Here is a 43436-nt window from a genome sequence, read left to right on the forward strand (position 1 = left end):
ATGAACATAAGCGACAAACTGACGGCTCCCAACCCGAACAGGAGCAAGATGCTGCCCGTTTCCAACAGAGACACGCCTTCCGCGAGATGAAACGCGTACTTCATTACGAATAAGGTGACCATGATTTGCAAGGCCAAGACCAGAATGCTGACAGTTACATTTGCCAGGATATACGTTCTGGCCGTAACCGGCGACGACAATTGCCGGTAATACGTGCGGTTTTCTTTCTCTTTCAGAATCAAGTCCGTCATATTGAAGGCGGAAAACAGCATGAACAGGAGCAGAAAGCCGATTGATTGGTAACCGGTGCTTTTTTTTGCCGACACATCGCCTAATGTCCTGGCCGTAACCTGGAATGTACCGTTCCGGTAATCATGGTACATCTGCCGGAATTTCGCGTTATCCGTTCCGGAAGCCTTACCGATCGCCGCTATGTTGGCGATATAGGCATCAAGCATCACTTTCGTGTAGCGGGTTACTTGCGCGCCCTTTACGGATACGATGCTTACACCGTCAGGATGCCCGTTGCGGACGCTTTGGCCGAACCCTTCTTTAAACACAAGCCCTACATCCAATTTTCCCGCGACAAGCTGCCGATTCAGTTCCGCATTATCCACGTTAGTAACTTTCACCGCTTGCAAGCCGCTGACATAGGCAATGGCATCCTGGGTAATGGCCGCATGGCCGTCGGCGTTGACGATTCCGATGCGCAGCGAACCGCCATGAACGTTGCCGTAGATCAGAAACGAGACGATGACGCCGACAAGCGGCAAACCGATATAGGACGCCCATTTCTTTTTGGAGCGGAATGTGTTAAACAATGTTTTACGAACAAGCCATAGCAAGTTGGACATGGTTTAAAACCCCTCCCGTCGGTTCATCGCGGATGCAGCGAGCATGATCAACAATGCGGCCAACCCGAAATTTAAACCGGCTGTTGGCAGCGCTGCGAGTACGTTGCCGTCGTATATGATTTGTGTGAGCGAACGGTTTGCCCAATAGATCGGCGACAGATTCGGCAGGAAGCTCAAGAAATCGCCGCCGACTGCCCCGACCGGAAAATATGCGCCGCCGATAAAGGCGAAAATTTGAATGAGGATCGTCAGCACGCCGCGCGAAGCTTCCCCTTTAAGGAAATAACTGATGGCAAGCCCGATGCTGACCGCCAGCGCGGTTTCGCTAAGCAGTACGAGAAAGACCGCGTCATAATGAGTACCCCAATTTGCCTGATAGACGAAGCGGCTGAACGCAACCACAATGACGACGCAAAGCAAATTCAAGACGATATTGCCCAACACTTTGCCTGTAAAAATTTTGCCGCGCGAAACCGGAGAAGCGAGCAGACGCAACGCCGTGTTGTATCTTTTCTCCCGGTTGATCAAGGTACTGGCCCCGATCGCCGCATACATTACAATCATCGTGGTCATTGCCATGGCGTAGTAATCGAGCGACCCGGGAGCCTTGCCGGCATGAAGCGTACGCTCTTGCACATAATCGCCGTGCGCCGAGGCGGCCAGGATTTCGCCTATTTTGGCGGGATCGGTTTTTGCGGCGCTCGAAGCCAGATTGTATTTGTCGGCAAAGGCGTTCAGCATCCCCTGGAGCACATTGCTTTGGATCGTATCGATACTGCTGCCGAAGTAGTCAAGGCCGTTGTCGGTTACTTCGACGTAACCGGTATATGTGTAGTCTTCCACCTTGCTTTTGCCGTCTGTCCCGGGTTTTGCTTGCACAAACTGAATATCGAAGCCTCCCGCCTCTTTAACGAACTGTTGCCAGGATGACGTTAAGCTGCTGCCCGCATCGACTGTATATAAAAGCTTGATATCACCTAGTTGAACATTGGAACTGAAAGCATTGGTGAGCGCCGTCCCCAGGATCAACATCAGTACGATCGGAAAAGCCAGCATGAAAACCAATGTGCGGAAATCGCGGAAATCGCTTTTGATTTCCTTTTTTGCAATGTTTAAGATGTGCATCATGTCGTTGTCACCTCGCTGTACTAATCGCGGAGGGTTCGGCCCGTAAGGGTCAGGAATACCGTCTCCAAATTTGGCTCTTTTTCCTGCACTGCGCGAATCTCGACGCCGGTTTTGAGCAATTCCTGGATGATCCGGTTCAAATTGTTGATTTCGGCGCGCGAGTGAATTTTGATGATATTGTCGTCCGTCTCCACCGCTTGCACGCCGGAAATTCTGCGGATAGCGCCTAATGGAATTTCCTCCGCCGTCTTTGTCTCGATCCAGATGTCTTTCGTATCGGTAATGATGGCTTTCAACTGTTCCTTGGTGCCTTCGGCAATAATTTTGCCATGATCGATAATCGCGATCCGGGTGCAGATTTCTTCTACCTCTTCCATGTAGTGGCTGGTGTAGATAATCGTGCAGCCCATTTCGTTCAGTTTGCGTACGGATGCCAGAATGAAGTTGCGGGAATGCGGGTCAATGCCGACAGTCGGTTCATCCATAATAATCAATTTCGGGTGATGGGCGATCGCGCAGGCAATGTTCAACCGCCGTTTCATCCCGCCGGAGAAGTTTTTCGGTTTATCCTTCGCTTTGTCGCTTAAGCCGACGAAGGCCAAAGCCTCGTTTGTCCGCGCGTCCAGCTTGCCGCCGCGCAGCCCGTACAACCCGGCGAAAAAACTTACGTTTTCATACGCCGTCATGTCCTCATAGATGGCGAGGTCCTGCGGAACAATCCCGAGATTCATTTTGGCGAAATGGGCGTGCCGCTCGATATTTTTGCCCAACAGGTTAATCTCTCCCTTTGTTATCCGCAACAACTGCGCGATCATGTTGATTGTTGTGCTTTTGCCCGCGCCGTTGGCGCCGAGGAATCCGAAGATCTCTCCTTCGCGAATGCTTAACGAAATGTTATCCACGGCGATGAAGTCGCCGAATTTCCGCGTTACCTGGTTCATTTCCAGCACATTCATGTTTGGTTCACTCCCGTATCACAATTCTGCAACCATTGTATAAAAAAAGGATGAGCTCACGTCAGTGCATAAGTTCATCCTTTACCTATGAGAAAATTCATATTATTGGATTGGGATTAGCGTAGTGACACGAAATCCGTGTGCGCCGTCGATGATTACGGTGCCGTTAGCGGCGGCTGTGCGCTCCTCCATACCGATAATGCCTAGTCCTTTCACCACCTTGCCGGCGCCTTTGCCGTTGTCGCAGACGGTTGCCTTGATCATTGCTTTCAGCACCGTGACGTCAACCTCGATCCGCGTGGCATCGGCGTATTTGACGGCATTGGTCATCGCTTCCAGGACATTTTCCTGAATGATTTTCCACTGCAGCGGGGTGATCGCGTCGATATTGCCGTTGTGTGTTAGCGTCGCGTCCAAACCGTGCGTACCGGTAAATTCATCGATCATCAGCCTAAGCCGGTTAATGCCGAGCTCTTCCGTCGGGGGTTTTATGCTTTTCAGTGTTAACCGGATGCTTTCAATGCCTTCCTTGGAAATCGCAATCGCATTTTGCAACAGCGCTGAGGCTTTATCGGCATCACTTGACAGCAAACGTTTCGCCGCCTCCATCTGAATCAGCGCACCGGCCATGGCATGCCCGATCTGGTCGTGGATTTGTTGGGACAGCTTGTTCCGTTCCTCAAGCCGGTATGTGTATTCCGATTGGCGGATAAACGCTTCGTTTTCATTCAAGGCGCGCGACAGCCGCTCTATCTCGCTGCGCCTCGTCTCAAGCGTCTGCTCGTACAATTCCATGCGCTTTTGAAAAAGCCGCGCCATGGCCAGCACCAGAAATGCGGAACAAGCAACGAATCCGTATTGCGGCAACAGCGCCGGATTGATGAACAATGCCGGAATCAATGCGATGATCAGCGAGAACCCGAACCTTTTTGCATAGAATGCCGCCAATTCGTATAAGTTGGGCGGAAGCAGCAAAATATAAAGCGGATGCAATCCGTAAGCGCAAAAAGCCGCGAGCAGCAGCGAAAGCAAGATGACAAGCTGCATGAAACGTGCATTATTGACGATGTAAATCGTAATATTTACGCATATGTACAGCAGGAACGCCAGCAACTCCAATGATTGCAGGCTGTCTCCCGCAGCCGCCGCATCTGTCCCGCCGGCAGCGGAAAAATAAATGGCGGCAATCACGTAAAGGAGCAATACCGATTTGTAGCCAATCGCCCATTTTTCCATATCGATCCCCTTTAAGCGCCGCCGTTTTCGCCGCTTGAAGAACCGGTCAAATAATAAATGGCGATTTGCGTCCGATGTTCCAATCCGGTCTTGTTCAGGATCGATGTGATGTAATTGGCGGTCGTGCCTTCCGAAATAAACAACCGTTTGGCAATTTCCTTGTTGGACAAGCCCTTCGCGATCAGCGCCATCACATCCAGCTCCCGCTCGGTGAAGCGGCTTTTGTCAATCGGCGGCTCCGCCGCAGGCGGAACGGCAGGCTCCCGCTCGGCTTTCAGGGTGTTCTTGATCTTGTTCAATACTTCATCCTGCATCACACTTTGGCCGTTGTAAACACTTTTGATCGCATCGCAAATACGCTCGGGATCGGTGTTTTTCAGCAGGTAGCCTTTGGCGCCGAATTTGACTGCATCGACAATGTACTCGTCGTCGTCAAACGTTGTCAGGATAAGCGGCTTGACGTTTGTTTCCGCCGTCAGCGCCCGAACCGCCTCAACTCCGTTCATGTTCGGCATCCGCACATCCAAAAGCGCCACATCGACTTCATGGCTACGGCAGAAATCCACCGCTTCCTTGCCGTCGCTTACCGTTGCAACCACATCAAAATCACTGAAGCTGCTTAGGATAATTTTCATTCCTTCACGGATAAAGGAATTGTCGTCGGCTATCATAACCCTGATTTTTTTCAAATCCGTCCCTCCATTTTCATAAAGTTATTTTACAACAGGCAAGTTTCTCTATCCAACGATAGAGGCGAAATTTTAAATTCTAACTTTGGGGTAGTCGCTAAATCGGACAGCAAGAGGTATGATAATAATAAAATTCGCGGTAACAAGTTTGGAGGAATGAATATGGATCAGCATTCGAGCACGCTTATTATCATGATTGCCCTCATTCTTTTTGCCATCTATCGGCGGGTACGCCGCAACATCGGCTGGCAGCATCTAAGATCGGGCAGTATGACAATTCGGATCGTGTTATTTTTGGTCGTGGGGCTGCTTTTTTTCATCGAAGGAGTCTTCCATCCGATCAGTTTAATCTCTGACATTGCGGGAATTGGATTGGGTGTTGTCCTGGCGCTTTACGGCGCAAAAGTAACCGATTTTGCACAGCGGGAAGGCCTCTTGTACTACCGCCCGAACGTTTGGATCGGTGCCGTTGTAACATTCATTTTTCTGGCCCGGTTTGTTTACCGCTTTTATGGTGTCTTTTCAAGCGGAATACTGGATCAGGTTCAACAAGGCAAGCAGAATCCGAATGACCTGCAAAACTTAAGTTCTGCAGCCGATTCCTGGACGGCCGGCCTTATGTTGATTATGTTTGCTTATTATGTCGTTTATTATATGATCTTGTTAAAAAAGCAAAAACAATTGCAGGCGGGACAACGCAACATGGTCTGACCCGTGAGTTGATTCAGGGCCCGACTCAATTTGTATTTTCGTTTCAGTTGGAGATGACGCGAAGATGCCGCTTGAGAAATGGGAGGATGCGATCGAACTAACAAACGGTCATGCAGAGGGGGAGGATTTTCGCGTCGTGCGCACTGGCGAAAGAAACAAAAAAACGACAATAAAGCAAGTTAACGTAAAAAATCCATCGAAAAGTTCGCAGCGTTGTATATGAAAGCTTGCTGCAGCCAATGCGCTCAGCCGATTTGGGCGGTTGGCGCGGCTATTGCACGATGGTCTGAGCCGACGCCATTTTTGCCGTTTCATTGGCTACCGCCAAAGCCGCGGCCAACGAGTTTGGCATCCTCACCCTGGGCCGCGCCTATGCGATCGCACTCCTTTGCCGCTTTCCAGATTACTTTCGCGGTGTGCAGCCCCGCATTCCCTCCCCTAATAGCGATACAAGCCAAATGTTTACCGTATCACATTCATTCCCTGTCGTGCTTATCGGCTTTTTCAGGTCTACTTAAGACCAGTTCTTAAGCTTTGATGTTTTTCCGATGCCCGGGTTGAAGCTATTGGTCGGGTCGCATTTTTTATAGTGATCAACCAGCGCCGGCGCAGCTTTATAGAGATGACCGACATTATGTTCCGCGGGATAAATTGCGCCGCGCGAATCCAACAGCTTCAGCATTTTTTCCTTCAAGGCGTGCGCGTCGACTCCTTTTTTCACGATGTAGTCCTGATGCAGCACATGACAGAGGAAATGTCCGTAGTAAAGCTTGTGCTCAATCTGGCTTAAGATTTCCTCGGGCAACTCTTCAAACCAGTCCATATCATTGCGGCGCAAGGCAATATCAAGCGCCAAAATATCATCGACTTCGTCCTGATGCACTTCCTGGTAGCGAATTGCCGCACCCGCCGCCACAAACCGATGCAAAAATGCGGCAGCTCCTTCTTTTGGCGTGCAAACGAAGAAATCGCCCTCCGCTTCTTTAAAAAATTCCGTCAGATAAGCTTCGGCCTCGGCGCTGCCCGCGCCCGACGTTTTGAGGATCAGATGGTGCTCGTACTTATCGCGGAATTCCTCCATTCTTTTGGGCAAATGGTTGGGGAACAGATAGCTTAGTTTTTGCAAGATTCGGTCGGGGAGATAAGGTTTGAATATTTTCATTTTGTCCAAAATCCGCTCCGTATTGGCCTTCAAGGCAAACAGGAAAGGCAAACGGTCAGTGCCCAGTTTATTGATGATAATGAATGAATCTTTACCGTATTTTTTGGCGATATCGTAAATATCACGGTGCATGTATTCACCGGCGACAGGGAGATGTTCGAACTCTGACAGCGCTTTTCGGCGAATCAATTCCAGCACGCGCGGAGTATTGGTTCCGATGTAGAAAACCTTTTCGTTCTGTTCTTTCGGGAACGTATCGAGCCGCACGGCGAACACGGCAACTTTGCCGGAGCAACCCGAAGATTCATAGAGCTGGTTGGGATCGGCATTGTATCTGGCCGGGGTATCGGCGTCGATGTCGCGCACGCGCATTTGATAAGTATAATTGTGCCCATGTTTAGGCGACTCCGGGACAGCGTTCGGATCGAAATTTCCAGAGTCAAGATTGGCAACAATTTGTTCAGGCGTATCGCCCAAATCGATACCGAGGTGATTCACCAGCTCAAGCTCGCCGTTTTCGTTAATGCGGGCAAACAGTGACAGTTCCGTGTAAGCAGGTCCGCGTTTGACAAGCGAGCCGCCCGAGTTGTTGCAAATCCCGCCGATAACCGACGCGCCAAGACAAGACGAGCCGATCACAGAATGCGGTTCTCGCCCCAGCGGTTTCAACGCATTCTCAAGTGAATAGAGCGTAGTGCCCGGAAAAGCCAAAACCTGTTTGCCGCCATTCAGCAAATAAAGTCCTTTCATTCTGGTTGTGGATATAATGATGACTTCGCGATCATATTCGCCAGAAGGAGTGGAGCCTTCTGTCAAACTTGTATTCGACGCTTGCATAATCATGATTTTATCGAATTTGACGGATGTTTTTAGAACTCGCCAAAGCTCTGTCAAATTTCCCGGCTTGACAACAGCCAGCGCCTCCCCGTATCCCGAGCGATAGCCTTTGCGATAACGCAAAGTTTTGGAGGGATTGGTAATGATATATTTGCGCCCTAAAATCGCTTCAAGTTCCGAGATAAATGGATTTTTCATCTTGCCGCCTCCTTGAAATTGTTCCTCTGCACAGCCCCGGAACTGTTATTGTCGGTAGAATACAACACGGCTCGCAAGTAGTCAATCCATTTTTGGATTGCGCGCGGTTATTGGCTGCCCCGCAGCTTGCCAGAGACGTCGGCGAGATTTGGCGGATGTCAACATTAACAGTCAAACATCATGATGTTATTATAACATTAGAAGTAATAAAATGAAACTGGAAGCAGCGAAATGATAGACAGGATCGTCGCTTTGCAAGGCAAGGTTTGCGGAAATGGAAAGAGGGAAACCAAAACGAAAGGGATAAGGTGGCTGTTCAAATGAAGACGGAGCTAGAATTTGCCGGGAAAACGGCGCTCATAACCGGCGGAACAAGAGGAATCGGCTTTGGGGCAGCCAGACGTCTGGCTGAGTTTCTGAAGAAGCGTCATGTTGAAACGATCCCTGCGAGAAAATTGACCATCTAAATATAATGATGATATGATATGGTATTATCATTATTTGGAGGTTTTTATAAAAATGGTCGAAAGAATGCCGGATGCAAATTTGCCAACACCGCTATATTATCAAATCAAACAAATATTTGACGAAAAAATCAAAAGCGGCGAATGGCAAACGGGACAAATCATTCCATCCGAGATCGAGTTAATTCAAAAATATAATGTCTCAAGAACGACCATCAGGGAAGGCATCAATGCCCTGGTCAAGGAAGGAAAACTGCAAAAGAAACAAGGGAAAGGCACCATTGTCTGTTCGGTCAGAATGGAGGAGCGGCTTGGCAAGCTGACCGGTTTTGCGGAAGAAATGCTGGCCAAGGGAGTTAAGCCGGGAGCCCGGCTGCTTGAGGTCAGGAGAATGATACCTGACAAATGGATTGCGGAAAAATTGTCGCTAGCGGAAGATGACAACGTGCTATATATCAAAAGAATACGGCTTGGCAATGAAGAACCGATCGCCATTGAGCACAGTTATTGGCCGATCGAGATTGGCCAGCTGTTCATGGGGAAAGATCTGGAGAAGATTGCTTTCTACGCGGAGTTGGAGCAAAACGGCGTCTTTTTAAAGGAAGCCGACGAAATTATTGCCGCGCGCAACGCCTCGCGGGAGGACGCCAAATTGCTGCTCATTAAAATGAACGATCCGTTGCTCCGTATGGAGCGCATCACCTATTCCACAAATGCGCAGCCGATTGAATTCACATGTACGGATTATCGATCGGACAGATATTTCTACCGGGTTCATCTTACACGCTGAGCGCGATGCGCTTTATTGGATTGGAGAAAGGAAAAAGACAGAGGTTGGTCGACGAAGTCTCCAGAGTATTTCCTGGAGGCTTTGTTATTTGAAAAAAGGATGTTTTCCAACCGCGGCTTTGCAGTTGTTCTATTGACCAGCATGTGACATACTAGTATGATGACTATGCCAATATTACATAAAAGGCGACCAGGACGATGTCTTATACGGAAAATGGATGAGATTGCGCAATAAACGAGAGAATGGAGGGAAATCAAGCATGCCGGAAAAAGGAAACAGGTTTGGTTTTGTCATTGCCGGATTGTTAATCGGCATTTTAATTGCCGCCATGGATAATACCATTGTTGCGACGGCAATGGGAACGATTGTCGCCGATTTGGGAGGACTTAACCAATTTGTCTGGGTAACCTCCGCATATATGATCGCCGCCATGGCCGGAATGCCGATCTTCGGCAAACTGTCGGATATGTTCGGGCGCAAACGATTTTTCATCTTTGGCCTCGTTGTTTTCATGATCGGCTCGGCGTTGTGCGGCACGGCGCAAACAATTTTGCAGCTAAGTCTCTACAGGGTTATTCAGGGTATTGGCGGCGGCGCGTTAATGCCGATCGCGTTCACCATCGTATTCGATTTGTTTCCGCCGGAAAAACGCGGCAAGATTACGGGATTATTCGGAGCGGTGTTCGGCATCTCAAATTTGTTCGGACCGTTATTGGGAGCCTATATCACCGACCATATCCATTGGACCTGGAATTTTTACATCAATCTGCCGCTAGGGATCGTCGCTTTGGTTTTTGTAGTGTTCGCTTATAAGGAATCATCTGTGCATACCAAACAAGCAATTGATTGGTGGGGAGCGGCAACTTTGGTTTTATCGGTTGTTAGCCTCATGTTTGCATTGGAATTTGGCGGACGGCAATTCGCCTGGGATTCCGCGGTCATCATCAGCCTTTTCAGCGCTTTTGCCATCTTGCTGATTGCTTTTCTCTATATCGAGACCAGGGCGTCGGAGCCGATTATTTCCTACCAAATGTTTAAAAATCGTCTATATGCCGTCAGCAATGCGGTCGGATTTTTCTATGGCGCCGCTTTTATCGCCGCTACGTACTATATACCGATTTTTGTGCAAGGGGTCATTGGCGGCTCCGCCACGAATTCGGGATTGATTCTGCTGCCGATGACGCTGGGTTCTGTAATTGGCGCCCAGATCGGCGGAATTTTGGCGAACAAATTCAGTTTCCGCAATATCATGATCGTCTCCGGAGTTTTGCTGTTTGTCGGAGTCGGCATGTTGTGCACATTATCGCCCGATTCGGCAAAATCCATGTTGGTGCTGTATATGATATTGGTTGGTTTGGGAGTGGGGCCTTCATTTTCCGTTTTAACGATGGCTGTAATCCATCATTTTGATTTTCGGCAAAGAGGCTCGGCCAATTCCACGTTTACGTTTATTCGCTCTTTGGGAATGACAATCGGCATTACCGTATTCGGCATCATTCAACGCAATATCATGACCGCCCAATTGTCTTCAGCCCTGCCCGCAAACGCGGCAAATGGGAATTTGCTGCATGATCCGCGGGAAATGTTGGATCCTGCGACGCGGGCGAAAATTCCCGGCGCCATTTTGGATAAAATCACCGATGCGCTGTCGATTTCCATATCGCATACTTTTATCTGGGGATTTCTCGCCGCCGTGCTGGCATTTTTGCTGATCATGATCATGGGCAATGACCGTATCGGAAGAAGAGAAAAAAGCGGGTCGCCCGCTTGATCGGACAATGCGCATAATTCCGACAAAATCTATTGACTATATTGGTTATGCTCTTTATAATATACCTATTAAATCCAAAGGATTTTAAACGTATAGGGGGAACCACAATGTCAAGCAAGTTCGGAATAAAACGCGTTCTTATCATGCTGCTGTCGCTGATCATCGTTTTGTCGGTCAGCGCATGCGGCAATAACAATAAAAAGCAAGCGGATCAACCGAAGGAGAAAACGCATCTTAATATCGGCTTTCTGAATGTGATGGACGATGCGCAGGTTATGCTTGCGTATGATGCGAAAATGTTTGAAAATCATGGTCTGGATGTTGATTTGCAGCAGTTCAAAAGCGGCACGGACCTGGTGAAATCGATCGTGAACGGACAGCTTGACGCAGGCGTCCTGGGCTTTACGAACGCAGTGTCTTGGGCGGCGAAAGGCAGCGGATTAAAAGTTGTCGGCGGCGCGCAAATGGGCTATCACAGCATGCTTGTGCGCGCGGACTCCGGCATCAAGAGCATTGCGGATTTGAAAGGCAAAGCGATCGCTTCGCAAAAGCAAGGCAGCACGGCGGATATCGTATTGAATGGCGTTGTCTTCAAAAATGCAGGCTTAACGCGCGACGATGTAAACATGCAGTATGTGGATCCGGCCATTTCGATTCAGTCGCTGGCCGCCGGTAAAGTTGACGCCGCGTTTGTTTTCCAACCCTATGAAGCAATTGCCACGGCGACGATGAACGCCAAAAAAATCTATGAAGTCGGCGACGTTTGGCCATTCCCTTGCATGGTTGTCATTACTTCCGAGCAAAAACTGAGTTCGGATCGCGATGCGATCAATGCGATGCTTGATGCGCAAAAAGAAGCGATCGACATGCTGACGAACGATCCGGACAAAGCCGCCTCGTATTTGGCCAAACGCTTTATTCCGGAAGGAAAATTGCAAGATGAAAACGGCAAAGAATACGATGCCGTCAAGCTTATAAGCGACGCCGCGGCAGCGCAAACGTTCAACTGGCAGATCACGCCCGACCAGGAAAAACGAATGCAGGAAGTCGCCGATATGATGCTTGATCAAGGAATTATCAAGGAGAAGCTTGATGTGAAGAGCATTCTTGATTTGACATGGCAAAACGCGCAAAAGTGACAGCGAGAGGATTTTGCATTGTGAACAAGGATAAAGCAAACAATCGGCCGAATCGCTGGCCGCTTATCTGGAAAAAGACCTGGCCGTTTGTCGCGGCGGTTGCCACGCTGTTTTCCATTTGGCAAATCGCTTCGTTGTTCCTTCCGTCGTTTATTTTGCCGGGGGTACCGGTCGGTTTGCGCCGCGTAGCGAAAAATTTTATCGATCCAAATTATTTGCAAGGTTTGGAACTGAGTTTGATTCGCTTGATTGTCGGTTATCCAATCGCCTGCTTTATCGGGGCGCTGCTCGGCTTGCTGGCGGGAATATCCCGCCGCTTTGCCGTTTATTTGCGCAGCATGATCGCCATTCTGCAGTCGATTCCGCCGATCACGTGGGTTCCTTTTCTTGTGTTGTTGATCGGGTTTGGCAATACGCCGATCATCATTGTCATCACCATCGCCAGCTTTTTCCCGATGGCTTTGTCGGTTATGAATGCGACAGAGGGCGTAAACAGGACGCATTTGGAAATCGCGCGCGTATTCGGCGCCAACAAGCGGGAAATATTGCGCAGGGTGTATCTTCCCGAGGCGCTGCCTTCCGTTGTGACCGGCGCGCAGGTTTCTTTCGGAAACGCGTGGCGTTCCTTGATCGCATCCGAAATGGTCGGCGGCGTGTCCAGCGGCCTCGGTTTTACGATCAGCTACGCCGGGGATGTCGCGGATATGCCGCAAGTTCTTGCCAGCATCGTCATTATCGGCGGCATTGCGATGCTCTTGGACCATATCGTTTTGGAAAAGATCAAACGGAAAATTCTGCATTGGCGTTACATCGGGGGAGGCGAACAGTAAATGCAGACACTGAAATTGGAGCATGTCAGCAAAAAATTCGGCGAACTGGAAGTGCTGCATGATATTAATCTGACTGTGCCCGCCGGGCAGTTTGCCGCGTTGGTGGGACCTTCCGGGTGCGGCAAAAGCACGGTAATCCGCATGCTTGCCGGCCTGGAAACGGCAACCACGGGGCAAGTGCTTGCCGACGGCGTGCGGATTGACAGCCCGAACCCGCGGCGGATTTTGATTTTTCAGGAACACGCGCTGTACCCATGGCTCACGGTCGAACGAAATGTCGGATTTGGACTTGAATTGGCCAATGTCGCGGAGAACGAGCGCGAGCGCAAAATTGGCGAAGTACTGGAGAAAGTAGGACTTTCCGGTTTTGAGCATTACTATCCGTCGCAAATTTCCGGGGGGATGAAGCAGCGCGCTTCCATCGCCCGCGCCCTCGTGATGGACCCCGATGTGCTGCTATTGGACGAACCTTACGGCGCTTTGGACGCAATAACCCGCATTACGATGCAAAATGAGCTGATCCGCTTGTGGCGAGGCAGCGGCAAAACGGTTGTGCTGATTACTCATGATATTGACGAGGCTGTTTATCTGGCCGATACAATTTACGTCATGAGTCCGCGTCCCGGCCGCATCATCAAGACGCTTACGGTTGAAGAACCGCGCCCGCGCAATCGCAACAGCATGGAATTTGTCAATATTCGCAAAGAAATCATGGATGGCCTGGATATTGGCACATACTCCGTGTAGCGGGCCATCCGCCAATCCGCTTTACTGGAAAAACGCCTTTCGATCTGCAGACCGCCAAGCAGAGCGGTTGGCGGCGCGCTTTTTGCCGGGTTTGCCCTGACAAGCCGGGCGAGTTGTCCGGCTTTGCCTGTTCCAAAGCCGATTTTTTGAATTTACTCGGCTTTGGGGCGGATCAACCCTCGCAATCTTCCGGCGCAATCTCCCTCCATGAATGTGCACCACAAATCTTCCGCATCGTGTTCATCTTCATTATTCTCACCTGACACCCGCAAATCAAATTATCCTCCAGGCAGGTTTATTGGCGACAAATTCAATTGAATAATTGACAAACGAATGGTTTGATGCTAGTTTAGTTTTAGGTTAAGCGCTTATTCTTTCCTGATCTAATTATCAAAGGAGAGTTGCGTATGGTGAATGAATTGAGCAGATTTGCAAAACCAGTTTTGTTGAGTGTTTTTTGCCTTTTCATTATTTTGTCTTATTTTTCTTTTTCGCCAAAAACCGTACAGGCTGCGACAGATGCCGAATTGGCAGCTTATTGGGCCCCCGATTTTTATCAGGATGTCAACGACACATACGGTTATCGGGCCGATTTCATCACGAACTTCGATTATGATGGGGATTGGAGGGGCAACAACAACTGGGATAACCTTGATAGTTATGCGCTTCATTCGTATATTTATTATTCTGTTGTAGAGACTGAGACCCACTATTTCATCGTTTATACTGATTACCATGCCCGTGACGACGGACCTTTGTCAGTGGATAAACACGAGAACGATATGGAAGGCTGTATGGTTGTAGTCCGCAAGGATGGCAGCGCTTACGGTTCCTTTCAATTGTTGGAGACCCTGTCACACAACGAATATTATCAATACACCAATGATCCGTCGATCTCATCGGGTTCGGACAATGTTGACGGCGGAGTGCTGATGAGGGGAACCCATCCAAAAGTATTTATTCAGGCCAACGGCCTTAGTCCCACCGGCGGACACGGAAATCTGGGCTATGATGGCAGCAGCGCGCCAGGCGGAGATGGCATCGTGTATCAGTATGGAGGTGTCGCCGATGTGGTCACAGACGCCACCGGGGATTATACCCACGTTTACCGATATGATCTGAAATCGATCGATGAGTTTTGGAACCGCAGAAACGATATCGGCGATGGCCATACTTTTGGGGCATGGGGTGCGCTGGACGGCGACAATTATGAAGCTGATTCAGCCAAACTTCCTTGGGCATGGGACGATTCAACCGACGGACCAACGTTTAAAGGAGATTTTGGCGCCGATCCTGCACATTTGGTCGATACACATTTGAATGGACTGGGAAATTTCTCGCATGTTTATGTAAAAAACTCTTATTATACACACCGATTGCAAATTTCTTCCGTGGCAAGTCTGAACGACCGCGATCCGTTTGGAAACGGCAGCGATATTTTCGTCAAGTTCCGGGCAAACGGCTCATTTGTTAGTGACGACAGACTGTGGAAGAAAAATGACGCGGCAGAAAATGTGGTATACAACGTATCCTGGGGTTCCGCCGATGCCACTTTCGGAGGGCAGTACAGTTCATTGTATAATGATCGATATGTCGCCGAGCCGCCAAACTCTCCCATGAATATCGAAATATACGACTCTGACAGCACCAGCGGGGATGAGCTCATGGGGACGTTCAACTCCGCGCCCGCTGTAGGCGACACGGTTACCTGGACGAACGCGGTGAATGGCGATGCACAAATCACTGCGACGATTCAGGCTGTACGCTAGGCCGGAAATAAAAATCATAAACGAAAACCAGTTGAGATTGTTTTAATAAAGTATTGTTTTTATGGGTAGAACAAAGTAAAATTGGGATAAGCGCTTAACCTGCATTTAATTTTTATTCATTGCCGGAGGTAATTATGGAGAAAATTCGGTTGACGATGGCTCAGGCACTTCTGAAATTTTTGGACCAACAATATGTCTCGATCGATGGTGTCGAGATTAAATTCGTTAAAGGAATAATGGGCATATTCGGACACGGCAATGTGACGGGAATTGGCGAAGCGCTGGAACGCGGCGGAAGCAATTTGGTATTTATACAAGGCAAAAATGAGCAAGGCATGGTGCATGCCGCAACCGCTTTCGCCAAACAAAATAACCGCACGCAAATTTTTGCCTGCACATCGTCCATAGGTCCCGGAGCTCTTAATATGGTAACCGCTGCCGCAACGGCAACCGTGAATCGAATTCCGGTATTAATTCTCCCCGGAGATATTTTCGCAACCAGACAACCGGACCCGGTGCTGCAGCAAATGGAAATTGGCAGCGATTATACGGTGTCGGCAAATGACGCCTTTAAAGCGGTAAGCAAATATTGGGACCGTATTTCGCGTCCAGAACAATTAATGACAGCGGCATTGCAAGCGATGCGGGTGCTAACGGACCCCGCGGAAATGGGCGCCGTCACTTTAGCTTTGCCACAGGATGTCCAAGCGGAAGCGTATGATTATCCGGCGGATTTTTTCGCCAAGCGTATCCATTATATGGATCGCCGCTCTCCATCCCCTGATGCAATTAAAAGGGCGGCAGCATTATTTGCCGGCAAAAAAAGGCCGCTCATTATCTCCGGTGGCGGCGTGCATTACTCTTCAGCAACAGGCGAGTTGGCAAAATTCGCGGAAGCGTTTCATATACCGGTTGCCGAAACGCAAGCGGGCAAAAGCTCATTGCCCTGGAACCATCCGTTAAATGTCGGCGGCATTGGCGTAACGGGAACGCTCCCGGCAAATAAGCTCGCAAGAGATGCTGATTTGATTATTGGCGTCGGTACGCGCTATTCGGACTTTACAACCTCTTCCAAGTCGGCATTTGCAAATCCGCATGTACAGTTCGTCAACTTGAACATTAACAGCCTGGACTCGGAAAAAATGGAGGGCGCGGCCATTATCGCCGATGCCAAAACTGGATTGAACGCTTTGCGGGAAGCATTGTTGGCGGCCCGTTACCATAGCGGCTATGCCGAAAATGAAATAGCCGACCTCAAAAAAGAGTGGGATCAAGAGGTCGACCGTCTATATGAATGGGATTGTCCGGAAGGGCTGGCCCAAACCCGCGCAGTCGGCGTTATCAATCAAACCATTGACCCCGCCGCTGTGATCGTAAATGCGGCTGGAAGCCTTCCCGGCGATTTGCACAGGTTATGGAGGGCGCAGGCGCCAAAAACATATCATATGGAGTACGGTTTTTCGTGCATGGGTTACGAAGTGAGCGGGGCATTTGGCATTACGTATGCGGAGCCTGAGCGGGAAATATATGCATTTGTCGGAGATGGAAGCTACTTGATGCTGCATTCCGAATTGCTGACAAGCTTGCAAGAAGGCAGAAAAATCACTGTTTTGCTTTTTAATAACCACGGCTATCAATGTATTCATAACTTGCAAAAAGAACATGGCAGCGATGGGTTCGGCAACGAATTTCGCTTCCGGGATGCGGCAACGGGGCACCTATCCGGGGAGTATCTGCCGATTGATTTTGCCGCGCACGCCCAAAGCCTTGGAGCGAAGGCATACAAGGCCCGCACGGCTGAGGAACTGCGCGACGCCATCATGAAAGCGAAAGCGGAAAAAATCACCACTTTGATCGAGATCGCGGTTGTGCCCGGCACGAATACGGCCGGCTATGAATCGTGGTGGCGCGTAGGCGTTCCGGAAGTTTCCGCAAGCGAAAAAGTATTGGCGGCGCACGATGCAATGCAGCGGCAGATGCAAGCGGCAAAATCATATTAAAGGCTTGATAGGAGGGACATAAACAAGATGAAATTGCCGTTTAAGCTTGGCGCGCATCCGATTAACTGGGTTGGCGAAGATGTGAAAGAACACGGTTCCGATACGCCTTTTGCAAAGATTGTGGATGATATGCAGGCGTTAGGGTTGGCAGGCACTGAAATGGGGCGCAAATTCCCGACTGATATTGACGTGCTGAAACGGGAATTGGCAAAACGCGGCTTAAAGCTTGTTTCCCAATGGAAATCGGTATTGCTTTCCGATCCCGCGTTTCGGGAAAAAGAGTTGCAGGCATACCGGAAACATGCGGAATTTTTGCAAAAGATGGGCGCGGAAGTCATCAGCACTTGCGAAATCGGCGGTTCGTTGCATTTTGATCCGCGCCGAACCCCGCATGAAAAGGAAGTAATCAGACTGGACGATGCGGGATGGAAATGCTTGGCGGAAGGCCTTAACGCCGCCGGCGCGATTGCTAAAGAGTACGGGCTTAAATTAACCTATCATCACCACGGCGGGACCGTTGTCGAGCGACCGGAAGAGATTGACCGCTTAATGGAATTAACTGATCCCAACCTCGTATACCTGCTTTTTGATACCGGTCATGCTTATTACGGCGGAGCGGACCCATACACAATACTTGAGAAATATTATGATCGCATCGCATATATCCATCTAAAGGATATCCGCAAGTCAGTATTGGAAAGAGCACGCGCCCGGCATGCCGATTTTATCACCTGCATCCGCGACGGCGTTTTCACCGTACCGGGCGATGGTGATCTTGATTTTGCCCCGATCATAAGCGAGCTTGTGCGGAGAGGGTATAATGGTTGGGCAATGCTGGAGGGCGAACAAGACCCCGCGCTTCATCCGCCATTCCGATATGCAAAACGGGCTATACAGTATCTCGAAGAAATTTCAACCAAGGAAGGTGAATAAATCCGTGGCTTCCTATATTACTTTTCCGACCGGAAAGGCTTTGGATTTTACCGCTATCGGCAGATTATGCATTGACTTAAACGCGAACGAAATCAACCGCCCGATGGAAGAAACGACAACTTTTACGAAATATGTTGGCGGATCGCCGGCAAACATCACAATTGGCATGTCCCGTTTCGGGATGAAAACGGCTTTTATCGGCAAAATCGCGGATGATCAAATGGGGCGTTTTATCAAACGCTATTTGGAAAAGAACGGGATTATAACCGAAAACGTCATAACGGACCGAACCGGCGCGGTAACAGGCCTGGCCTTCACGGAAATCAAAAGCCCCTCGGACTGCAGCATTCTGATGTATCGCGACAATGTTGCCGATTTGAAACTACAGCCTGGCGAAGTAAGTGAAGATCTGATCGCGAAATCGAAAGTCCTGCTTGTTTCCGGTACGGCGCTCGCGCAAAGCCCGTCGCGCGAGGCGGTGTTTTTGGCGCTTCATTATGCCAGGAAACACGGCGCCGTAATCGTTTTAGATCTGGACTACCGCCCGTATACCTGGACATCTTCGGAAGAAACGGCTGTTTACTATAATTTGGCCGCGGAAAAATGCGATATATTGCTTGGCACGCGTGAAGAATTTGACATGATGGAGAAGTTTGAGCAAAACCCTGATAGCGACGACCACATAACGGCAGGCAAGTGGTTTCAATATTCCGCCAAAATTGTTGTGATCAAACACGGCAAAGAGGGCTCCATTGCCTACACCAGCGATGGGGTCGGGCACCGGGCCAAAAGCTTTCCGGCAAAAGTCGTCAAAACGTTCGGCGCCGGCGATTCGTACGCGGCGGGGTTTTTATACGGCTTGATGCAAGGATGGCCGGTAGAGCGCAGCATGGAATTTGGCAGCGCGGCGGCGTGCATCGTCATTTCCAGCCATAGCTGTTCCGATGCGATGCCAACCGCCGCTTTGGTGAACGACTATATCGAACGCTGCAACCGCGGCGAAATTACAGTTTGAAAGGGGATTTAACACGATGGCACAAATTTTGCAAAACTGGATTGGCGGAGTGTGGACAAACTCCCGCTCTGCCCAAAACGAGCCGGTATATGATCCGGCTACGGAAGAAGTGCTCGCATATGTGCCTTTTTCCACGAAAGAAGATGTGGATGCAGCTGTGGAAAGCGCGAGGAATGCTTTTCAGACCTGGAGCCGCACGCCGGTACCGCGTCGGGCCCGCATTTTGTTCAGGTACCAGCAATTGCTCGTCGAACATTGGGATGAGCTTGCCAAGATGGTCACGAAAGAAAACGGAAAAAACTATAAGGAAGCATACGGTGAAGTGCTGCGCGGCATAGAATGCGTAGAATTCGCGGCCGGCGCGCCGACCTTGATGATGGGCAAACAGCTTCCGGATATCGCCACAAATCTGGAATCGGGCATGTACCGCTACCCTGTAGGCGTCGTTGGCGGAATCACACCGTTTAATTTTCCCATGATGGTGCCATGCTGGATGTTTCCGCTGGCCATTGCTTGTGGAAACACGTTTGTGCTGAAACCGTCGGAACGGACTCCGCTTTTGGCAAACCGTCTGGCCGAATTGTTCCATGAAGCGGGCTTGCCTGCCGGCGTGCTCAATATCGTGCACGGTGCACACGATGTCGTAAACCGGATATTGGAACATCCCGGGATTACGGCCGTATCGTTTGTCGGGTCGCAGCCGGTTGCGGAATATGTGTATAAAACCGCGTCCGCACATGGAAAACGCGTGCAGGCGCTGGCCGGAGCGAAGAACCATACGATTGTAATGCCGGATGCCGATCTTGATCTGGCGGCAAGGGAAATTATCAACGCGGCTTTCGGTTCTGCCGGCGAACGTTGCATGGCTTGTTCGGTCGTCGTCGCCGTGGGTGAAATCGGCGACGCGCTGGTGCAGAAATTGCATGCGGCTGCGGATCGGATTACGATCGGGCATGGGTTGGAAGAAGGCAACTTTCTTGGTCCGGTAATCCGCAGTTCGCAAAAAGAACGGGCCTTTAAATATATTGAAATCGGCGAAAAAGAAGGCGCGTTTCTGTTGCGCGACGGGCGCAAAGACGCGGCGACCAGCGAAAAAGGATATTTTGTCGGGCCCACGCTGTTCGATCAAGTCCAATGTGGCATGAAAATCTGGGAAGACGAGATTTTTGCTCCCGTCCTGTCAATCGTGCGCGTCAACACGCTTGATGAGGCGATTGAAGTTGCCAATCGCTCGGAATTCGCGAATGGCGCTTGCCTGTTTACAAAAAGCGGCGCGCCTATGCGACAGTTTCGCGAAACGATTGACGCCGGCATGCTCGGGATCAATCTGGGCGTACCTGCGCCGATGTCGTTTTTCCCGTTCTCGGGTTGGAAAAAATCGTTTTACGGAGACTTGCACGTGAATGGCGCGGACGGTGTGGAGTTTTACACCCGCAAAAAAATGGTAACCGTCCGTTGGTGATGGCAACACGGCAAATGGAAGGAGGATGACTGCATGGCACTTGTTTCAATGGAAGATATGCTTAAAAAAGCTCTCGAAGGCGGTTACGCCGTAGGACAGTTTAATTTGAACAATCTGGAGTTTACCCAAGCGATTCTGCAAGCGGCTGAAGCGGAGCAAGCGCCCGTCATTCTTGGTGTCAGCGAACCATATATTCCTTATATGGGAGGGCTTAAAAATATCGCGGGAATGGTGAAAGCGCTGATCGAATACGAAAATATCACAGTTCCCGTCGCCTTGCATTTGGACCATGGCACGTCATATGAAGTGTGCCTGCGCGCGTTGTTTGCCGGCTTCACTTCCGTTATGATTGACGCTTCCCGTCTTTCTTTGGATGACAATATTGCGTTAACCGCGAAAATAACGGCAGCCGCCCATGTGCTGGGCGCTACGGTCGAGGCTGAGCTTGGGCGCATAACCGGCCGGGAGGACGACATTGTGGTCGATGAAGTGGAGGCTATGTATGCCGATCCCGAAGAGTGCGTCCGCCTTGTCAGAGAGACCGGAATCGATTGTCTGGCTCCGGCGCTCGGATCCGTCCATGGCCCGTATCGCGGGCAGCCAAAGCTTGGTTTTGAGCGGATGGGCCAAATTCAGCGTATGACCAAATTGCCGCTTGTGCTGCATGGGGGAAGCGGTCTGCCGGAAGAAGAAATCCTCACGGCGATTTCGCTCGGGACGGCAAAAATTAATGTCAATACGGATAATCAAATGGCTTTTACAGCCGCCATCAGAACCCATTTGGAGGAGAATTCCGCAGCATACGATCCGCGGGATTACTTGAAACCGGCGAAAGAAGCAATCAAACATTCGGTCAGATTAAAAATCCGGCTATTCGGTAGCGTTGGAAAAGCGGAGGGGAACTAACCATGGAGAAAATCAAAGTCGGTTTTATTGGCGCAGGCAGAATCGGCAAAATTCACATTGAGAATTTATTGCGGCTGCCGCAGGTTGAAATTGCGGCAATCAGCGACTTGTATGCAAACGCGGAACTTGCGGCATGGGCGTCGGCAAAAGGCATCGGAAATGTTACCCAAAATAGCGATGATGTGATTCGGAATCCGGATATCAACGCGGTATTTATTTGTTCTTCAACCAATACGCATGTCCCTTTGATCAAGCAGGCCGCACAAGCGGGAAAACATATTTTTTGCGAAAAACCGGTCAGCATGGATATATTGCAAACGGAGGAAGCGATTGAAGCGGTTCGCCAGGCGGGGATTGGGTTGCAAATTGGCTTTAACCGCCGTTTCGATCACAATTTTAAGCGTGTCCGCGACCATGTGCGGGAAGGGACAATCGGCGATCCGCATATCATCAAAATAACTTCGCGCGATCCCAATCCGCCGCATGAGGACTATATCAAAGTTTCCGGCGGCATCTTCATGGACATGATGATTCACGATTTTGACATGGCACGCTATCTGTGCGGCAGTGAAGTTGAGGAAGTATATGCGCAAGGCAATATTCTCGTGGATCAGGTATTTGCCAAATACGGCGATGTGGACACGGCAATTGTCAATATGCGTTTTCAAAACGGCGCGTTGGGAGTTATCGACAACAGCCGGAAAGCTGTCTACGGCTATGACCAACGTGTGGAAGTCTTTGGCTCGAAGGGGTCTGTTCAGATCGCCAACGATCATCCGAATACGGCGGTAATCAGTTCAGCCGACGGAATTGTTTCGGAAAAACCGCTTCATTTCTTTTTGGAACGGTATCGGGAAGCCTATGTTGAGGAAACCAGACTTTTTATCGATAGCCTGTTGCACGGAAGACCGCTGCCGGTTACCGGAGATGACGCATTGCAGGCAGAGCGGATTGCGCTGGCGGCAAAGCTGTCCTACCGCCTGAACCGTCCTGTGAAAATCAAGGAAATTTATGAACTAAATAAATCATGAGAGGTGTAGAGACTTGCCTAATTTAATTGTTGCACCGGAACAAAACCCGGATAAAAGCGGGCAACTGCTTTCGATTACTCCGGAATCCGCCGGTTGGAAATACGTGGGCTTCGAGGTTGTTAGACTTGCTGCAGGCCAAACATTGCGCCGGGACACTGGCGAACGGGAAGTATGTCTCGTGTTGCTTGGCGGCAAAGCGAATATCGCTTCAAAATTTGCTTCATGGTCCGGCATTGGGAACAGGATGAGCGTATTTGCAAAAACGCCGCCGTATTCGGTTTATGTACCGAATGGCGATTTTTACAATATCCAGGCGCTCACCGATTTGGAAGTGGCAATTTGTTCTGCACCCGGATATGGAAACCATCAGGCGCGTTTAATTCCACCGGATCATGTCGACGTTGAAACAAGGGGATATGGCAGTATCGAACGGCAAATTCATCATATTTTGCCGGAGACGAAGCCTGCAGACAGTCTGCTTGTAGTTGAGGTTTTCACCCCGAATGGGCATTGGTCCAGCTATCCGCCGCACAAACATGACCGCGATGCGCTGCCGGACGAGTCTTTTTTGGAAGAAACATATTACTACCGGATACAACCTGAACATGGTTTTGCGCTGCAACGCGTTTATACCGATGACCGAACGTTGAATGAAACGCTTGTCGTGAAAAACGGCGAAGCCGTTTTGGTTCCGCGCGGTTATCATCCGGTGTCCGCTCCGCCCGGATACGATGTTTATTATCTGAATGTGATGGCGGGTCCGGTGCGCACCTGGAAATTTCACAATGACGCCGACCATGAATGGATTTTGGCAAAGCCTGATACCGATACCAACTGATCATGTTATTGCAGGAGATATTGAAATTAAGCATAATGAAAAGCAGCGGATGATAAACGTTCATCCACTCTTGCGTTATTCGATTTTATTCATTATCGGAGGTCTATTCGTGAAAGCTACCATTTATGATGTCGCAAAAGAAGCCGGGGTTTCGATTGCAACCGTGTCAAATGCGATAAATGGCAAAGGCAAAATCAGCAAAAAAAGGCGCGAACAGATCTTTAAAATTATGGAGCGGCTGCAATACCAACCCAGTATGATTGCGTCCGCTTTAACCGGCAAGAAAACTTTTTCCCTGGGGTTGCTGATACCGGATATATCAAACCCGTTTTTTGCGGAGATTGCGCGAGCGATCGAAGACCAGGCTCACCACTCAGGTTACAGCGTCATCATCTGCAGCACCGACAATGAAGAAGAACGGGTCGAACGCTATATCTCGTTATTGTTGCAAAAAAGCGTCGATTGTATCATTATCGGAACCGGTATCGAGAATATCGATACGCTTATCCAACTCCAGAACAAATCGATACCCATTGCCATGATCGCCCGCGAAGTCTCTTCGCTTTCCGTCCACACAGTGGTAACGGACGATTTTGTCGGGGGAACACTGGCGGCGCAACATTTTCTCACACACGGGCATCGCAACTTGGCGGTTTTATCGGAAAATTTAAAAGTTAGCAGCAGCCGCGAACGGATAAGAGGGTTTAAAACAGCGCTTTTGGAAGGCGGAGTGGCATTCGATGATTCCTGTGTTGTCGAATGTGACCATAAAATCGAAGACGGTAGACGAGGCATGCTGGAACTTCTAAGCAATAAGAAACATCCGACGGCCGTATTCTGCTGTAACGACTTATTGGCGATAGGAGCGCTGCAAGCGATCAAGGAAAAGGGGTTGCGTGTGCCGGAAGATATATCCATCATCGGATTTGACAATACCATACTCGCATCGGTTACCGATCCGCCGTTAACTACGGTAGCCCAACCAATGGAACATATGGCGAAACTGGCTTTCAATTTGCTGATTCAGGATTTGGAAAATACCGAGTCCATCAAGCAGCGTATCGTTTTGCGGCCGGAGTTGATTGTACGGCAATCGACTTCGGCATATAAGGGATGAGCTCATTACAATACCAGTCAAGCAGGGCATCAACCAGCCGGTGAAATCCCGGTCCGCGGCAATGACCATGCTGCCCCGTAGCCGACAGACAAATAACGACGGGATCCGGCGGCTGATGCCCTGCAAAAAGCATATGAGTAAGCAAATGGGGGATCGCCTTCCCGCTCAACGCCAACATGTTGGCTCCCCCTGTGTATCTCGAGCGCCCCCCCTGAACAATTCTCCCTGCCCTGCACAGCGCAAGCGTTCCCCTGCCCAATCCTCCCCGCCCTGCGCTAACGGATGAATCGCTTTCCTGCACAACCCACCCGCACACCGCTAACGGACGCCACCGCGGCTATTCGCCTTTAACCGGTAGTTGTTTGATTTTACAAAAAAATTTGACAAACCGTATTGTAAGCGATAACAATTTGTGATATTATTACTGCAAACGTTACCGGAAACGTTTGCAGTAAAATGTTTAGACGGAGGTGGCGGGGTGGCAAACATAAAAGATATCGCCAAATATGTAGGTATTTCGGTTTCGACCGTTTCGCGAGCGATGAATAATCACCCCGATGTGAGTGAAGAGACCAAATTACAAGTAATGGAGGCGATAAAACATTTTAATTATCGGCCCAATGCGGTAGCTAAAGGGTTGATTCAGAAAAAGACGTATACGATCGGATTGATGATTCCAGAAATATCCGACCCGTTTTTCTCCGACTTGGCCAATGCTGTTGAAGAAAAGTTATCGGAAAGCGGCTATCAGGTCGTATATGGAAACACAAACCGCAATCCCAACAAAGAAAAACTGTTTGTCACAAAAGCGATTGAAAGGCAATTTGACGGGTTGATCATTACCCCGGATTTTTTCGACGATGAATTTAAGAAAATCTTGTCTGAAATTGAAATGCCCGTCGTTTTGCTGCGCAGAAGATCGCCTGCCGGTTTGTCGTTTCCTTTTGTCGATGTCGATCACTACGAAGCGGCCACTGTGGCGGTTAACTACCTGATCGGTTTAGGCCATAAAGAAATCGGTTTTATCGGTATGCCTGAGACCTCGTTCACCGGAAATGAACGGTTGCGGGGATATACGGACACGATGCGGAAACATGGGATTTTTTCCGGGCCAAACAGTATCGTTCATGGCGGTCGTACGATTGAACAAGGGCGGGAAGCGATGGGCAGACTGTACGAGAAAAATCCGAATTTGACGGCAGTATTTGCGGCAAACGATCTGCTGGGCATCGGAGCGCTTGAGTGGCTGGCCATTCACAATATTCCGGTGCCGGACAAAATGTCCGTAATCGGTTTTGACAATTTGGAATACGCTGATCTGCATTGGGTGCAACTGACAACAATGGGGCAGCCGCGCGACGAAATGGGCAAAAGAGCGGCGCAGCTCCTCTTGCAAATGATTTCAAACAAAGATCAATCTCCGCAATCCGACTTGATCAAAGCTGATTTGATCGTTCGCAAGTCTTGCAAGCAAATTTAGATTCCAAAAGCATTTTGCTGGAAAACAATTTTGCATCAAAGAAGGGGAGATTCGAACATGTTTAGAGAGATCAGTAAGAAAACGGCTATCTTATTCGTGTCCATTATGCTCGTTAGTGCTGTTTTGTTGGCAGGTTGCGGCAAAAAAGCGGAACCGGAGAACTCCGCAACATCTGCTCCATCGGCAGCGGAAACAAATGCGCCTGATGACAGTTCCGCGAAAGACTCCGGCAAGCTGGTCGTGTACGCGGCATTGAACGAAGACGACATAGTCCAGATTCAAAAGCAGTTTAAAGCCGACACCGGAATTGATATCGAATACTTACGCTTAAGCGGTCCGGGAGAAGCAAGCACCCGCATCGTAGCTGAAAAGAACAGCCCGAAGGCGGATATTATGGTAGGGGGCTCTGTGGAGTTTTATGATGCGTTAGGGCAACAAGGGCTGCTGGAAAAATACTCTTCCCCCAATGCCCAGGGTCTTGACGCGACATTTATCGATCCGAACGGATACTGGCAAGGGTGGTATATGGGCGTACTAGGCATCGTGATCAACACGGACAGATTCAATAAAGAACTTGCACCGAAAGGCGTTCAGGAACCGAAGACATGGGACGATTTGCTTGATCCGCATTACAAAGGTTTGTTTATTACCTCGAATCCGGCAACGGCCGGCGGCGGCTATATATTTGTCGCTGACCAGTTATTCAGGCTGGGCGAGCAAAAAGGCTGGGAGTATTTGCAGAAACTGAATGAAAATGTCCATCATTATACGCCCGGCGCAGTGGATGGCATCAAGCTTACCGCAACCGGCGAATTTGTCGCAGCCATGTCATGGGCGCACGATATCGTGAAAACCGCCAAGCAAGGCTATCCGATTAAAGTGATCGTTCCGGATGACACCGCGTTTGAAGTAGGCGGCGCGGCAATTGTAAAAGGCGGCCCGAATACGGAGAATGCCAAGAAATTTATTGATTGGCTGTTGACTAAACCGGTTCAAGAAATGAATTCCAAAAGCTCAAATCGTTATTCTGTAAGAAAAGATGTTGCGCCGCCGGAAGGCATGATCAAACTTGAGGATGTCAAACTTGTTCAGTATGACCGTGCCAAGGCAGCGGAAATGAAAGCGGATGTAGTGAAAAAGTTTACGGAAATGATTGGCTCCAAATAATAAGCTCTGGCATGAATAAACGTAGAAATTAAACGTTCCGGGGAATGGCGCTAACCGCCATTTCCCCGGCAAATGCTTTGGCTTGCAATGAAAGGTGTGAGCGGCTTTGATCGCAGAACTGAAACGTTTGAGAAAAGATCCTGTATTGGCACTGGCGATTGCAGCCATTCTTGCAATAACGGCTATGTTCATTATCTGGCCAATCCTTAAAGTTGTAAGTTATCCGCATCTCGAAGACTTTCTAAGTTTATTTACAAATTCGCGCTGGTTCCATGCGGCTGTGAACAGTTTGCAAATGACGGTGATTTCCACAATAACTTGTACGGTATTGGCGTTTGTGTTCGCGTACGCGATCGCCAGGCTGGATGTCCCGCTAAAAGGACTGTTCAAATTTATTACGTTGTTGCCGATCGTCTCGCCGCCGTTTATTGTGGCGCTATCCTATATTTTGCTTTTCGGCCGGCAGGGGCTTGTCACGAAACAACTTTTTGGCCTGAACATTGATATTTACGGATGGCAGGGACTTTGGGTGGTGCAGACCATTACCTTCTTCCCGTACGCCTATGCGGTTATATACGGAGTGTTAAAAACGACTTCGGTCAATTTGGAATATGCCGCTTATAATTTGGGAGCGTCTCGCTGGCAAGTATTTAAGGATGTATTTTTTCCGCTTTGCCGACCGGGCATAGCGGGCGGAGCGCTCATCTCAGCTATGAGCATTTTGGCGGATTTCGGCAACCCGATCGTTATTGGCGGAAATTTTAACGTGCTTCCAACGGAAGCTTACATGCAAATGGTGGGATTTTTCGATTTGCCCGCCGCGGCAATGTTGTCGACTTACCTGTTGGTTCCGGCGCTTGGCATATTTATCATCAACAGACGTTGGGTAGGAAAACGCTCCTATATTACCGTAACCGGGAAAGAAACCTCTTTGCCGCCTTATCCGATTCACAGATTTGTTAAATGGAGCATTTTCGCATTCTGTATCTTTGTTTCCGCATTCGTGCTGGCCGTTTACGGAGTTTTGTTCTACGGCGCATTCGCCAAAACATGGGGATATGATTGGTCATTTACTTTAAAAAATCTGCATTATGTTTTTGCCAAAGGCACTGAAATCACCAACAGCATCAAATTCGCGCTGATTTCTTCGCTCGCGGCTGCGGTGTTCTCCTTGTTGCTCGCCTATATTGTGCAAAGAAAACAAGTCGGGATTAACCGATTCCTTGATTTTCTCGCGATTTTGCCGGGAGCGGTTCCCGGAATATTCCTGGGACTTGGTTTCGCCATGGCGTTTAACGAAAAACCGTTCATGTTAACAGGAACATCCGCGATCATGATTCTCGCCTTAATGTTTTGGAATTTGCCCACATGCTACAGTTCAAGCCTTGCGGGCTTGCAACAAATCGGGACTTCCTTGGAAGAGGCTTCTGTCAATTTGGGGGCGGGGAATTTCAAAACATTTAAATCCATCTTGCTGCCGCTATTAAGCGGACCGTTCATTTCCGGTCTTGTCGTATCATTTTTGCGGTCGGTCACTTGCTTGAGCGTCGTCATTTTTATCTATTCCGCCAGCACATCGGTGGGCACCATTTCGATTCTCAGCCTTGTGCAAAATGGCGAATGGGGCGGGGCGTCGGCGTTTACGGTCGTGCTCATTTCAATCGCGTTCGCAGTTTTGGCGGCGACGAAACTTTTCTTTAGAAATCAGGGAAAGTCATACGATTTGTAATATGGAGGAGCATATGAAAACTGGGGAGAACTTGATACGAATAGAAAATGTCACGAAGAGATTCGGCAATTTTACGGCGATCAATCATGTCTCGTTAGATATTCCAAAAGGCCAATTCACAACACTTCTCGGGCCGAGCGGATGCGGCAAGACGACGCTGATGAGACTGATAGCCGGCTTTCACGAACCGGATGAAGGCAATATTTATATTGATGGCAATAAAATAAACGGAATTCCGGCATATAAACGCAATACACCTCTAGTATTTCAGGATTATGCGCTTTTTCCGCACATGACCGTTTTTGAAAATATTTCGTATGGATTAAAGCTAATGAAAACCCCAAGCAAACAAATCAGCGAAAAAGTGCAAAGCATGCTGGAGATGTTTGGCTTGCAAGGTATGGAAAACAGGTATCCGAAGCAGTTAAGCGGCGGGCAGCAGCAAAGGGTCGCATTTGCGCGGGCGTTGATAATTGGCAAGTCCATTCTGTTGATGGACGAACCGCTCAGCAATCTCGATGCGAAAATGCGGGTGGAAGTGCGCAACGAGCTAAGGGCATTGCAACAGCGAACGGGGATAACGGCCATTTTCGTCACGCATGATCAGGATGAAGCGCTCTCCTTGTCGGATAAAATTGCCGTTTTCAATCGTGGAGAAATTCTTCAGGTTGGTTCCCCGTGGGAAGTTTATTTTAAACCTGGCAGCAAATTTGTCGCTGATTTTGTAGGCGTGGCAAATTTTTTGGAGGGTGAAGTAGCGGCTGTCGAAGAACAGGACATCTTCGTAAAATGCCAAGAGCTTTTAATCAAAGTGGGCAAAAGCGACTACTCCTTGCAAAAAGGCGATAAGGTGACGCTCGTCATTCGGCCGGAGTGCATTGCCATTTCCGCGGGCGCGGAGGGCATGAAGGAAGCCGATAATGTATTGAAAGGGGTTATTCAAAAGAGCAGTTTTTTGGGGCGAATGATTCGATATTGGGTGGAAGTCGACTCCATGCTATGGACTGTGGATGACGCCAATCCGAGCCGCACGGGGCATCTTGAAGGATTCGCGCAAATTGCTTTGGACAAAAGCAAGATTCATATATTGCCGAAGTTCGACAATTAAACCCGATCAGGGAGTGGGGAATAATGGCAACCCTTTATGCGTTGAACGTCGGGCGCGGCGACTCGTTTTTTGTGGAAATTCCAACCGAAAAAAAATCATACGTGATTTTGCTCGACGGCGGCAACGTTTTTTTTGATGAAAGCGTCACTCCGCTTGGATTTATGCGCAAAAAAGGCTGGTCGTGTGTCGACTTGCTGATTTTAACTCATATACATCCCGATCATCTTATCGGGCTTTTGGATGTGGCAAAACACGCAACCGTAAAAGAGGCGGTGCTTCCCTATCCGATCTTTTCGCTTCATTTGGGTGCGATGCATCGGCCAAAGGCGCTGCAAACCGCCGAAATGCTGCAAAAATACGAACAGTTGTGGAGCGATTTGCAAGAACAAAACACCCGCATTTTTGTTCGATCTCCGTTTGGCGCAAAATCGGTTTGGCGGTTCGGCGAATTGCTGCTGCGCCATTTGGATCCGGTGGATAAAAACCATTTGTCCGCTTACAAAATAGTGGAACGACTTTCCGCATCGACTGCGGAAGAGCAGGAACATTTATGTGAAATTTTCGATGCGCAATCGAACGGGGACAGCAGTGTGTGGCTGTTGGAACACCAGAATGGCGCACACCTGTTTTTATTTGGGGCTGACGCGCTCTTGCCGAACTGGGAACGAATCACAAAACGCGAACAACTGCATCCGCATGGTTTTAAAGTGCCGCATCATGGTGTGACAGATGCGTGGAACGAACATTTGCTGCAGCTGTTATCCCCGGATTGGCTTTTAATCACAAACGACGCTAACGAATACGAAATATATCACGAAAAATGGGAGCAACTTGCGAAATCTTCAGGCAGCCGGTTATTTGTAACCGGATCGCAGTCTGACACCCAGCATTATTTATCGCGGTTACCGCAGCTTCCGGAGAGGATTGAGATAAAATGATGCCGTTCAAACGACCATATCGCATGATCGTAACGGATATTGATGGAACACTGGTTGATACGCAGCAAATGATCAGTGCAGAGAACAAAACAAAAATTTACTCCTTTCAACAGCAGGGCGGCATTGTTACGTTGGCTACAGGGCGCATGGAAGATGCGACTCGCCGTTTTGTCCAGGATTTGAATATACGGCATCCCGTTATCCTTTATAATGGGGGGAAAATTGTTGATTTTACGACGGGGCAATGCCTATTTGAGGCAGTCCTTGCGGAAGATGTAATCCGCGCACTGATCCGATTGCTGGAAGCGAATCCGCATAATATGATTTTTTATTCGGAGAAAAAATTGTGGGTCAAAGAGATTACGCCGACATTGCAAGATTATATGAAAAAGGATCAAGTTCAGTGCAGCGTTTGGAAGACGCCGGAATTTTTGCTGCAAAGCAAAGTCAACAAAATATTAATCATTCGGGAAGACCGTAACTTTTCCGCCGTGCGGCAGGCTTTAGAGCAGTTAACGGGCCGCTCTTGCGAATTGGTTCAGTCGGAGCCGACCTATTTGGAAGTTTTGCCTCAGGGCGTCTCCAAAGGGCGCGCTTTGCAAATGCTGGTCGACCATTTGGGCATAGATATCCGGGAAGTGATTGCGATCGGCGATAATTTGAACGATCTGGACATGATTTTAAAGGCTGGTTTGGGTGTGGCGGTTTCCAACGCGCATCCGAAACTGAAAGAACATGCGCAATATATTGCTTCTTCGCACCTTGACCACGCGGTCGCCGATGTAATTGAAAAATATTGTTTGCCGATTAACCGGTAATTTTAAGACGTTCCTGTGGAGGAAATTTTATGATTGTTGGTTTGGGAGAATGGGGATTGCAATATCTGTCAATAGAAGAGCATTGCAAAATTACGAAAAGTTTCGGCATGCGATACTTGGAGTTGGGAATCGGCGGAGATTTTCCCGGTAGAATACAACGCGATGTTTCCCAGCAGGAAGTTGACGATCTGCTCACTTGTTTGCAAGATTATGGAATACGAGCGCCGTTCGTCGTATTGGAAAGTGATTTCACGTTGGAGGACCCGCAAGAAGTGCGGAAAATGATCGAGCGGGCCGCCAATGATATTCGATTGGCCGCCCGCCTTGGCGCCACGCATGTGCGATTGTTTGCCGGATTCGAGCTTGCCGCCAACATGACGGAGGACCGTTGGGCGCGCATGATTCAAGCGTTTTCCGAACTTCATGCGCTTTGCCAAAAGTACGATATTGTCATTTCGATTGAAACGCATGGGCGAATCACGAAGAAAAATAATGGGTTTATTCAGGAACATACCGTGACAACAGAGTGGAACTCGTTGCAACGGCTGTTGCGGGAACTTCCCCCGGAGGTCGGTTTTAATTTTGACCCGGGAAATTTGAAAACGGTAGCGGAGCGTTCGTTAAGCGATTATGCCAAACTGCTTGGGAACCGGATCAATTACTGCCATTTGAAAGACTGGAAGCGGACGGATGATTACTGGGTGGCTTGCGCGCCCGGCGACGACGACTTAAATTATGACGAATTGCTAGAATCAATGACATTTCAAGGCGTTTATCTCATTGAATACGAACAAGTAAACGATGTCGTCGATGGTATTGGCAGAAGCCTGAAATATTTGCGCTCAATACGGCCCGATTTGCGGTTTGAATAAGCGGAGGTTCAGCGTGTGCGCCAACCCTTGCCAAGGAAGTGAGAATGGATGGGCGATATATCGAGTATATGGCATATAACGCAGGGTGAAATGATATTAAGATTGGGCGTTTCCGCCATTCTGGGCGGATTGATCGGCTTTGAGCGGGAATGGAACAATCATGCCGCCGGCTTTCGTACACATATTCTCGTCTGTTTGGGCGCCACATTAATTATGCTGCTGTCGATATATGGGTTTTCCGCATTTGTGGCAGAAGCGAACGTCAGAATTGATCCGGCCCGTTTGGCAGCTCAAGTAATTAGCGGTATTGGTTTTCTTGGCGCCGGGGCGATTTTGCGGAACGGTTCCGTAATTAGCGGGCTCACGACAGCGGCATCTATCTGGGTGGTGGCTGCGATAGGCTTATGCGTGGGGGCGGGGTTTTTGTCCGCCGCCGTGATTTGCACGCTTATGGTTTTATTTAACTTATTGTTGTTGAACAAGTGGGAGAAACGTATACTAGGCCGCCGCCGAAATTTGGAAATTCGTATTGAAGCGTTTGACCGCGCCGGCGTGATTGGTAAAATTGCGGCGGCTTTTCACGAAAACGGCATACAGATCTTGAATATGAAGGTGGAGTCGACCGTCGGAATATTGGACGCAACAAGCCGGACGCCGACGGTGCGGTTTAGCGCCCGCACAAAAGCGCAGAATCTAGACCAGATCATTCCGGCAATCGGGAGATTGCGGGAGTTGCCCGATATTATTCGGATTGACTACACAGGCGACGTGAAAACCGATTTTCAGGAATCAATATCTGCACGATCGATGCACAGTTGAAAATGAATCAAAATGGCGGGACATGCGCTATCCGCAAACGCTTACACTTTTGCCCACATGTTCTATTGACTCATTGGACGAGTTGTGATATTTTAAAAATGTCGATAGAACAAGTTCAGTTTAAAATGGATGGAGACTTTGCAAGTCATCCATTTTTAAATCCGATCTCTTGTAACTACATAGATACATACCTACAAATCAATTCGGATATACGATATTGGAAATTTTTTATAGCGGGTTTTGTAACTACATAGTTTTATAGTGGTATACTTAAAAAAATATAAATCTCATTTGGGAGTGAACCACTATGAACACAATCAATAAATTAAGTCCAGTTCCTCTTTATCATCAAATAAAAAAGGAATTGGAAAAGAAAATAAAAGAAGGACAATTTAACGACAACCCAAACTTTTTGAGCGAGCAGGAAATTTGCGAGATGTATTCCGTCAGCCGGACAACGGTCAGGCAAGCGCTAAGAAAAATGATCGAAGAAGGATTGCTGTACAAAAACGATTTGCGCGGCAGGCTGCGTGTGGCTGCGCCGAAGGTCAATCAAAACTTGACGAGATTGTACGGCTTTTTTACGGAAGATGTGTTGAATTCAGGAATGAAACCGCATACGAAGCTGCTTTCGTTGGAGGAAGTGCATGATCCGCATATTTTATCATTGCTTGGGCTGCAGGAAAATGAAACGGCGTATCTGATTTCCCGACTGCATGAAGGAAGCGATGAACCGCTCGCGATTCAAAACTCCTATATCGCCGAGAAAGTTTTGCCCAATATCAAAGAATTAGATTTGACGAAATCAATATTTAAATATATTACCAAGTATTCCGCAGTCAGAGGCACGCAGATTATCAGTATGCGTTTCCCGACCAGCCGGGAGAGGACGCTCTTGCGTTTGAACAACAAAGTTAGCGTATTTCAAATAAACCGCACCAGTTATGCGGAAGACGGGACGGTGATTGAATACTTTGAGTGTGTCCTAAGCGGGGACCGCTATAATTTCACAATCGATTGGACCTCGTAATTCGCGTGTATACGTGAACGGTACCGCTTTCGCCCGGGGCCCGAGACGACAACACCGCAGAATAAACAACCAGTTCCGGGGAAGCGGCGCCGTTTATTTTTTGTCCCATTGTAAGCGCATTCCTTACAATTCTTCACAAACGAATACACAGTGTTTGTTATTACAGACACTTTGTATATAAAAAATTAAGCCAAGGGGTGTTCGAAGTGAAAATGTTCAGATTGGCAAGCATCATGTTGTTAACGCTTTCGTTGATTTTTGTCGCGGCGTGTTCCGGCGGCGGGGGGAGCAAAAACGATGCGACTCAGGAAACCAATCAGCCGGACAAAGCTGCGAACGAAACGACAAACAATTCGGGACAAGAACTGCTCTTTGTCGGCTGGAGCGGCGAGCAAGAACTTGCCGGACCTCCGATCAAAAGTTACATGAAAGCCTGGAGCGATGCGCATGCGCCGGATTCGATTACATGGATGGGGTGGCCGTGGGGGCAAACGCTTGAGCAATTGCTCCTCAGAGGGCAAGGCAATGAACAGATGGATGTGGCGCAAGTCGATATCGGCTGGCTGAAAACACTGAGCGACGCCGGCTTGTTGACGGACTTGTCTACGGTATTTGATCAAAAATGGCTGACGGATAATTACAGCGAAGCATATTTGAAAATGGGCCAGGTGGACGGCAAGCAGGTTGCGCTTCCATGGACCGTCGCCGCCACTTCGCTGGTGAAAAATCCAAGCATTCTGGAAGCATCCGGCGTTAAGCAAGATCCGACGACGATCGAAGAATTTGAAGCGGCTCTGAAGCAAATCAAGGCGGCGAATAAAGACATCGTCCCATACGCGTTTGACACCAAAGATGAAGAAATGAGCACGGACTTTCAGGTTTGGCTGAAAATGTTCGGCAGCGACGTATTTGACGATAATGGCAATATCATTATCAACAACGAGGGCGGCGTCAAGGCGGTTACCTGGTTGAAGAGCTTGCTGGATCAAGGTTTGGTCAAGATGGATATTGCCAAGTATGATGCCAGACAATTGTTTGTTCAGGGAAAAACGGCATATATCGACGACTCGATCATTATCAAGGGGAATGTAAGCAGCGCGGGCGTTTCCGCCGCCGATTTGCCTTCCAGGATAAGCCCGGTAAAAAGGCCGGTTGTAAAAGCGGGCGACCCGCAAGTATCCAAGCTGTGGGGACATATGCTGGTTATTCCGACTACGGCCGTTGCTCCAAAGAAATCAGCAAGCTTCATTCAGCACCTTGTAGGTCCCGAATCCTCATTGGATTACTTCACCAAAGTGGGACAATTGCCGGTTGTCAAGGAAGCGATCGCCAACGAGAAGGTGCAGAGCGATCCGATTTCCAAAACGTGGTTGGAGTTGACCGAATTCAGCACGCCGTCGGATACGGAAAGAACCAATGTGAAAAAAGTGCTTGATAAAATTATTACGGAGGAAGTCCAGGCGGCTATGCTGGGTGCGAAGTCGCCGCAAAAAGCAATGGATGATGCGGCTTCCCGTATAAAAGAGGCAATGAAATAAGGTTTGTCGCATGCACAGCGCCGCCTGCTGAAAAGGCTGTCGAATGTTTCGGCCCTCCTTTCCGGCGGGCGGGCGTTCTACTTCATACACAAAAGGGAGGAAGACAGGATGTCTTCTCATTTCGGCGATTCGGAATATCACGATTTGTCTGTGGAAATCCGCGACGACATCGCGATTGTGGCGATCAACCGCCCTAAGGTGTTGAATGCTTTATCAAGAAAGACAAAACGCGAGCTCAGGGATTTCTTTCAAAAAGCGAATGAGCGCGCGGATTTTAAAGCTGTGATCCTGACCGGCGGGGGAGAGCAATCGTTTTGCGCCGGAACGGATTTGAAGGATATGGGCACACACGAAACGGTCGAAGGGGTGGACATGCTGTGGCTTGAGCATCGCATGAATGAAGCCATTCGCTATTGCAACAAACCCGTAATTGCCGCAGTGAACGGCTATGCTCTCGGCAGCGGATGCCTGATGACGATTTTGTGCGATTATTCGGTTGTCGCCGACTCTGCCATCCTCGGCTTTCCCGAAATTAAGGCCGGCTTGCCTTCTTGCATCGAAATCGCCCTTCTCCCCCGGTTGGTTGGCCTGGCCAAGGCCCGGGAGATGACCTATTTCGGGGAGCCAATCAGTGCCAAAGAGGCGCTGGATATAGGTCTGATCAACAAAATCGTGCCGAAAGAAGCTGTCATGCAGGCCGCCGTGCAGATTGCCCGCAAATTTATCGCAATCAGCCCTGCGGCAAGACGCAGCCAGAAAGAATTAATCAACAAATGGATCGAAACGGATTTTAAAGCGGCCGTAGAATACAGCATACCGTTGGGCGGCGTCTGTTTCGCGACCGGCGAGCCGAAAATTGAAATTCAAAAATTTTTGGATAAAAAGCGCAAGTAATAACAGGCAGGCGCATTACATCAGCAAAAATTGGGAGAGACGACCATGATCCAAAAAATTTCCGCAGAAGAAGCAGCTATGAAAGTAAAGTCGGGCCAAACCGTGATCGTTTCCGGGAATGGGGAAATGCTGCTGCCGGACGATTTGTTGGCCGCCCTCGAGAAGCGTTTTTTGGAAACGGGCGAGCCGCGCGATTTAACTTTGATATACAACGTGATTCCGGGTGCGCAGCGAAGCGGCACCGGAATTGACCGGTTCGCCCACCCGGGGATGGTAAAGCGTATTTATGCCGGGGCTTATTTTACGCTCAGAGTGGATAAATTGAATGAACTCATCAAAAACAATCAGGTGGAAGCTTATCTGATTCCGTACGGGGCGCTCTATAATATGGTGCGGGCCGGCTCGGCAGGTCATCCGGGTATTCTTACTTCCGTGGGACTGGGGACGTTCGTCGATCCGCGCAACGGGAAATATCGCTTGACGGCGCGGACGACGGAAGACATCGTGCGCGTGATGACGATTGACGGCAAAGAATATTTGTACTGGAAAGCCTTGTCCGCGGATGTTGCCTTGATTCGCGCGACGACGTCTGATGAAGAGGGAAACCTGTCGATCGAACAGGAACCGAATTCAATCGGCTTGCTCCATCAGGCCATGTTGGCGAAAAACAACGGCGGCATTGTCATCGCACAGGTGAAACAAATTTCCAAACCATTTTCGGTCCATCCGAAACTGATTACCGTGCCGGGCATCTTTGTCGACTACGCCGTTGTTGCGCCAAATCAAATGGACGCCATGCCGTATAATCCCGCCTGGACGGGCGACATTCAAGTACCGGTTGATGAATTGCAACCGATTCCGCTCGATTACCGGAAAGTCATCGCCCGGCGCGCGGCAATGGAACTGCGGCCCGGGGATTTGGTGAATTTCGGATTTGGCTTGCCTTCGGATGTGCCGGCGATTGCCGGTGAAGAAGGGATTTCCGAGAAATTGATCTTCAACGTGGAGCATGGGCCGATTGGCGGCATCCCCAACAACAAGGAAGCTTTTGGCGCCGGAGTGAATATGACGGCGATCATGGATGGGCCCGATATTTCCGATCTTTTTGACGGGGGACGTCTGGACATGACTTGCCTCGGAATGGCGGAAGTCGATCCGAACGGGAGTGTGAATGTGAGTTGCGTGAATGGCAGGTTCAACCTGGGCGGCTTTATGGATATTGTGCATGCGACCAAGCGCATCGTTTTTTGCGGCACGTTCACGGCGAAGGGGCTCAAAGCGGAAGTGAAGGATGGCCGGCTGCATATTTTGCAAGAAGGAAAATTTGTCAAATTCATTCCATCGTTCGATTATGTGTCCTTTAACGGAAAAGCCGCGTTTGCAAAAGGCCAGCAGGTAACATATGTAACTGAACGGGCCGTATTTTCGCTGACGGAAAAAGGCTTGACGCTGATTGAAATCGCCCCGGGAATCGATCTGGAGAAAGATGTCCTTTCGCTCATGGCCTTCCGCCCTCATATTTCAGAGTCGTTAAAAGAAATGGATGCAAGAATCTTCAAACCGGAGAAGATGGGGCTTGCTCACGATTTTGCCAAATAAGGGAGGGGGTTGTATATGAATAAGGATAGCAGGATCAACCGCAGGCTGTCCGACAGTCAGTTCGGGGTCATATTAATCTTGCCGGCCCTGGCCGTGTTTCTTTCCGTCATCCTGTATCCGTTTTTAAAATCGATAACGCTTAGTTTTACCAATCTGAGTTTGCTAAGCCCTAAAACCTCATATGTCGGTTTTGCCAATTTTATGGAATTGTTTCATAACCCTTATTTATATGAGTATATCAAAAATACGATCGTCTTTGTCGCCGGGACGACGTTGATTCCTTTCGTGCTCGGATTTATTTGGGCCATTGTGTTGAATCACGGTTTTAAAGGTTCGGAATTTTTGAAAGGGATTACTTTGGTCAACTGGATTATCCCCAGCACCGCCATCGGTTTTTTGTGGATCTGGATTTTTCAGGGGAATTACGGTTTTGTCAATTACATTTTAAAAATGTTGGGCGTAATCAAGAATGATATTTCATGGCTGGGTAGGGTCGATACCGCGATGATTGCGGTTATCATTGCGAAATCGTGGCAAACATTGCCCTGGTTTATGGCTTATCTGATTGGCGGATTAAACATGGTGCCGAAGGAGCAAATTGAAGCGGCCCGCATCGATGGCGCCAACAACCTGATGGTTTTTCGGCATGTCATTTGGAGCAATATGAGAATGATCATCAGTTTCCTGCTTATTCTCGGCGCAATCGGCAACCTGCAGCACTTTGACATTTTATGGGTCATGACGCAAGGCGGACCGATCCGATCGACGACGACTTTATCGGTTGCCGTTTATCGCACCGCTTTTCAGGAATGGAATATCGGGATGGCGGCAACGATCGGCGTTATTTGGGTCGTAATGATTTCGTTATTCGCCGTTTTCTATTTGCGGCATATTTTGCGGGAAGATTTGAAATAAAGTTTGTGAAACGAGGCGAGGTGAGGGGCATATGTTTGAAAAATCAAAATCTTATCGGATCTTTTTTTGGATCTCGTTTATCCTGATCGGCCTGTTTGTGCTTTTCCCGCTGTACTGGATGATCAATACGGCATTAAAACCGATTACGGAGGTATTGACGCCTGATATATGGCCCAAGCATCCAACATTGGTCAACTTCATGGAAGTTTTTCAGAACAAGGAAATTTTGCTGTACTTTAAAAACAGTTTTATCGTATCGATCGTAACCAGCATTCTCTCCACTTTCGTGGCGGCCTATGCGGCGTACAGCTTTTCCAAGTATCGTTACAAAGGCAGAATTTCTTTTATGTTATTGATTCTTGTTTCCAAAATGTTCCCTTACGCCGTTCTTCTGCTCAGCATTTATGTGATGATGCAAACGCTCGGCATGCAGGACAGCTACGCGGCTTTGGTCGTCTCGTACATCACTTTTGCGCTGCCGGTTGCGGTGTGGACGCTGAAAACTTATTTCGACGAAATCCCGGATGCGCTTGTCGAAGCTGCGAAAATCGACGGGGCGTCAAACTTCGGAATCATTCATAAAATCATTTTTCCGCTCGCGATTCCCGGTTTGATTTCGACAGCCATCTACAGTTTCGTGTGGAGCTGGAACGATATTCTGTATTCTTTAACTTTGATCACTTCCGCGGAAAAAAGGACGCTCGCCTCCGGTTTGATCATGACCTACATCGGGGAAGGAAACGATAACTGGGCCGGAATGATGGCCGCTTCCGTTGTGGTTTCCATTCCGGTGGCGATTATTTTCATTGCCGTGCAAAGGTTCTTTGTCCAGGGCCTGACGGCCGGGGCGGTAAAAGGATGAAACTTTATGCCGCGGAGCTTGCCGTAATGAAATGAACTTAAGCAATGGAGTTGAATGACAGATGTCGCAGGATGCGCTGGTTTTATTGAAAAAGTTTGCGGATGGAGTTGCCCACCTGATTTTTAATCATCCGCCGCTCAATCTGATGTCGGCCGATTTCAACCGGCAATTGGACCGCGTGCTCGATGAAATCGCCATTGATGCCGGAATTCGGGCCGTTGTGGTTACGGGCGCGGGAGAGAAAGCGTTTTGCGCCGGCTCGGACATTAAGGAATTTCCCGGGCTTGTGCGGGAAGGAACGCATATTACCAAAAAACTGGATCCGGAAAACCAATTGCTGGACAAATTGAGCTTTTTGCCGCAACCGACCATTGCCGCCTTGAACGGCGTAACGCTCGGCGGAGGCGGGGAAGTTGCCTTATGTTGCGACTTGCGAATCATGGGCGAAAGCGGTCGCATCGGATTTCCGGAAATAAAATTGGGATTGTTCCCGGGTAGCGGCGGCTTGGTGCGTCTGCCCAGGCTTGTCGGAGACAGCAGGGCAAAAGAACTGATGTTCTTCGGGGAACTGATCACTGCGCACAAAGCTTTGGCGATCGGATTGGTGAACGAAGTGGTACCGGATGGGAAAATTGTGGAACGCGCCCATGAGCGTGCCGCGCAATTGGCAAACTTGTCCGCGCAGGCCATTCAGGCGATCAAATTGGGCGTGAACCAGGTGCGCGACATGCCGCACCAGCAAGGAATACGGTTCTCGCTCGAACTAAGCCGCCGGATATTCCTGACGGACAATGCCAAAGAAGGCATTCAGGCGTTTTTTGAAAAACGGAAGCCGACATTTAATGCGTAGTGAAGGCTTTGCAGAGGGAAGGAAGGTTGGAAGTGCCCGATGAATCATGATATTCAATCCGCGGAACAGCTTTTTACGGACGTATTGGTGATTGGCAGCGGAGGAGCGGCGCTTAGGGCAGCTCTTGAAGCGCATAAAGCGGGAGCCGAAGTGTTAATTGTCGTGAAAGGCCAGCATCAAAAAAGCGGAGCGACTTATTATAGCGTCGCGGAGATCGGCGCATTCAACGTTCCGGATGGCGCGGCCGATCCGAATGATCAACCGGAGCATTACTATAACGATATTCAAAATGCCGCATTGGGCATGTCCGACCCGCGATTAAGCCGGATACTGGCTTCCGAGGCGCAAGCCGCGATGCGTGATCTGGAAAATTACGGTGTTGTGTTTGAAAAAGAAGATGATCATTACCTGGCGTTTCAAGCCTGTTTTTCTTCAAAGCCCAGAACGCATGTGATCAAAAACCATTTTAAACCCATTGTGCATGCGCTTGGTTCCCAGGTGACCAAAGAAAATATCCGTTATATCGAAAGATGCATGATAACAGATTTGATCGTGCGGGACGGCCAATGTTTTGGCGCCTTTGCAATCGATCAAAACGGCAAATTCCTCGTCATTCGGGCGAAAGCGACAATACTGGCCACGGGCGGCGCCAGCCAGTTGTTCGCAAAAAACCTGTATCCGCCCGACATAACCGGCGATGGGTATGCCATGGCTTACCGGGCAGGCGCCCAACTGGTCAATATGGAGTTCATGCAGGCGGGCATCAGCCTGTTAAATCCCGTTAATTTATTCAATTCCTATATGTGGGAGGCTTTCCCGCGGGTTACAGACAGGGATGGGCTTCCGTTTATTGCCAATTATTTGCCCGACGGTGTGACAGAAGAGGAAGTGATGAAAACCAAAGCAAGACATTTTCCGTTCAGCACGAGAGATCATTCCAGGTACCTGGAAATATCGATTCAAAGCGAAATCAACAAGGGCCATGGGACGGCAAACGGCGGGGTATATCTGGATTATCTGCAAACCGATTTTGCCAAAATTCTTCAGGATAAAAAGTCGGATATCGGCAAAATGTGGAGCTTGGCTTATGACTGGTATTTGCGCCGGAATGTCGATTTGTATAAGGACCGGTTGGAGATTACTTGTTCCGCCCATGCCATCAACGGCGGGGTGCGAATCAATGAAGACGCCCATTCCAGCGTGATCGGGCTTTTTGCCGCCGGGGAAGTGGCCGGCGGGCCGCACGGCGCGGATCGGCTGGGCGGGAATATGGCGGTGACGTGCCAGGTGTTTGGCAGCAGGGCCGGGAAGGCTGCAGCCAGGTTCTCCCGGGAAATCGGCGGGCATCGTGAAATGAAGCCTGCATTAAACGCGCATCAGGAATTTATTTACCGCATACGGCATCAGCGCGGCGTGTTAAAAATCGGCGATCTGAAAAAGCGGCTGCAGGAAAGCGCCAACCGGAATTTGCTGATCATTCGCAGCGAAGAGTCGTTGCGGCAATTGAACGAGCTGATTTATGAACTGGAAGACAGTTTGTTATCGCAAAACTGTTCTGTCGAGTCAGCCAAAGACCTTGTCCGCGCGATTGAATTGAAAAATTTGCTGGATGCCGGCCGGATGATTTCAAACGCCGCTTTAGCGAGGAAGGAAAGCAGAGGGGGACATTATCGCACTGACTTTCCGACGCTGGATCCGAATTTAAGTCAAAACATCATTATAGACGCGAACAGGCCGGAAGGTTGTTTTTTCGCGAAATTGGCCGAGTTGTAAAGAACGGGGGATGAGGAATGAGTGTGCTTCCGGAAACAATGCGGGCTTTAGTTTACGAAGCCCCTCGCCAAATGACAATGAGAGAGGTAAAGGTGCCGAAACCGGAAACGGGCGAGCTCTTGATTCGCGTTTCCGTGGCGGGCATTTGCGGCTCGGATTTGGGAGGATACCTGGGGCATAATTCGCTGCGCAAGCCGCCGCTGATCATGGGACATGAGTTTTCCGGAACGGTCGCCGCCATCGGAGTTGGAGCGGCGGAAAAAGCGGGAAAACCGTTTCGGATTGGCGATCGGGTAACCGTGAATCCCCTTGTAAGCTGCGGGCAATGCGATCGCTGCAAAGAAAGCAGGGAGCACTTATGCCCCGACCGCAAACTTCTCGGCGCGGGGCTGCCGGGCGCTTTTGCCGAATTTGTCAAAGTGCCTGCGGAAAATGTGCATCATTTGCCCGATTCCGTAAGT

Annotated in this window: 39 protein-coding genes; 33 read left to right on the top strand and 6 right to left on the bottom strand. The window is 49.2% G+C overall.

Annotation, left to right across the window (positions count from 1 at the left end):
• The 5 genes from VF260_05685 to VF260_05705 all read right to left on the bottom strand — a co-directional run.
• Nucleotides 1–854, bottom strand: an 854-nt coding sequence (locus VF260_05685; protein HEX7056673.1) for an ABC transporter permease, incomplete at its 3' end; no start/stop codon positions are given.
• A 3-nt stretch (nt 855–857) separates the two neighbouring features.
• Entirely contained in the window at nt 858–1982 is a 1125-nt protein-coding gene (locus tag VF260_05690) for an ABC transporter permease (protein ID HEX7056674.1), read from the bottom strand.
• Nucleotides 1983–2002: 20 nt separating this feature from the next.
• Nucleotides 2003–2938 (bottom strand): ABC transporter ATP-binding protein, encoded by a 936-nt coding sequence (locus VF260_05695; protein HEX7056675.1) that lies wholly within the window; start codon nt 2936–2938, stop codon nt 2003–2005.
• 102 nt (nt 2939–3040) lie between these two features.
• Nucleotides 3041–4174: a histidine kinase gene (locus VF260_05700; GenBank protein ID HEX7056676.1), complete on the bottom strand. Its 1134-nt coding sequence runs from the start codon at nt 4172–4174 to the stop codon at nt 3041–3043.
• A gap of 11 nt (nt 4175–4185) precedes the next feature.
• Nucleotides 4186–4845 carry a response regulator transcription factor gene (locus VF260_05705; protein ID HEX7056677.1) on the bottom strand — a complete coding sequence of 220 codons (660 nt, stop codon included), beginning with the start codon at nt 4843–4845 and terminating at the stop codon, nt 4186–4188.
• Nucleotides 4846–5025: 180 nt separating this feature from the next.
• Between VF260_05705 and VF260_05710 the strand changes: the two genes are divergently transcribed.
• Entirely contained in the window at nt 5026–5574 is a 549-nt protein-coding gene (locus VF260_05710; GenBank protein HEX7056678.1) for a hypothetical protein, read from the top strand.
• 514 nt (nt 5575–6088) lie between these two features.
• Here VF260_05710 and dld read toward each other — a convergent pair.
• The gene (gene dld, locus VF260_05715) at nt 6089–7771 is read right to left on the bottom strand and encodes a D-lactate dehydrogenase (GenBank protein ID HEX7056679.1); all 1683 of its coding nucleotides are present in this window, start codon (nt 7769–7771) and stop codon (nt 6089–6091) included.
• A gap of 320 nt (nt 7772–8091) precedes the next feature.
• On the opposite strand from dld, the gene VF260_05720 reads away from it, so the two are divergent.
• The 32 genes from VF260_05720 to VF260_05875 all read left to right on the top strand — a co-directional run.
• Nucleotides 8092–8238, top strand: coding sequence for a hypothetical protein (locus VF260_05720; protein ID HEX7056680.1), 147 nt, complete (start codon nt 8092–8094; stop codon nt 8236–8238).
• A 52-nt stretch (nt 8239–8290) separates the two neighbouring features.
• A complete protein-coding gene (locus VF260_05725; protein HEX7056681.1) occupies nt 8291–9025 on the top strand; it encodes a GntR family transcriptional regulator in 735 nt (244 codons plus the stop codon).
• A gap of 259 nt (nt 9026–9284) precedes the next feature.
• Nucleotides 9285–10796, top strand: a complete 1512-nt coding sequence (locus VF260_05730) for an MDR family MFS transporter (GenBank protein ID HEX7056682.1) — start codon at nt 9285–9287, stop codon at nt 10794–10796.
• 107 nt (nt 10797–10903) lie between these two features.
• The gene (locus VF260_05735) at nt 10904–11935 is read left to right on the top strand and encodes an ABC transporter substrate-binding protein (GenBank protein HEX7056683.1); all 1032 of its coding nucleotides are present in this window, start codon (nt 10904–10906) and stop codon (nt 11933–11935) included.
• Nucleotides 11936–11955: 20 nt separating this feature from the next.
• Entirely contained in the window at nt 11956–12765 is an 810-nt protein-coding gene (locus tag VF260_05740) for an ABC transporter permease (protein ID HEX7056684.1), read from the top strand.
• Nucleotides 12766–13512 carry an ABC transporter ATP-binding protein gene (locus VF260_05745; protein ID HEX7056685.1) on the top strand — a complete coding sequence of 249 codons (747 nt, stop codon included), beginning with the start codon at nt 12766–12768 and terminating at the stop codon, nt 13510–13512. It begins immediately after the preceding gene.
• Between the two features lie 407 nt (nt 13513–13919).
• A complete protein-coding gene (locus tag VF260_05750) occupies nt 13920–15281 on the top strand; it encodes a hypothetical protein (GenBank protein ID HEX7056686.1) in 1362 nt (453 codons plus the stop codon).
• Nucleotides 15282–15415: 134 nt separating this feature from the next.
• Nucleotides 15416–17281 (top strand): 3D-(3,5/4)-trihydroxycyclohexane-1,2-dione acylhydrolase (decyclizing), encoded by a 1866-nt coding sequence (gene iolD / locus VF260_05755; GenBank protein HEX7056687.1) that lies wholly within the window; start codon nt 15416–15418, stop codon nt 17279–17281.
• Between the two features lie 27 nt (nt 17282–17308).
• Nucleotides 17309–18214 (top strand): myo-inosose-2 dehydratase, encoded by a 906-nt coding sequence (iolE, locus tag VF260_05760; protein HEX7056688.1) that lies wholly within the window; start codon nt 17309–17311, stop codon nt 18212–18214.
• Entirely contained in the window at nt 18207–19229 is a 1023-nt protein-coding gene (gene iolC / locus VF260_05765) for a 5-dehydro-2-deoxygluconokinase (GenBank protein ID HEX7056689.1), read from the top strand. Before iolE ends, iolC begins: the two co-directional genes overlap by 8 nt.
• A gap of 16 nt (nt 19230–19245) precedes the next feature.
• Nucleotides 19246–20691 carry a CoA-acylating methylmalonate-semialdehyde dehydrogenase gene (locus tag VF260_05770; protein ID HEX7056690.1) on the top strand — a complete coding sequence of 482 codons (1446 nt, stop codon included), beginning with the start codon at nt 19246–19248 and terminating at the stop codon, nt 20689–20691.
• A 33-nt stretch (nt 20692–20724) separates the two neighbouring features.
• Nucleotides 20725–21597, top strand: coding sequence for a class II fructose-1,6-bisphosphate aldolase (gene fba / locus VF260_05775; GenBank protein ID HEX7056691.1), 873 nt, complete (start codon nt 20725–20727; stop codon nt 21595–21597).
• 2 nt (nt 21598–21599) lie between these two features.
• A complete protein-coding gene (gene iolG, locus VF260_05780; protein ID HEX7056692.1) occupies nt 21600–22628 on the top strand; it encodes an inositol 2-dehydrogenase in 1029 nt (342 codons plus the stop codon).
• A 13-nt stretch (nt 22629–22641) separates the two neighbouring features.
• Entirely contained in the window at nt 22642–23466 is an 825-nt protein-coding gene (gene iolB / locus VF260_05785; protein HEX7056693.1) for a 5-deoxy-glucuronate isomerase, read from the top strand.
• Nucleotides 23467–23575: 109 nt separating this feature from the next.
• Entirely contained in the window at nt 23576–24583 is a 1008-nt protein-coding gene (locus VF260_05790; GenBank protein ID HEX7056694.1) for a LacI family DNA-binding transcriptional regulator, read from the top strand.
• A gap of 478 nt (nt 24584–25061) precedes the next feature.
• Nucleotides 25062–26063: a LacI family DNA-binding transcriptional regulator gene (locus tag VF260_05795; GenBank protein ID HEX7056695.1), complete on the top strand. Its 1002-nt coding sequence runs from the start codon at nt 25062–25064 to the stop codon at nt 26061–26063.
• A gap of 57 nt (nt 26064–26120) precedes the next feature.
• Nucleotides 26121–27230 (top strand): ABC transporter substrate-binding protein, encoded by a 1110-nt coding sequence (locus tag VF260_05800; protein ID HEX7056696.1) that lies wholly within the window; start codon nt 26121–26123, stop codon nt 27228–27230.
• A gap of 280 nt (nt 27231–27510) precedes the next feature.
• Nucleotides 27511–28959, top strand: coding sequence for an iron ABC transporter permease (locus VF260_05805; protein ID HEX7056697.1), 1449 nt, complete (start codon nt 27511–27513; stop codon nt 28957–28959).
• Nucleotides 28960–28972: 13 nt separating this feature from the next.
• Nucleotides 28973–30067 carry an ABC transporter ATP-binding protein gene (locus VF260_05810; GenBank protein ID HEX7056698.1) on the top strand — a complete coding sequence of 365 codons (1095 nt, stop codon included), beginning with the start codon at nt 28973–28975 and terminating at the stop codon, nt 30065–30067.
• 23 nt (nt 30068–30090) lie between these two features.
• Nucleotides 30091–31005, top strand: coding sequence for an MBL fold metallo-hydrolase (locus VF260_05815; GenBank protein HEX7056699.1), 915 nt, complete (start codon nt 30091–30093; stop codon nt 31003–31005).
• Complete coding sequence (locus VF260_05820; protein ID HEX7056700.1) at nt 31002–31823, top strand: Cof-type HAD-IIB family hydrolase; 822 nt, start codon at nt 31002–31004, stop codon at nt 31821–31823. The genes VF260_05815 and VF260_05820 overlap by 4 nt, the downstream gene beginning before the upstream one ends.
• Before the next feature lie 29 nt (nt 31824–31852).
• On the top strand, nt 31853–32695 hold the full coding sequence (locus tag VF260_05825) for a sugar phosphate isomerase/epimerase family protein (GenBank protein ID HEX7056701.1): 843 nt from the start codon (nt 31853–31855) through the stop codon (nt 32693–32695).
• Between the two features lie 90 nt (nt 32696–32785).
• On the top strand, nt 32786–33514 hold the full coding sequence (locus VF260_05830; GenBank protein HEX7056702.1) for an MgtC/SapB family protein: 729 nt from the start codon (nt 32786–32788) through the stop codon (nt 33512–33514).
• A 307-nt stretch (nt 33515–33821) separates the two neighbouring features.
• On the top strand, nt 33822–34544 hold the full coding sequence (locus VF260_05835) for a GntR family transcriptional regulator (GenBank protein HEX7056703.1): 723 nt from the start codon (nt 33822–33824) through the stop codon (nt 34542–34544).
• 212 nt (nt 34545–34756) lie between these two features.
• On the top strand, nt 34757–36082 hold the full coding sequence (locus tag VF260_05840; GenBank protein ID HEX7056704.1) for an extracellular solute-binding protein: 1326 nt from the start codon (nt 34757–34759) through the stop codon (nt 36080–36082).
• Nucleotides 36083–36190: 108 nt separating this feature from the next.
• Entirely contained in the window at nt 36191–36976 is a 786-nt protein-coding gene (locus VF260_05845) for an enoyl-CoA hydratase/isomerase family protein (GenBank protein ID HEX7056705.1), read from the top strand.
• A 45-nt stretch (nt 36977–37021) separates the two neighbouring features.
• On the top strand, nt 37022–38575 hold the full coding sequence (locus VF260_05850) for a CoA-transferase (GenBank protein HEX7056706.1): 1554 nt from the start codon (nt 37022–37024) through the stop codon (nt 38573–38575).
• A gap of 15 nt (nt 38576–38590) precedes the next feature.
• Nucleotides 38591–39490, top strand: coding sequence for a sugar ABC transporter permease (locus VF260_05855; protein HEX7056707.1), 900 nt, complete (start codon nt 38591–38593; stop codon nt 39488–39490).
• A gap of 31 nt (nt 39491–39521) precedes the next feature.
• Entirely contained in the window at nt 39522–40352 is an 831-nt protein-coding gene (locus VF260_05860) for a carbohydrate ABC transporter permease (protein HEX7056708.1), read from the top strand.
• Nucleotides 40353–40413: 61 nt separating this feature from the next.
• The gene (locus VF260_05865) at nt 40414–41202 is read left to right on the top strand and encodes an enoyl-CoA hydratase-related protein (GenBank protein ID HEX7056709.1); all 789 of its coding nucleotides are present in this window, start codon (nt 40414–40416) and stop codon (nt 41200–41202) included.
• Between the two features lie 39 nt (nt 41203–41241).
• A complete protein-coding gene (locus tag VF260_05870) occupies nt 41242–42975 on the top strand; it encodes an FAD-binding protein (protein HEX7056710.1) in 1734 nt (577 codons plus the stop codon).
• Nucleotides 42976–43067: 92 nt separating this feature from the next.
• Nucleotides 43068–43436, top strand: a 369-nt coding sequence (locus VF260_05875) for an alcohol dehydrogenase catalytic domain-containing protein (protein ID HEX7056711.1), incomplete at its 3' end; no start/stop codon positions are given.

The organism is Bacilli bacterium, from assembly GCA_036381315.1.
Classification (GTDB): domain Bacteria; phylum Bacillota; class Bacilli; order Paenibacillales; family KCTC-25726; genus DASVDB01.

Coding starts and splice junctions, on each gene's coding strand:
- VF260_05690 (HEX7056674.1), bottom strand. CDS start 1,982: ATGATGCACATCTTAAACATTGCAAAAAAGGAAATCAAAAGCGATTTC.
- VF260_05695 (HEX7056675.1), bottom strand. CDS start 2,938: ATGAATGTGCTGGAAATGAACCAGGTAACGCGGAAATTCGGCGACTTC.
- VF260_05700 (HEX7056676.1), bottom strand. CDS start 4,174: ATGGAAAAATGGGCGATTGGCTACAAATCGGTATTGCTCCTTTACGTG.
- VF260_05705 (HEX7056677.1), bottom strand. CDS start 4,845: ATGATAGCCGACGACAATTCCTTTATCCGTGAAGGAATGAAAATTATC.
- VF260_05710 (HEX7056678.1), top strand. CDS start 5,026: ATGGATCAGCATTCGAGCACGCTTATTATCATGATTGCCCTCATTCTT.
- dld (HEX7056679.1), bottom strand. CDS start 7,771: ATGAAAAATCCATTTATCTCGGAACTTGAAGCGATTTTAGGGCGCAAA.
- VF260_05720 (HEX7056680.1), top strand. CDS start 8,092: ATGAAGACGGAGCTAGAATTTGCCGGGAAAACGGCGCTCATAACCGGC.
- VF260_05725 (HEX7056681.1), top strand. CDS start 8,291: ATGGTCGAAAGAATGCCGGATGCAAATTTGCCAACACCGCTATATTAT.
- VF260_05730 (HEX7056682.1), top strand. CDS start 9,285: ATGCCGGAAAAAGGAAACAGGTTTGGTTTTGTCATTGCCGGATTGTTA.
- VF260_05735 (HEX7056683.1), top strand. CDS start 10,904: ATGTCAAGCAAGTTCGGAATAAAACGCGTTCTTATCATGCTGCTGTCG.
- VF260_05745 (HEX7056685.1), top strand. CDS start 12,766: ATGCAGACACTGAAATTGGAGCATGTCAGCAAAAAATTCGGCGAACTG.
- VF260_05750 (HEX7056686.1), top strand. CDS start 13,920: ATGGTGAATGAATTGAGCAGATTTGCAAAACCAGTTTTGTTGAGTGTT.
- iolD (HEX7056687.1), top strand. CDS start 15,416: ATGGAGAAAATTCGGTTGACGATGGCTCAGGCACTTCTGAAATTTTTG.
- iolE (HEX7056688.1), top strand. CDS start 17,309: ATGAAATTGCCGTTTAAGCTTGGCGCGCATCCGATTAACTGGGTTGGC.
- VF260_05770 (HEX7056690.1), top strand. CDS start 19,246: ATGGCACAAATTTTGCAAAACTGGATTGGCGGAGTGTGGACAAACTCC.
- fba (HEX7056691.1), top strand. CDS start 20,725: ATGGCACTTGTTTCAATGGAAGATATGCTTAAAAAAGCTCTCGAAGGC.
- iolG (HEX7056692.1), top strand. CDS start 21,600: ATGGAGAAAATCAAAGTCGGTTTTATTGGCGCAGGCAGAATCGGCAAA.
- VF260_05800 (HEX7056696.1), top strand. CDS start 26,121: ATGTTTAGAGAGATCAGTAAGAAAACGGCTATCTTATTCGTGTCCATT.
- VF260_05810 (HEX7056698.1), top strand. CDS start 28,973: ATGAAAACTGGGGAGAACTTGATACGAATAGAAAATGTCACGAAGAGA.
- VF260_05815 (HEX7056699.1), top strand. CDS start 30,091: ATGGCAACCCTTTATGCGTTGAACGTCGGGCGCGGCGACTCGTTTTTT.
- VF260_05820 (HEX7056700.1), top strand. CDS start 31,002: ATGATGCCGTTCAAACGACCATATCGCATGATCGTAACGGATATTGAT.
- VF260_05825 (HEX7056701.1), top strand. CDS start 31,853: ATGATTGTTGGTTTGGGAGAATGGGGATTGCAATATCTGTCAATAGAA.
- VF260_05830 (HEX7056702.1), top strand. CDS start 32,786: ATGATATTAAGATTGGGCGTTTCCGCCATTCTGGGCGGATTGATCGGC.
- VF260_05835 (HEX7056703.1), top strand. CDS start 33,822: ATGAACACAATCAATAAATTAAGTCCAGTTCCTCTTTATCATCAAATA.
- VF260_05840 (HEX7056704.1), top strand. CDS start 34,757: ATGTTCAGATTGGCAAGCATCATGTTGTTAACGCTTTCGTTGATTTTT.
- VF260_05845 (HEX7056705.1), top strand. CDS start 36,191: ATGTCTTCTCATTTCGGCGATTCGGAATATCACGATTTGTCTGTGGAA.
- VF260_05850 (HEX7056706.1), top strand. CDS start 37,022: ATGATCCAAAAAATTTCCGCAGAAGAAGCAGCTATGAAAGTAAAGTCG.
- VF260_05855 (HEX7056707.1), top strand. CDS start 38,591: ATGAATAAGGATAGCAGGATCAACCGCAGGCTGTCCGACAGTCAGTTC.
- VF260_05860 (HEX7056708.1), top strand. CDS start 39,522: ATGTTTGAAAAATCAAAATCTTATCGGATCTTTTTTTGGATCTCGTTT.
- VF260_05865 (HEX7056709.1), top strand. CDS start 40,414: ATGTCGCAGGATGCGCTGGTTTTATTGAAAAAGTTTGCGGATGGAGTT.
- VF260_05870 (HEX7056710.1), top strand. CDS start 41,242: ATGAATCATGATATTCAATCCGCGGAACAGCTTTTTACGGACGTATTG.